Source organism: Achromobacter sp. 1012554356, assembly GCF_059760815.1.
Genome location: NZ_JCBANC010000016.1, coordinates 57,106 through 113,528, shown reverse-complemented (window position 1 = coordinate 113,528; position 56,423 = coordinate 57,106). Strand labels below are relative to the sequence as shown.

Below are 56,423 nucleotides of genomic sequence, written 5' to 3'. Positions count from 1 at the left end.
TGCAATCCGCCGTCGAACCCACGCACCAGGCGCTTGAGCAGGCTGCCGAATGGTTTGCGCTGCTGCGCTCCGGCGAGGCCACGGCCGACGAGCGCCGGCGCTGGCAGAGCTGGCTTGAACGCGCGCAGGAGAATCGGACCGCCTGGAGCTACGTCGAGCGCATCAGCAGCCAATTCCAACCCGTCCAGTCCAGCCCCGGCCGCGACGCCGCGGCCAAGGGCTATTGCGCGGCCAATAGCCGCATGGCGCGGCGGCGTCAGATGCTGTTCGGCCTGGCGGCGCTGGCCGGCACGGGCCTGTCCGGTCTGGCGGCATGGCGCCTTACGCCCTTGCCCGGCGTGGTGCTGGCCTGGGCGGCCGATCACCGCAGCGCCACCGGTGAGGTCCGGCGCATCGAACTGGCCGACGGGTCCATCGTCTGGCTCGGCACCGGCAGCGCCTTCGACGAGGATTACAGCGATGGCCTGCGCCGGCTTCGCCTGTTGGCGGGCGAAATACTGATACAGACCGCGGCCGATCCCGCACGCCCGTTTGTCGTCGATACCCCGCAGGGTAGATTGCGCGCCCTCGGCACGCGATTCACGGTTCGGCTCGACGGCGACGAGACACTTGTGGCGGTCTACAAGGGCGCCGTCGAGGCCCGCACCGTCGTCACGGGCAGCATCCGCGTCGTGCAGACGGGCGAGCAGACGCGCTTCACCGACGCAACGCTGGCCGCTACGCAATCCGCCGACCCCGCGCGCGAAGCCTGGTCGCGCGGCATCCTGGTCACCAACAACACGCCGCTGGCGGACGTGGCCAGTGAACTGCAGCGCTATCGCGGCGGTGTGCTGCGCGTGGCGCCCGAGATCGCCAACCTGCCGGTCATCGGCAGTTATCCGGCCACCGACCCCGATCGGGCGCTGGCCATGCTCGAAGCCGTTCTGCCCATCCGCATCCAGCGGACCTTGCCGTGGTGGATCAGCATTCAGCCAAGAGGCGGTGCGCTCGACAGCCGTTGACGCGATCCTCACCTTTTCCCGCCACCCGCCCGTCCGCGCTGCATCGCGATTGGCGCGGCATCGCAAAAAATTCTTCCCCTCCCGGTTCCGCTTTTGAGGTTCTCGTTCGATTCCCCTAATGAGAGCGAATCCAATCGCACGGCTCGTCGATAAACCTCATCGGAACTCCGTTCGTCATGCCCCGTCATTCAGTCCTTGCCGCCCCGCGGCCGCCCCACTCATTCCGCCGCTCGGCGGGCAGATCCCGCCTGACCTGCACGGCGCGTCTCGTGCAATTGGCGATCGCGGGCGGCGTGGCGGTCCTGGCCGTCGACGCGCCGGACGCCGCAGCGCAGCCCGCGGCGGCTCAACAATCCGCCGCCGCCGCAACGCGGCATTACGACATTCCGGCTGGCCCGTTGAGCACGGTGCTCGCGCGCTTTGCCAGCGAATCGGGCGTGCTGGTCGCCGGCGCCGGCGAGCTTGCGCAGGGCAAGCAGAGCCCGGGCGTGTCGGGCGACCTGGACCCGCGCGCCGCGTTGAACGCCTTGCTGGCCGGCACCGGCCTGGCCGCGTCACCGGCAGATGGCGGCAGCTATGTGCTGCACCGCGCGGCGCCCGCCGGCGTCGCCACGCTGGCGCCCGTCACCGTGCAAGCCGACGGATTCGGCCCGACGGAGGGTTCGCACAGCTACGCCATGACCGGCCCCTTGTCCTTCGCCACCGGCCTGCCGCTCACGCAGCGCGAGACGCCGCAGACCATCAGCGTCATGACGCGCCAGCGCATCGAGGACGAGGGCGTCGACAGCATCGAGGCGCTGCTGGACCGCACCCCGGGCATTTCGGTGCAGAACATCGGCGCCAGCCGGTTCTCCGTGCTTTCGCGCGGCTACAACATCGACAACTACCAGTTCGATGGCGTCCTTACCGCGACCGACATCGTGTCGCAGAACATCCCGCAGAGCCAGACGGACCTGGCCATCTATGACCGGGTCGAAGTCCTGCGCGGCGCCACGGGCCTGATGACGGGCGCGGGCGATCCCTCGGGCACCGTCAACCTCATCCGCAAGAAGCCCACGCGCGAATTCCAGGGCTACGCCAGTCTGGGCGCAGGCACCTGGGGCCGCGGGCGCGGCGAACTGGACGTGGGCGGCCCGATCAACGACGCCGGCACCTTGCGCGGCCGTTTCGTCGCCGCGCACGAGCAGGGCAACACCTACATCGACTACTACAAGGAAAACAAGACGGTCCTCTACGGCGTGCTTGAGGCCGATCTCACGCCCAACACGCTGTTGACGGCGGGGCTGGACTACCAGAAGAACGATCCGCGCGGACAGTCGTCGACCGGCCTGCCGCTTTTCTACACCGACGGCCAGCAGACCGACTTCAAGGCGTCCGACAACGCGGGCGCACGCTGGAACACCAATGAAATCCAGGTCTACAACGCCTTCCTGAACCTCGAGCACAAGTTCGCCAACGACTGGAAGCTCAAGTTCTCGGGCAACTACCTGTATGGCGAGCGCGAGTTCTCATCCGCGAACGCGAGCTGGGGCTTCGTCGAACGCAACACGGGCGACGGCGTGCAGTTTTACGGCGGCCTGGGCAGCGCCCGCCAGCGCCAGTCCGGTTTCGACGTGCAGGCGGCCGGACCGTTCGAGCTCTGGGGCAGAAAGCACGAGTTCGTCGTGGGCATGAACTGGGCGGAATTCAAGAACTACCACGAGCCGATGTCCGGCGCCGGCATCGAAGGTCGCCCGGTCAACGTCTACGACTGGGATAACGAAACCGCAGGGCCCACCGTGACGGGCCAGAAGCTCATGGACTACGACGGCTGGCAAAAGCAGCAGGGCGTCTATTCCGCGCTGCGCCTGAAACCCACGGACGATCTCGCCGTCATCGTGGGCGCGCGCGTCAGCAACTACCGCTACAAGCTCTCGCAGATCTACACGTCGCCCGCGCTGGCGCGGAACAACAAGATCACAGAGATGAGCGAAAGCGGCGTCGTCACGCCCTACGCGGGCGTCGTCTACGACCTGAACGACCAGCATTCCGTCTACGCCAGCTACACCAGCATCTTCAAGCCGCAAAGCGCCCGCGATCGCGACGGCAACGTGCTGGACCCGCGCACCGGCGACAACTACGAAATCGGCTTGAAGAGCGACTACTTCGGCGGCCGCCTGAGCAGCGCCATCGCGCTCTATCAGATCCGCCAGGACAACCTCGCCGAAGTCGACGAAGGTCAGTTCGTGCCCGGCACCGTGCGAGAGCCGGCGTACCGTGCCGTCAGCGGCGCCAAAACGTCGGGCCTGGATGTCGAGCTCAACGGCGAACTGGCCCCCGGCTGGCAAGCCGCGCTGAGCTACAGCTACAGCATCACCAAGGACGGCGAGGGCGGGACCATCCGCACCATCTTCCCGCGCCACATGGCCAAGCTGTGGACCACCTACCGCCTGCCCGGCGACTGGCACCGCCTGACGGTGGGCGGCGGCGTCAACTGGCAGAGCCGCATCTACTACAGCGCCACCACCTGGTCCTTGCCGGGCGTCACTCTCAAGGGCGAGCAGCCCGCCTACGCCGTCGCCAACCTGATGGCGCGCTACGACTTCAACCGCCAGTTGTCGGCCACGCTGAATCTGAACAACGTGTTTGACAAGAAATACCTGCAGGGTCTGGACACGACTTTCTACACCGGCATCTACGCGCCGACGCGCCACGCGATGCTGACGTTGAAGTACCAGTTCTGAAGCGGGGGCGGGGCAGGCTGACGCCGGCAGCCCAATGCGAGTAAGGTACGGGGAAGGCCTTATCGCCCGGCACGCCGGCCTGTGCCGCCAGCAGGAACTTGAACACCATGAAGATTCATCACGCAGCGCTGCGCCTCGTCCTCGCCGGGGCAGCCATCGCGTCCCTCGCCGCCTGCGCGGATACGCCGCAGCAACCGCGAGGCAACGTGGACTACCGCAGCCGGCCGCTGGATTCGCCGGCGCCGTCGAACGCCAATACCAACCCGTCGGGTCAGCGCCTGACGATCCAGTCGGGCGAGGGCGAACGCCTGAATCTGCCGTGGTTTATCGAGGGCGCGCAGGACTGGGTCAACCGGCAGTGATCCAGACGAAAAAAATCCTCAAGGGTCTGCACCCTTGAGGATTTTTGGTTTCAGCTGACGTTGCTGAACGGAATTTGGTGGAGCCGGGGGGAATTGAACCCCCGTCCGCAAGCCCTCCGCAACCAGTTCTACATGCGTAGTCGATTTATTTGGTTTTAACTTTGGACTTAGCCAACCGACAGGCCGGACCAAAGCGATTCACGTAATTTAAATCTGAGCCGTGTGACCCCAGCGCAGATCGATTCCTTGTGAATGTCGCTGCTGCGGTTCGAGGGTTACCCCCCTAGGAAGTTGCCTTCCTCCGCCTGACCCAAGGACAGATCAGTGCAGCGGCTCACCGCTTAAGCGGCGAGAGCGAAACGCTCGTCGTTGGCGTTTGTAGTGTTCCAGTGGTTTAACGAGCGTACTGGTGCTCGGCATGCCCTGAGTTGTTTCGCGACCCACGTCGAATCCGGATCGGCCCCAAGACCTTGCATTGTACTGCAAATGCAGTCGCCTGCCATTCTGCAAATCCAGGCGGTCAAAGCGTGGCTGGGACGAGACAGACATCGCGTCAGGCCGCGTTGGCGCACGCCGTCTTGGACTGGCGCCGGCCGCGCGACGCCGCCATCATCAGCGCGGCCAAGCCCACGGAAATCGCCACGATGACGGCCGCGGCGCCGCCGAGCGTCGCCAGGCCGTAGTGGTCGATGACGTGCCCGCCAACCACCGCGCCCAGGCCGATACCGATGTTCGCGCCGGAGATGTTCAGGGACGCGGCAAACGCGGGCGCCTCGGGGGCGGACTTCATCAGCCGCACGTGGCAAACGATGAACAGCGCGGCCTGGGCGATGCCCCAGGTTCCCAGCGCGACAGCCAGCAGGCCGTGCGACTGCATGACCGGCGCGACGAACGCCAATCCAACGGCCATCAGCGACGAGAACAGCGCCGTGGCGCCGAGCGGGCTGCGGTCCACGAGGCGTCCGCCCAGCGTGTTGCCCACCAGTCCGACGGCGCCGAACGCCATCATCGTCCAGCCGACGGTCTTGCCGTCGAACCCGCCCAGCCGCTCCAGCATGTCCGCCAAATAGGTATAGGCGGTGAACATGCCGGTGAACACGAGCAGCGACAGCAGCACGTGGCTCACCACCATGGGATTGCGCAGGATGCGCAGTTGCGTGACGAGGCGCACGCTGTCGGCGCGGATGCGCGTGCTCGGGAAGGTCAGGAACAGGAGCAGGGCCTTGGCAAACGCCACCACCGACAGCACCCAGAACGCGGCGCGCCATCCGAACGCGTCCGAGATCAGCACACCGATCGGAATGCCGAACACCGTGGCGGCCACGATGCCGAACGCCACCGTCGAAATGGCGCGTCCGGCGCGCGCGGGACCCACCAGTTCGACGGCGGTGGCGCTAGCCAGCGACCAGAACACGGGCAAGGCCAGCGCCGGCACAAAGCGGGCGATCGCCATGACCCAGATATTGGGCGCCACGGCCGCCAGCGCATTGGACAGGCCGAACAGCACCAACACCCCTATGAATAGGCGCTTGCGCTCCATGTTGGCCATCAAGGCGGTGAGCAGGGGGCCGGTCGCCGCTACCGTGAAGGCAAAAAGCGTCACCAAGAGGCCTGCCTGGGATACGGTCACGTCCAGGTCGCGGGCAAGGCCGGGCAGCAGGCCCACGATCAGGAACTCGGTGGTCAGAATGGTGAAGCCGGCGGCGGAAAGTAGCAGGATGGGCAAAAGCATAGGCATTCCTTGGACGCGAGGCCGGGTGGCGCCGCGCGGGCAGGGAGTTGAAGGCGAGGTCAAAAGGTCTGGCGTGTGCCGCGTCAATGTGACGGGGCACGGTGCGGCGGGACGCGCAGGTCCGCCAGCACGGAGATGTCGTTACGGCCCGCAGGGACAGCAACGCCGGCATGCGCCGGAAACGGGGCGATCCGGACCACCCGGATCGCGATGCACGGTTCACACTTTAGGGGAGTTCGCGGGCTGGATAAACCCCCGGCATCCGGATAGATTGTTCGGTTAGCCGCACTAATGGAGCCGAATAATCGCGGGCAGCAGCGGTGCAATCAGCGAGGATGCCGTTCAGGAAAAATCGGCATGGCCGCCGGCGGGACGGGCCGGTCGGCGGCCCGTGTTCCGCACTCAGCGTAGGTCGCGGGGCAGCAGCGGTTCGATGGCGGACCACAATTCCGCCGGCGAATTGGCGCAGGTTTCCGCCTGCCAGGCAATGACGTTGTCGTCTTCGCCGACATAGCCATAGGCCGCGGCCACGGCGGGCATGCCCGCGGCGTGGGCCGCCTGAATATCGCGCAGGTCATCGCCAACGTAGACACAACGATCGGTCCCAAAGCCCGCTTCGCGCGCGGCGTGCTGCAAGGGCAGGGGGTGCGGCTTGGCGTGGGCGGTGGTGTCGCCGCAGACCAGCACGGCGCTGTCGCGCGTCAGGTCCAGGAATTCGACGATGGGCAAGGTCAGGTAGGTGACCTTGTTGGTGACGATGCCCCAGGACATGCCACGGTTGCGGATATCGGCCAGCAGGTCTTCGATTCCGGGGAACAACTTGCTGTGCACCGTCGAACTGGCGGCGTAGTCTTCCAGGAACTGCAGGCGGGTGGGCTCGTAGTCCGGATGGCCCGGTTGCAGGTCCAGTGCAACGCGCAACAGTCCGCGCGCGCCCTGGGATGCCACGGGGCGCAGCGCTTCGTATGCCATCGGCTCCAGGCCGCGGCGGGTGCGCTGACGGTTCGCGGCGGCTGCCAGGTCGGGGGCGGTGTCGGCCAGGGTGCCGTCGAAATCGAACAGAATCAGGGCGCTCATTTACGGGTAGCCATTAGATAGTTGACCGAAGTGTCGGAAGACAGCGAGTAGATCTGGGTGATCGGGTTGTATTCCATGCCGCGCATGCTCACCGGCTCAAGGGCGGCGCCGCGCGCCGCCGCCGACAGCTCGCTCGGCTTGATGAACTGGTCATAGGTATGGGTGCCACGGGGCAGGAGGCGCAGAACGTACTCCGCGCCGATGATCGCGAACACGAAGGACTTGGCGTTGCGGTTCAATGTGGAAAAGAACACCCAGCCGCCGGGCTTTACCAGGGTCGAGCAGGCGCGCACGATCGATGCCGGATCCGGCACGTGCTCCAGCATTTCCATGCAGGTCACCACGTCGTACTGGCCCGGCTGCTCGGCAGCCAGTTCCTCGACGGGCACCTTGCGGTACTCCACCTTCACGCCCGATTCCAGGCCATGCAGGCGCGCGATCTTCAGGGATTTGTCGGCCAGGTCGATGCCGGTCACGTCGGCGCCGCTACGGGCCATGGCTTCCGACAGGATGCCGCCGCCGCAACCCACGTCCAGCACTTTGCGGCCGGCCAGGCTGCCCGCGCATTCCTGAATCCATTCCAGCCGCAGGGGATTGATGGCGTGCAGCGGCTTGAACTCGCTTTCGGGGTCCCACCAGCGGCTGGCCAGGGCGCTGAACTTGTCGATTTCGGCCTGATCGGCGTTGACGGAGGCTTGCGCGGTGTCGTGAGTTTGCGTGTTCATGGGCGGTCCGGCGTAAGGCTGCTCTATATATAGAGGGGTCCAGCGCGCTAGGCGAGGAGGGGGCTCGCCGATGCACCAGATGGGTGCATCGCAGGCGAAAAAAAGGGCCTCGCTATGCGAGGCCCCCTTATTGTAGCTAGTCCGGCAATTACTTGCGGCTACCCACGATTTCGATCTCAACGCGACGGTTCTGGGCGCGGCCTTCCTTCGTCTTGTTGGAAGCGATCGGCTGCAGTTCGCCCTTGCCTTCCGTATAGATACGGTTGGGGTCGATGCCCAGGCTGACCAGGTAAGCCTTAACCGAAGCGGCGCGGCGCTCGGACAGCTTCTGGTTGTACTGTTCGGTACCGATCGAGTCGGTGTGGCCGACGGCGATGATGGTTTCCAGATCGATGGTGCTGGCTTGCTGAGCGACTTGCTGCAGCAGCTGGCGGCCTTCGGGCTTCAGGGTCGACTTGTCGAAGTCGAAGAACGTGTCAGCATTGAACACGACCTTTGCCGCCATCGGGGCCGGCTTCGCCTTCTGTTGAGCAACCGGGACGCCGTCGCAACCGGGGATACCGGTGGCCGGGGTCCAGAAGGCATCGCGCCAGCACAGTTCGTTCGTGCCGTTCTTCCAAACGTTACCGAACGGGTTGCGCCAGTTGTCCACGGTTTGCGCGGAAGCTACACCAGAGGCCGTGACGGCGGCGAAGGCGAGCGCCAGAGCGAATTTGGAGGGTTTGTTCATGTTTCTCCTCGTTGAGCTTGAAGCTGGATAAGTGACTCGCAGCGAACCCCCGCCGCATATCAGGAAAACGGGGCCAGTATAGCAACGCCAAGAGCTGGTTCAAAGGAATAGCTACTGGGTTTCCTGCGTGCTGGAAACAATCTTAAGGCATTTGGGGGCCTTTGGCTTCCCTGGACAGGCGCATTAATGCTGGATATGACGTTTTCGGCACTCCTGCCGTTTCCCATGTTGGTTTTTGACAACAGGGCTGCAGGGCGCGGATGGGCGTGGTCGGGCGGCGTTTCTGGTCGATCCGTTGCGGCCCGCTTGCGGAGCCTTGGGGCGGCCCATCGGACCGGTCCCTCAATCGAATGATAGAATTTCCTGTTTACCCGGCTCGGGTTCCTCCTTACACGGTTCTGTCGTTATATATATGGATTCCTTTGCCAAGGAGACGCTTCCGGTATCGCTGGAAGAAGAGATGCGCCGCAGTTACCTCGATTACGCGATGAGCGTGATCGTTGGTCGGGCGCTACCGGATGTGCGGGACGGCTTGAAGCCCGTCCACCGGCGCGTGCTCTACGCGATGCACGAGCTGAACAACGATTGGAATCGCGCCTATAAGAAGTCGGCGCGTATCGTCGGGGACGTCATCGGTAAGTACCACCCCCACGGCGACCAGTCCGTTTACGACACCATTGTCCGCATGGCGCAGGATTTCTCCATGCGCTATATGCTGGTCGACGGCCAGGGCAACTTCGGTTCCATCGACGGCGATAACGCCGCGGCGATGCGTTACACCGAAATCCGCCTGGCCAAGATCGCCCACGAGCTTTTGGCCGACATCGACCAGGAAACCGTCGATTTCGGGCCCAACTACGACGGCAGCGAGCAGGAACCGCTGCTGCTGCCGTCGCGCCTGCCCAACCTGCTGGTCAACGGCAGCTCCGGCATCGCGGTGGGCATGGCTACCAACATTCCGCCGCACAACCTCCAGGAAGTGGTCGACGGCTGCCTGTACTGCCTGCGCAATCCGGCGTGCACGGTCGATGAGCTGATCGAGCTCATCCCGGCGCCGGACTTCCCCACGGGCGGCATCATTTACGGCATGTCCGGCGTGCGGGAAGGCTATCGCACGGGTCGCGGCCGCGTCATCATGCGCGCCAAGACGCACTTCGAAGACATGGAGAAGGGCAATCGCCAGGCGATCGTGATCGACGCGATTCCCTACCAGGTCAACAAGAAGACGCTGCAGGAACGCATTGCGGAGCTGGTCAACGACAAGAAGATCGAAGGCATTTCGGACATCCGCGACGAGTCGGACAAGGACGGCATGCGCCTTGTCATCGAGCTCAAGCGCGGTGAAGTGCCTGAGGTCGTGCTGAACAACCTCTACAAGAACACCCAGCTGCAGGACACCTTCGGGATGAACCTGGTGGCGCTGGTCGACGGCCAGCCCCGCCTGCTCAACCTGAAGCAGATGATCGACTACTTCCTGCAGCATCGCCGGGAAGTGGTCACGCGCCGCACGGTGTTCCAGTTGCGCAAGGCCCGCGAGCGCGGCCACGTGCTGGAAGGCCTGGCGGTGGCGCTGGCCAACATCGACGATTTCATCGCGATCATCAAGGCGGCCCCGACTCCGCCGGTCGCCCGTCAGGAATTGATGGCGAAGTCCTGGGACTCGTCGCTGGTGCGCGAAATGCTGTCGCGCGCCGATGGCGACACGCCTGGCGGCCGCGCGGCCTTCCGCCCGGACGACCTGGGCGTCGAGTTCGGTCTTCAGGGCGACGGCATGTATCGCCTGAGCGATACGCAGGCTCAGGAAATCCTGAACATGCGCCTGCAACGCCTGACCGGGCTGGAGCAGGACAAGATCGTCGGCGAGTACAAGGACATCATGTCCACGATCGCCGACCTGCTCGACATCCTGGCCCGTCCCGAGCGCATCACGTCCATCATCAGTGAAGAGCTGCAGGCCATCAAGGCCGAGTTCTCGACTGGCGCCAAGGATTCGCGCCGTTCGGAAATCGAACTGAACGCGACGGAACTCGATACCGAAGACCTGATCACGCCGACCGACATGGTCGTGACGTTGTCGCACGGCGGCTACATCAAGAGCCAGCCGCTGTCCGAATACCGCTCGCAAAAGCGTGGCGGACGCGGCAAGCAGGCGACGGCCATGAAGGAAAACGACTGGATCGACCAGCTCTTCATTGCCAACACGCACGACTTCCTGCTGTGCTTCTCGAACCGCGGCCGCGTGTACTGGCTGAAGGTCTGGGAAGTGCCGCAGGGCACGCGCAATTCGCGCGGCAAGCCCATCGTCAACATGTTCCCGCTGGCCGACGGCGAGAAGATCACGGTGGTGCTGCCGGTCAAGGAATTCAGTGAAGACCACTTCGTCTTCATGGCGACCTCGCGCGGCACGGTCAAGAAGACCCCGCTGTCCGACTTCTCCAACCCGCGCAAGGCCGGCATCATCGCCGTCGACCTCGACGATGGCGACTACCTGATCGGCGCTGATCTCACCGACGGCAAGCACGATGTCATGCTGTTCTCGGACGCAGGCAAGGCCGTGCGCTTCGACGAAAACGACGTGCGCCCGATGGGCCGCAACGCCCGCGGCGTGCGCGGCATGATGCTCGAGGACACGCAGACGGTCATCGCGCTGCTGGTCGCCGGCGACGAGACGCAGACGGTGCTGACCGCCACGGAAAATGGCTACGGCAAGCGCACGCCGATCGCGGAGTACACGCGCCACGGCCGCGGCACGAAGGGCATGATCGCCATCCAGACCACTTCGCGCAACGGCAAGGTGGTGGGCGCGGTGCTGGTCACGCCTACCGATGAAATCATGCTCATCACCACCGGCGGCGTTCTGGTGCGCACCCGCGTCGCGGAAATCCGCGAAATGGGCCGCGCGACGCAGGGCGTCACGCTGATCAACGTCGACGACGGCAGCACGCTGTCCGGCGTGCGCCGTGTCGTCGAAAGCGATGCGGACGATGATGGCGAGCTGGACGAAGACGGCCAGCAGACCGGTGGCGACGACAGCAGCGACGCAGCAGATTCGACGGAACCTACGGAGCAATAATGGCCCGCCCCTGGAACTTCTCGGCTGGCCCCTCGGTCTTGCCCGAGGTGGTGCTGCAGCAAGCCGCTGCAGAAATGCTGGACTGGCACGGCAGCGGCATGTCCGTGATGGAAATGAGCCATCGCGGCAAGCATTTCGTGCAGATCTGCGATGAAGCAGAGTCCGATCTGCGTGACTTGCTGGGCCTGCCGGCCGACTACGCCGTCATGTTCATGCAAGGCGGCGGTTCCGGGGAAAACGCCATCGTCCCAATGAATCTCATGGGACGCCGCGGCGCGCCCGCCGCGGATTTCGTCGTGACGGGCCATTGGTCCAAGCGTTCGTACAAGGAAGCCGGCCGCTACGGCAGCACGCACATCGCGGCCAGTTCCGACCACGCCACCCAGATCGACGGCCGCGAGCAGGGGCCGCTGACCTGGGTGCCGCCCGCCAACACCTGGCAGGTGCGCAAGGAATCTGCCTACCTGCACCTGTGCAGCAACGAAACCATCGGCGGCGTCGAGTTTCTGGACTGGCCTGACACCGCCGATCTCGGCGCGCCCGACGTGCCGCTGGTCATCGATGCCTCGTCGCATTTCCTGTCGCGCCCGATGGACGTGTCGCGCTGCGGCATGATGTACGCCGGCGCGCAAAAGAACGCCGGCCCGGCCGGCGTCACCATGGTCATCGCGCGCCGCGACCTGATTGGGCAAGCCTTGCCGATCTGCCCCTCGGCGTTTGATTACGCCAACGTGGCGGCCGAACACTCGCGCTACAACACCCCGCCCACCTTTGCGATCTACATCGCGGGGCTGGTGTTCAAGTGGGTCAAGGCCAACGGCGGCGTGGCCGGCATGGAAGCGGCCAACAAGGCCAAGGCCGATCTGCTGTACGGCTACCTGGACAGCACTGGTTTCTACCGCAACCCCATCCACGCACCCGTGCGTTCGCGCATGAACGTGCCGTTCGTGCTGCATGACGAGTCGCTCAACGACGCCTTCCTGAAGGGCGCCGAGGCAGCGGGCCTCACGCAGTTGAAGGGCCACAAGAGCGTGGGCGGCATGCGCGCCTCCATCTACAACGCGCTGCCGCTCGAAGGGGTGACGGCGCTGGTCGAGTACCTGAAGGAATTTGAGCGCCGCCATGGATGACGAGCTGCAGCGCAAGCTGCTTCCCCTGCGCAAGCGCATCGATGACCTCGATGCGCAGATCCTTGATCTTCTATCGCAGCGCGCGCGCGCCGCGCTGGAAGTGGGCGAGGCCAAGCATGCCGCGCACGCCGATGGCCCGGTGCTTCGCCCCGAGCGCGAGGCCGAGGTCATCCGCCGCCTGCAGCAGATCAATCCTGGTCCGTTTCCGAACGCCGGCGTGGCGTCGGTCTGGACCGAAATCATCTCCGCCTGCCGGGGCTTGGAACGCGGCATGACGGTCGCATTCCTGGGGCCGCAGGGTTCGTTCTCGGAACAGGCCGCGCTGGAGCATTTTGGCCATGCGGTCCAGAAGCTGCCTTGCGCCTCGTTCGACGAGGTGTTCCGGGCCGTCGAGGCCGGCCAGGCAGACGTGGGCATGGTGCCAGTGGAGAACTCCACCGAAGGCGCCGTCAACCGCAGCCTGGACCTGCTGTTGAACACCCCGGTCAAGATTCTGGGCGAGCGTTCGCTCGTCATTCGTCATTGCCTGATGTCGCAATCGGGCGGCATGGACGGCATCAAGACCATTTCCGCGCACCCGCAGGCGCTGGCCCAGTGCCAGGGCTGGTTGACGCGCAACTATCCCGACGTCGAACGCGTGGCCGCGGCCAGCAATTCCGAGGCGGCGCGCGCTGCCGCGTCGGATGCGAGCATTGCCGCCATTGCCGGCGAAGTGGCCGCGCCCGCCTGGAACCTGCAGATCGTCGCCGCCGGCATCCAGGACGACCCGCACAACCGCACCCGCTTCCTGGCGATCGGCAACATCGAGCCGCTGGTTAGCGGCAAGGACAAGACCAGCCTGATTCTCGCAGTGCCGAACCGCGCGGGCGCCGTCTATGAAATGCTGGCGCCTCTGGCCGCGAACGGCGTGTCGATGACGCGTTTCGAGTCGCGCCCCGCCCGCACCGGCCAGTGGGAATACTATTTCTACGTCGACGTCCTGGGACATCGGAACGACCCGAACGTCGAGCGCGCCCTGGCGGCCTTGCAGGCGCAGGTTGCCTACCTCAAAGTGCTGGGCTCGTACCCGGCGCAGTGACCCCCTCATCATGACCCACGCATCCAAGCCCCTCGTTGCCCCCGCGCACGTCAGCGCCATCGCCCCGTACCAGGCTGGCAAGCCGATCGAAGAACTGGCCCGCGAGTTCGGGCTGGATCCGGCAACCATCGTCAAGCTGGCCTCCAACGAAAATCCCTTGGGCATGCCCAAGTCGGCACGCGCGGCCATGCTGGCCGCCGCCGAATCGCTGGCGCGCTATCCGGACCCCAATGGTTTTGACCTGAAGGCGGCGCTTGCCGAACGCTATGGCGTGCCGATGAACTGGATCACGTTGGGCAACGGCTCGAACGACATCCTGGAAATCGCCGCGCTGGCGCTGCTGGAGCCGGGCGCTTCGGCGGTGTACGCGCAGCACTCGTTTGCGGTCTACCGCCTGGCCACGCAGGCGCGCGGCGCGCGCCATATCGTGGTGCCGGCCGTCGACCACGGCCACGACCTGGATGCAATGTTCGACGCGATCGCCGACGACACGCGTCTGGTGTTCATCGCCAACCCGAACAATCCCACCGGCACCTTCGTGCCGGGCGAGAAGATCGCCGAGTTTCTGGAACGCGTGCATGCCGCGCACGGCGACCGCGTCACGGTCGTGCTGGACGAGGCCTACAACGAATACCTGGACCCGGAATTCCGCTTCGACAGCACCGCGCTGGCGCGCCGTTATCCGAACCTGATCGTGTCGCGCACGTTCTCCAAGGCGTACGGCCTGGCGGGCCTGCGCGTGGGCTTCTCGGTTGCGCAGCCCGGCCTGACCGACCTGCTCAACCGCGTGCGCCAGCCGTTCAACGTCAACACGCTGGCCCAGGCCGCGGCCATCGCCGCGCTGGGCGACGCTGCCTACCTGGAAGAAGCCTACGCCTCCAACAAGGCGGGCAAGGCCCAGCTCTGCGCTGCGTTCGATAAGCTGAATCTGCGTTACGTGCCCAGCTACGGCAACTTCGTGCTGGTTCACGTGGGCGACGCGCCGCGCATCAATCTTGAACTCCTCAAGCGCGGCGTCATCGTGCGTCCCGTCGCGGGCGACGGCCTGCCGGAGTGGCTGCGCGTGTCCATCGGGCTGCCCCACGAAAACGCCCGATTCATCGACGCCCTGACCGCCATCCTGACCGCATGAACGACGCGTTACCTTCTTCCGATCAGGGGGCCGCGGGCCCCCTGATTCCTGTATTGGCCGTGGTTGGCGTCGGTTTGATCGGCGGTTCATTTGCGGCAGCCTTGCGGCAGGCAGGGCAGGTGGGCAAGGTGCTGGGCGTCGGGCGTAATACGCAGTCGCTGGAACGCGCCGTCACGCTGGGCCTCATCGACGAGGCTGTGACGGCCGAAGCCGCGGCGGCCCAGGCGGACCTCATCATGCTGGCCACGCCGGTCGGCGGCCTGACGAACGTGCTGTCGCAGATGCGGCCGCACCTCTCGCCGGGCGCCGTGCTGACCGACGGCGGCAGCACGAAGGCCGAGGTGGTCGAAGCGGCGCGCGCTGCGCTGGGCGATCGCATTGGCCAGTTTGTGCCGGGCCATCCCATCGCGGGCGCCGAGCGCACCGGGCCGGAGGCCGCGGATGCGGGCCTCTACCGCGGACGCACGGTCATCCTCACGCCCGTGCCTGAAAACGGGGCAGCAGCCTTGGCGCTTGTGCGCCGGGCCTGGCAAGCCTGCGGCGCTGACGTCATCGACATGGACGCCGCCGCGCACGATCGCGTGCTTGCATCGGTCAGCCATCTTCCGCACCTGCTGTCGTCGGTGTATATGGAACAGGTGGCCACGGCCGCCGACGCCCCGACTCGGCTGGAACTGGCGGGCAGCGGGTTTCGCGACTTCACCCGGATCGCCGCCGGATCGCCCGAGATGTGGCGCGACATCTTTCTGTCCAACCGCGACGCGATGCTGGCCGAAGTGGCCGCCGTGCGCGGCGTGCTGGACCGTGCCGAACGCGCCATCGCCGATGGCGACGGCGAGGCTTTGCTGACGTTGCTGGACACGGCGGCGCGTGCGCGCCGCGGCTGGCGCAAGGAGTAGCTGAATGGGCGCTTTGCCTTACCTCGATCTGCCGCGCGTGCGGCGCGCGCAAGGCACGATGGCCTTGCCCGGATCCAAGAGCATTTCCAACCGCGTGCTGCTGCTGTCGGCCATTGCCGAAGGCACGACGGTCATCACCGGCCTGCTGGACTCCGATGACACCCGCGTGATGCTGGCCGCGTTGCGCCAGTTGGGCGTGCAGGTGTCCGACCTGGAAGCAGGGCGTGTCACGGTGCAGGGCGTGCGCCGCTTCCCGGTGGAAAGCGCCGACCTCTTCATGGGCAATGCGGGCACCGCGATCCGCCCGTTGACGGCGGCGCTGGCGCTCATGGGCGGCGACTACCGGCTGTCGGGCGTGCCGCGCATGCACGAGCGCCCCATCGGCGATCTGGTCGACGCCTTGAACGCGCTGGGCGCACGCGTCGACTATCTGGGCCAGCCGGGCTATCCGCCGCTGCATATCGGCTGCGGCGACATCGCTGAAAACGCCGTGACCCGCGTGCAGGGTTCGGTGTCCAGCCAGTTCCTGACCGCCTTGCTGCTGGCCGCGCCGCTGCAGGCCGCGCGCAGCGGCAAGCCCGTCACCATCGAGGTCGCGGGCGAGCTGATTTCCAAGCCCTACATCGAGATCACGCTCAACCTGATGGCGCGCTTTGGCGTGCTGGTGCAGCGGGATGGCTGGAGCCGTTTCGTTGTGGACGCTGGCGCGGCTTATCGCAGCCCGGGGCAGATCGCGGTGGAAGGGGATGCATCGACGGCGTCGTATTTCCTCGCGCTGGGCGCCATTGGCGGCGGCCCCGTGCGCGTGACCGGCGTCGGCGCCGACAGCATCCAGGGCGACGTGGGGTTCGCCAGCACCCTGGCCGACATGGGCGCCAAGGTCACCTATGGTCCGGATTGGATCGAAGTGTCGGGCGTGCAGGTTGCGGACGGCGAGCTTCTCCGCGCCTTCGACACCGATTTCAACCTGATCCCCGACGCCGCGATGACGGCTGCGGCCCTGGCCCTGTATGCCGACGGCCCTTGCCGGCTGCGCAACATCGGCAGCTGGCGCGTCAAGGAAACGGACCGCATTCATGCCATGCAGACCGAGCTGGAAAAGCTGGGCGCGCAGGTCGAGTCCGGCCCCGATTGGCTGCGCGTGACGCCGCCGGCGCAGGACGCCTGGCGCGATGCGCATATCGGCACCTGGGACGACCACCGCATGGCGATGTGCTTTTCGCTGGCGGCATTCGGCCCGGCGGCGGTCCGCATTCTTGATCCCGGATGTGTCAGCAAGACGTTCCCGGGTTACTTTGACGTCTACGCCGGCCTGGTTTCGGCCTAGCGCTGCATGGCATCCATGACTTTGACAGCTTCAACCTCCGCTTCCCTGGCCCCGGTCATCACGATCGACGGCCCCACCGCGTCTGGCAAGGGCACCGTTGCCCATCGCGTCGCCAAGGCGCTGGGCTGGGCGGTGCTGGACAGCGGCGCGCTGTACCGGCTGACCGCGCTGGCCGCCATCAACCGCGGCGTTGCCGCCGAGGACGAGCCCGCCGTGGCGCGCGTGGCCGAGACGCTGGATGTGCGTTTTGACGGCCCCCATGTCTACCTTGAGGGTGCGGATGCCGGTCATGACATCCGCCGCGAGGAAGTGGGCAATTTCGCGTCCCGCGTGGCGGCTTTCCCTGGCGTTCGGCAGGCCTTGCTGGAGCGCCAGCGCGCCTTCCGGCTGCCGCCCGGCCTGGTCGCGGACGGCCGCGACATGGGCACCGTCGTATTCCCGGACGCGTCCCTGAAGGTGTTCCTGGTCGCCGACGTTGTCGCCCGGGCGGAGAGGCGCCGTAAGCAGTTGATCGAAAAGGGAATTTCTGCTAATCTAGACGACCTTTTGCGGGATATGCGCGAGCGTGACGCGCGCGACACCGGGCGCGCCACTGCGCCGCTGGCCCCCGCAGCAGATGCACACGTGCTGGATTCGTCCAATCTGACGATCGCAGAAACGGTGCAGGCAATACTGGATTTCTGGCAGAACGCCAACCAGTGAAGCTCCAGGCAGTTTTAAAGCAGTTTTTTGATTAGGCCCTGCTCAAGCCAGGCGACTCCCCCACGGGCCACCCCGCAAGGGTCAGCCAGCCGGCAGGTATTTTGACTCCACTGTGGCGGGCAATCCGCTGCGGTGTGTTCTTAACGGCCATTTCGGCCCAATGGATTTCAACCCCATGTCTTCCGTTTCCACTACCGCCACCGGCGGCGAAAGCTTCGCCGACCTTTTCGCACAAAGCCTCAAGAGCCAGGACATGAAGTCCGGCGAGGTCATCAGCGCCGAAGTCGTGCGCGTCGACCACAATTTCGTCGTCGTCAACGCCGGCCTGAAGTCCGAAGCGCTGATCCCCCTGGAAGAGTTCCTGAACGACCAGGGCGAGCTCGAAGTGCAACCTGGCGATTTCGTCTCGGTGGCCATCGATTCCCTGGAAAACGGCTACGGCGACACCATCCTGTCGCGTGACCGCGCCAAGCGCCTGTCGGCCTGGCTGCAACTGGAAAAGGCCCTGGAGAACGGCGAACTGGTTACCGGCACCATCACCGGCAAGGTGAAGGGCGGCCTGACCGTCATGACCAACGGCATCCGCGCGTTCCTGCCGGGTTCGCTGGTGGACCTGCGTCCGGTCAAGGACACCACCCCGTACGAAGGCAAGACCCTCGAATTCAAGGTCATCAAGCTCGACCGCAAGCGCAACAACGTTGTGCTGTCGCGTCGCCAAGTGCTGGAAGCCAGCATGGGCGAAGAGCGTCAAAAGCTGCTCGAAACCCTGCACGAAGGTGCCGTGGTCAAGGGCGTGGTCAAGAACATCACCGACTACGGCGCGTTCGTCGACCTGGGCGGCATCGATGGCCTGCTGCACATCACCGACATGGCCTGGCGCCGTGTGCGTCACCCCTCCGAAGTCCTGCAAGTGGGTCAGGAAGTCGAAGCCAAGGTTCTCAAGTTCGACCAGGAAAAGAGCCGCGTCTCCCTGGGCGTCAAGCAGCTTGGCGAAGATCCGTGGGTGGGCCTGGCTCGCCGCTACCCGCAAGGCACCCGCCTGTTCGGCAAGGTCACGAACCTGACCGACTACGGCGCGTTTGTTGAAGTCGAAGCCGGTATCGAAGGCCTGGTCCACGTGTCCGAAATGGACTGGACCAACAAGAACGTCGACCCGCGCAAGGTTGTGACCCTGGGCGAAGAAGTCGAAGTCATGGTCCTGGAAATCGACGAAGACCGTCGTCGTATTTCGCTGGGCATGAAGCAGTGCCGCCAGAACCCGTGGGAAGAGTTCGCCACGAACTTCAAGCGTGGTGACAAGGTCCGCGGCGCCATCAAGTCAATCACCGACTTCGGCGTGTTCGTCGGCCTGCCCGGCGGCATCGACGGCCTGGTTCACCTGTCCGACCTGTCGTGGGCGGAAGCTGGTGAAGAAGCCGTGCGCAACTTCAAGAAGGGTGACGAAATCGAAGCCGTGGTTCTGGGCATCGACACCGACAAGGAACGCATCTCGCTGGGCATCAAGCAGCTGGAAGGCGACCCCTTCAACAACTTCGTCGCCACGTTTGACAAGGGCGCCGTTGTTCCGGGCACCATCAAGTCCGTCGAAGCCAAGGGCGCTGTTGTCACGCTGTCCGTGGACGTTGAAGGCTACCTGCGCGCTTCCGAGATCTCCTCGGGCCGCGTCGAAGATGCCACCACCGTGCTGAACGCCGGCGAAAACATCGAAGCCATGATCGTCAACATCGACCGCAAGACGCGTTCGATCCAGCTGTCGATCAAGGCCCGTGACAACGCCGAAACCGCCGACACGATCCAGCGCATGTCTGATGCCAGCGCTTCGTCCGGCACCACCAACCTCGGCGCGCTGCTGAAGGCCAAGCTGGACCAACAGCGCAACGACGGTTAATTCGTGACCAAGTCGGAGCTGATCGCCGCCTTGGCGGCCCGCTATCCTCAGCTGGCCGCCCGCGACACCGATTACGCGGTCAAGACCGTGCTGGATGCAATGACTCAGGCCCTGGCCTCGGGTCAGCGCATCGAGATCCGCGGTTTTGGCAGCTTTTCGTTGTCGCAACGGTCACCCCGTGTCGGTCGCAATCCCAAATCCGGCGAGCAGGTGCTGGTGCCTGGCAAACAGGTGCCGCACTTCAAGGCGGGCAAGGAATTGCGTGAACGGGTGGACCTGGTCGGCGGCAATGACGAGGACGCTCAATCCTCCGGATCGAGCGAGTCGATGCCGTCTTCCATGGCAGGTTTGCACGCCATGCACTGACGCGTCGGCCAGGCAGGGCTGCCTTCGGGCAGATCGGACCGCGAACAAAGCCCCTTGAGAAATCAAGGGGCTTTGTTTTTGTGGCGCCGGTTCTGTGCGATCGCCCCGCCTTCGGGTTAGCCGGCCAAGCTCCGGCCTGGGGCTTTTTTTTCTCTCGTCATGAAGACGTCGCTTACAATTGACGGTCTCGAATCATCTGGAGCATGCGCCATGCGCTATCTCGTCTGGGCCCTGCGATTGCTCGTCTTTGTTGCGGTGTTGATGTTCGCCTTGAAGAACACCGACCCCGTCGCCGTGAAGTTCTACGCTGACTACGTCGTCCAGGATGTCCCGCTGATCGTCGTCATGCTGGTCGTGTTCGTGCTCGGCGCGCTGTTCGGCCTGCTGCTGACCGTGCCTGCCGCGCTGCGCCGCCGCCGCGAGGCCATCCGCCTGCGCCGCGAACTGGATCGCATCCAGGTTGCCGCCAACGGCACCACGCCTGTCGTGCCCCCCGAAGCCGTCGCTCCGATGTCGCCGCTGTGACATCGCGCCGCTTTTTTTGCACCGAATTACCGCGTGAGTCCGAATAGTGGATTTTGAACCTTGGTGGTTGATATTCGTCCCGGTGCTGTTCGCGCTGGGCTGGCTGGCCGCGCGTTTCGATATCCGGCAGATGCTGCGCGAAACCCGCAGCCTGCCAGACTCGTATTTCCGCGGACTGAACTTCCTGCTCAACGAAGAGCCTGACCGCGCCATCGACGCTTTCGTCGAAGTCGCCAAGCTGGACCCGGAAACCACGGAGCTGCACTTTGCCTTGGGCAGCCTCTTTCGCCGGCGCGGCGAAATGGAGCGCGCCATTCGCGTGCACCAAAGCCTCTTGAACCGTTCCGACCTGCCGCAGGCCGAACGCGAACACGCGCAGCACGAGCTGGCGCAGGACTTCCTGAAGGCAGGGATGCTGGACCGCGCCGAAAGCGGTTTCGAACAGCTCAAGGACACGCGCTACGCCTTGCCCGCGCTGCGCTCGCTGATCCGCATTTATGAATCCGAACACGATTGGCCGCGTGCGATCGAGGCCGTGAAGACCCTGCAGGGCCTGATCGACGAGCCCGTTCCGCAAATCGTGCATTACTACTGCGAACAGGCCCAGACCGCGCTCGCGGCCAAGCCCGCCGACGTCGAGGCCGCGCACAAGGCGCTGGACGCGGCGGATCACGCGCTGTCGACCACCGAGGCTGCCTCCAGCAAGGGCGCCAAGGTGCGCACCGCCATGCTGCGCGCGCGCCTGGCGCTGATCGAACAGGATCCGAAGCGCGAACGGCTGTATCTGGAATCCGTCATGACCGACGCATCCGAATATGCCGGGCTGGTGGGCGAGCAGTTGCTGGCTAACTACCGCAATGCCAATCAGGCGGCCGCGGGCCTGGATTTCCTGCAAAAGCAGTATGGCCGCCATGCGTCCCTGGACCTCTTCAATGTAGTGTTCCGGGAATTGCGCGTGCAGCAGGGCGCTGCGACCGCGTGGGCCTTTGCCCGCGGCGCGCTGCGCAGCCATCCTTCGCTGCTGGGCCTGGATCGCCTGCTGGAGGCCGAGCTCGCCAACGGCGACAGCGATGGCGATCACGGTCCGGTGCCGGGCGCCGATCTGACCCTGTTGCGCAGCCTGATCCACAAGCACACGCAACGGCTCGATCGCTATGCATGCCGCAATTGCGGTTTTCAAGCGCGTCGCTTTTACTGGCAATGTCCCGGCTGCAACGCCTGGGAAACCTATGCGCCGCGCCGTCTGGAAGAACTTGAATGAACTCTTTTCCCGCCGAAGCCATTTCGCGTAGCCGCGTGCTCGTGGTTGGCGACGTCATGCTGGACCGCTACTGGTTCGGTGAAGTCGAACGTATCTCGCCCGAAGCGCCGGTTCCGGTCGTGCGGGTCGCGCGACGCGAAGACCGCCTGGGCGGCGCCGCCAACGTGGCGCGCAACGTCGCGGCCCTGGGCGGCCATGTGACGCTGGTCGGCGTGCTGGGCCAGGACGAAGCCGGCGACAGCGTCCGGCGCCTGGCCACCGAGGCCGGCATCCAGGGCGACCTGATTGCCGACAACGAACTGCACACCACCCTGAAGATGCGCGTGCTGGGCCGCCAGCAGCAGCTGCTGCGCGTGGATTTCGAACAGCATCCCTCGCAGGCATCGCTGGACGCTGTGGACGCGGCCCTGGCGCGCCACATGGCCAACCACGACATCGTCGTGCTGTCGGACTATGCCAAAGGGGTGCTGACGCGGGTCGAGTCGCTGATTGCGCTGGCGCGCAATGCGGGCATCCCGGTGCTGGTGGACCCCAAGGGCGACGACTATTCGCGCTATCGCGGCGCGACGCTGGTCACGCCCAATCGCTCGGAAATGCAGCAGGCAGTCGGCCGCTGGACCTCCGAAGCCGAATTGACCGATCGCGCGCAGCGTCTGCGCGCCGATCTGGACCTGGAAGCCTTGCTCGTGACGCGGTCCGAGCAGGGCATGACTTTGTTTTCCGATGCGGGACGCGATCACACCGACGCGCAGGCGCACGAAGTGTTCGACGTGTCCGGCGCGGGCGACACCGTGCTGGCCACGCTGGCGGTCACGCGCGCCATCGGCCTGCCGTGGGCCGAGGCCATGGGCTGGGCCAACAAGGCCGGCGGCATTGCCGTGGGCAAGCTGGGCACGTCCGTCGTCACCGCCGCGGAATTGGCAGGAGAATCCTCATGATCGTCGTTACCGGAGCCGCGGGCTTCATTGGCAGCAACCTGGTTCGCGGGCTCAACCGCCGCGGCATCGAAGACATCATTGCCGTCGATGACCTGACCGAGGGCGACAAATTCGTCAATCTGGTCGACTGCAAGATCGCCGACTACATGGACAAGGACGACTTCCGCCGCCGCGTCGCGGACGGCAGCCTGCCCGAAATCCGCGCGGTGCTGCATCAGGGCGCGTGCTCGGACACGACTGAGCGCAACGGCCGCTACATGCTGGACAACAACTACCGCGTCACGCTTGAACTCTTCGAGTTCTGCCAGGCGCGCCGCGTGCCGTTCCTGTATGCGTCCTCCGCGGCTGTGTACGGCGGCTCGACGACCTACGTCGAGCATCCCGACAACGAAGGCCCGCTGAACGTCTACGGCTATTCCAAGCTGCTGTTCGACCAGGTGCTGCGCAAGCGCATGGACAGCCTGACGGCGCAGGTCGTTGGTCTGCGGTACTTCAATGTGTACGGCCCGCACGAGCAGCACAAGGGCCGCATGGCCTCGGTGGCCTTCCACAACATGAACCAGTTCCTCGAGCACGGGCACGTGCGCCTCTTTGCAGGCTGGGACGGCTACGTGGACGGCGGCCAGAGCCGCGACTTCATCTCTGTCGAGGACGTGGTGGCGGTGAATCTGCATTTCCTGGATCACCCCGAGCAATCCGGCATTTTCAATTGCGGCACCGGCAAGGCGCAGCCGTTCAACGACGTGGCGGCTGCCGTGGTGAACACGCTGCGCGCCGAGCGGGGCGAGGCCGAACTGACGCTGGCCCAGTTGGCCGAACTGGACCTGATCCGCTACATTCCGTTCCCGGACGACCTCAAGGGCCGCTACCAGAGCTACACGCAGGCGGATGTCACGCAGCTTCGGGCAGCCGGTTTTGCCGCGCCGATGCGCGACGTGCAGACGGGCGTGGCCGAATACGTGCGCTACTGGCGCGCCCGGAAGTAACTGTCCCGCAGGCAACGCGACCAGGAAAGCCACCGCAATGCGGTGGTTTTTTTTGTCCGCATGGTTGGCCCCGTAGTTGCCGGGGTGGATGTTTAGGTTCACAGGCCGGGCGCAGGGGCGCGCCGGCTCCGATGATGGGAACTGGGCGCGGCAACCGTCGCGTCCGGAACCGTCAGGAGAGCCGCATGAATCCCTTCGTCCAATCCACCGTAGCCCGGAACCTGCCGCAGGCGCCGTGGCGCCGCGCGCGTCCGGCTGCCGTGCCCGCATGCCCGCGCGAGGGCCACCGAACCCTGCGGCGAGCGCTTGGCGCCTTGCTGCTGTCCGCCGGCCTGGGCGTGGCGGCGCCGCCCGCCCACGCGGTCGACATCAACCAGGCCACCGCGGCCCAGCTTGAAGGCGTGCGGGGCATCGGCCCGCGCACCGCCGAAATCATCGTGCGCGAACGCGAGCGCGGCGGCGGTTTTGAATCGCTCGAGGATCTGACCGAGCGCGTGCGCGGCATCGGCCAGAAAAAGGCCCAGGCGTTGCAGGCGGCGGGGCTGACCATCGGCGCGGCAGGGGCGGCGGGCGCGGCGGCCAGGCCGATGGCAGCCGCCGGGGGGGCAGGCGCGGCGGCTGCCGGCCGGCCGGCGCCGGGCAAGGCGCCTACGGCCAATTCGGCGAGGCCGTCCACCGGCACCCCGGTGCCGGCGCGCGCCAAGCCCTGAGCCCGCCACCAGGGCGCCCATGGCGCGTGCGCGGCCTTTGGGGCCGCGCGGCGCCGGGCGGAGTTATGATCGACCGCATGACTACTACCTACCCCACTATCGAGCAGACCGTCGGCAACACGCCCCTGGTGCGCCTGCAGCGCATTCCTGGGGCGGCGGGCGACGCGCGCGGCAATGTCATTCTGGCCAAGCTGGAAGGCAACAACCCGGCGGGATCCGTGAAGGATCGCCCCGCCTTGTCGATGATCCAGCGCGCGGAAGAGCGCGGCGACATCAAGCCGGGCGACACCCTCATCGAGGCCACCAGCGGCAACACTGGCATTGCGCTGGCCATGGCGGCCGCCATGAAGGGCTACCGCATGATTCTGATCATGCCCGACAACCTGTCCGTCGAACGGCGCGCAGCCATGGCGGCCTATGGCGCGGAACTGATCCTGACGCCGGCCGACAAGGGCGGCATGGAATACGCCCGCGACCTGGCTACCGAGATGCAGGCCGACGGCCGGGGCGTGGTGCTGGACCAGTTCGCCAATCCCGACAATCCGCGCGCGCACATTGAAACCACGGGCCCGGAACTCTGGAATCAGACGGAGGGACGCATCACGCACTTCGTCAGCGCGATGGGCACCACGGGTACGATCATGGGCGTGTCGACCTATCTCAAGTCGCGCAACCCCGCCGTGCAGGTGGTGGGCGCGCAGCCGGCCGAAGGGTCGCAGATTCCAGGCATCCGCAAGTGGCCCGAGGCCTACCTGCCCAAGATCTTCGACCGCAGCCGCGTGGATGCCTACGAATCCATCCAGCAGTCCGAGGCCGAAGTCATGGCGCGGCGCCTGGCCGCCGAGGAAGGCATCTTCGGCGGGATCTCGTCCGCCGGCGCTCTGGTCGCGGCCCTGCGGGTTGCCGAGCGCGTCAGCGATGCGACCATCGTGTTCATCGTGTGCGACCGCGGCGATCGCTACCTGTCGACAGGCGTTTTCAACTGATACGCGTGGCTGAAAAGCGGGGCTGCCCGGCCGGTCCGGCCGATATTGCACCCAAATGAAAAACGCCCTGGCGGTTGAACCCGCCAGGGCGTTTGGTTTTTGGCGTGAGGGTGTCCGCAGGAGGGCGCTCAGCGCGCCACGCGGGCCTCGATCTCCGTCGCCAGATCCGCCACCGACGTCGCATAGAAATAGCTGCGGTTGTACTTGGTCAGCGCAAAGAAGTTGGGCGTGCCCACGCGGTACTGCGCCGTGCCGCGCATTTCCTCGACCAGATCCACCACGCCTAGCGGCTGGGTGCTCCAGCCGTCGCCGGTCGCGCCAGGCTTGAGCTGCGAGCCCGCCGCCGATAGCGTCGTCCAGCTTTGCTTGGGCTCCAAGCCGCCGTCCACCAGGGCGGTGGGGTCGGCGGGCAGCACCACCGGCGCGAACACCGGCAGGCCGCGCTGCCAGCCGTGCTGCGCCAGGAAGCTGCCCACGGACATGATTGCGTCCTGGGTGTTGTTGGTCAGGTCGATATGACCATTGCCGTCGCCGTCCACGGCGTAGTGCATCACGCTGGTCGGCATGAACTGCGGCATGCCGATGGCGCCGGCGTAGGAACCCTGCGTTTCCAGCTCGAGCTTGTCGTTCATGACCAGCGTCAGGAAGTCCGCCAACTGGGTGCGGAACATGGTGGCGCGCTCGGGCTTGGCGGGATCGGGGTAGTCAAAGGCCAGCGTGGCCAGCGCGTCCAGGACGCGGAAGTTGCCCATGTTGCGGCCATATAGCGTTTCGACGCCGATGATGGAGGCAATGATGGGCGCGGGCACGCCGAACCGTTGCGCGGCCTGGTTCAGGAGGTCGCGGTTTTCGTTGTAGAACTCGACGCCCCAGGCGATGCGCTTAGGCTCGACGAAGCGCGACCGGTAGGTCAGCCAGCTGCGCCAGACCTTCTTGCCTGGCGGGGAGGGGGCAATCAGCCGCGCCACCGTGGCGTTGTAGCGCGAGCTTTCCAGTGCGGACACCATCGGCGCCAGCGGCAGTTGCCGTTCGGCGGCCAGGTTTTCCACGAAGGTGCGGACCTCGGGGCGCAGCGCGCCCGACGGCGTCAGCGTGGCGGGTGCGTCGTCCGCGAGGTCGGGGCCAAGCGTCGGCGTGCTGGGCCCGATGCGGATGGGTGCGGTCCCTGAAGCCTGGGCGGTTTGGGGAGCAAGCGTGGAGGAGGGGGCTGCGGTGGGAGTGGTGGTGGAGCACCCCGCCAGCAGGGCGGAAAGCGCGCCGAGTTGCAGTATTCGCCGACAGATGAACATAATCTTCCTTATGGAGACCATGTATCTTACCCACCCGGCATGCCGCTTGCATGAAATGGGAAGCTGGCATCCGGAAAGCCCACAGAGGCTGGACGCCATCTCCGATCAGTTGCTCGCAAGCGGTTTGATGCCCTATCTGGATGACCGGCAGGCGCCGCAGGCGTCGCGCCATGACCTCTTGCGCGTGCACACTGTCCAGTATCTGGACAGTTTGCAGAAACATACGCCGGACCAAGGGTATTACCCTATCGATCCCGACACCCTCATGAATCCGCACACCTACGAGGCCGCGTTGCATGCGGCGGGCGCGGGTGTGGCAGCTGTCGATGCCGTGCTGGGCGGCGAGGCGCGCACGGCCTTCTGCTCCGTGCGTCCCCCGGGGCATCACGCCTGCCGTTCGCAGGCGATGGGGTTCTGCTTCTTCAATAACGTCGCCATCGCGGCGCGGCACGCCCTGGATTTCCATGGCCTGACGCGCGTGGCGATCGTCGATTTCGACGTCCATCACGGCAACGGCACGGAAGACGTCTTCGCCGGCGACGATCGGGTGCTGATGTGCAGCTTCTTTCAGCATCCGTTCTTCCCCAACAGCGGCGCGGATCACCCGGCCGCGAACATGTTGAATGTGCCCGTGCCCGCCTACACGGCAGGCGCCGCGGTCCGGACCATCGTCACGGACACGTGGCTGCCGCGGCTGGAGGCGCACCGCCCGGAACTGATCCTCGTGTCGGCGGGCTTTGACGCCCACCGCGAGGACGACATGGGGCAGATGGGACTGGTCGAATCGGACTATGCCTGGATCACCGAACAGCTCGTTGGTGTGGCTGACCGCCACTGTGAGGGCCGGATCGTGAGCACGCTGGAAGGCGGTTACAACTTGTCGGCCTTGGGCCGCAGCGTGGTCGCGCACATACGGGCGCTGGCGAAGCTGTAGAATCAGGAAAAAATTGTGCAATGCGATCCCGGCGCAAAGCCGGGTCATTATTTTCCAATTGGAGGCAGCGGGATGAAGGTGTTGGTACCTGTCAAGCGCGTCGTTGACTACAACGTCAAGGTGCGCGTCAAGTCTGATCAGACCGGCGTGGATATCGCCAATGTGAAGATGTCCATGAACCCCTTTGACGAAATCGCCGTCGAGGAAGCCACCCGCCTGAAGGAAAAGGGCGCGGTCGCTGAAGTCGTGGCGGTTTCTTGCGGCGTTGCGCAATGCCAGGAGACACTGCGCACCGCCATGGCCATCGGCGCCGATCGCGGCGTGCTGGTCCAGACCGATGCCGAGCTGCAACCGCTGGCCGTCGCCAAGCTGCTCAAGGCGCTGGTCGACAAGGAACAGCCCCAGCTCGTGATCCTGGGCAAGCAGGCCATCGACGACGACGCCAATCAAACCGGCCAGATGCTCGCCGCGCTGCTTGACTGGCCGCAAGCCACGTTCGCCAGCAAGGTCGAACTGGCCGACGGCAAGGTCACCGTGACGCGCGAAGTCGACGGCGGCCTGGAAACCCTGTCGCTCAAGCTGCCCGCCATCGTGACCACCGACCTGCGCCTGAACGAGCCGCGCTACGTCACGCTGCCGAACATCATGAAGGCCAAGAAAAAGCAGTTGGACACCGTCACGCCGCAAGATCTGGGCGTTGATCCCGCGCCCCGCCTGAAGACGCTGAAGGTCAGCGAGCCGCCCGCCCGCAAGGCCGGCATCAAGGTTGCCGATGTCGCGGCGCTGGTGGACAAACTCAAGAACGAAGCGAAGGTGGTCTGATCATGACGACGCTGGTTATTGCCGAACACGATAACGCCCAACTCAAGGGCGCAACCCTGAACGCCATCGCCGCCGCCGCCAAGATCGGAGGCGACGTGCACGTGCTGGTCGCTGGCGCCAACGCGCGCGCCGTGGCCGACCAGGCCGCTCAGGCCGCCGGCGTGGCAAAGGTGCTGCTGGCCGATGCGCCGCATCTGGCGGACGGCCTGGCCGAAAACGTCGCGGCGCAGGTGCTGGCCGTGGCCTCGAACTACAGCCACATCCTGTTCCCGGCCACCGCCTCGGGCAAGAACGTGGCCCCGCGCGTCGCGGCCAAGCTTGACGTGGCCCAGATCTCCGACATCATCGGTGTCGAATCCGCCGATACGTTCCAGCGCCCGATCTACGCCGGCAACGCCATTGCCACCGTGCAATCGGCCGACGCCGTCAAGGTCATCACCGTGCGCACGACCGGCTTTGACGCCGTCGCCGCCCAAGGCGGTTCCGCCTCGGTCGAAGACGCTGCCGCCGTGGCCGATTCGGGTCTGTCCACGTTCGTGGGCCGCGAAGTCGCCAAGAGCGATCGTCCCGAACTGGCCGGCGCGCGTGTCGTGGTGTCGGGCGGCCGCGGTCTGGGCAGCGCCGAGAACTTCAAGATCCTGGATCCGCTGGCCGACAAGCTGGGCGCCGCGCTGGGCGCTTCGCGCGCCGCCGTCGACGCCGGCTACGCGCCGAACGACTGGCAGGTTGGCCAGACCGGCAAGATCGTCGCGCCGCAGTTGTACGTGGCTGTCGGTATCTCGGGCGCCATCCAGCATTTGGCCGGCATGAAGGATTCGAAGGTCATTGTCGCGATCAACAAGGACGCCGAAGCGCCGATATTCGGTGTCGCCGATTACGGCCTGGTGGGCGACCTGTTCACGGTCGTTCCCGAGCTGACGAACGCGCTGTAAGCCACAGCCGCTTCGATGAAAACCGCGGGCCTTCGGGTCCGCGGTTTTTTTTGTAGAAGCACCGCTCACATATTTCAAAAATTCGAAAATCTTTGATTTTCGGAAAGACTCTGATAAGGTACTTCGCGCGCTACTCACTGTTTGCGATTGTGCTTGACCTGTACAGAACGAAGGAGATTCGTGATGGAATGGTTCTTTGACACGCTACGTAAGTTCCCAGAGCTGGCGATTTTCTTGACCCTGGGCCTGGGTTATTGGATCGGGGCCAAGAAAATCTTCGGATTCAATCTGGGCGCAGTGACCGGGACATTATTGGTGGGCGTCCTGGTCGGCCAGCTCAATATCTCGATTGCTCCCATTCTGAAGCAGGTGTTCTTCCTGCTTTTTCTTTTTGGTCTTGGCTACGGCGTGGGACCACAATTCTTCCGCGGCATGAAAAGCGATGGCCTGCCCCAGGTCATTTTTGCCGTCATCATCTGCGTGCTCTGCCTGCTGGTCACCTGGGTGACCGCCATCGGATTCGGCTTTGATGCCGGGACCGGCGCGGGGCTGCTGTCCGGTGCGCAGACCATCTCGGCGGTCATGGGCGTGGCGACCGACACGATCAACGGGCTGTCCGTTGACGCGGCGACCAAGAAGCAGTGGATCGACAACATTCCCGTCGCCTACGCGGTCTGCTACATCTTCGGCACGGTCGGCAGCGCCTGGCTGCTTGCTTCCCTCGGTCCCAAGCTGATGCGCGTGGACATCGTGAAGGAATGCAAGGAGTACGAGGCCAAGATGTCCGGCGGTGCCGATTCGATGGAGCTGTCGGGCTACCGCAAGTTCACCGCGCGGGCCTACCGGTTGGACCACACGGAATACGTCGGCAAGACGGTGGGCGAACTGGAAGCGAAGTTCGTGGACGCCCGGGTCTTTGTCGAGCGCATCCGGCGCGGCGACCAGGTCATGGACGCCGACTCCACCACCGCGCTGCAGGCCGGCGACGTGCTGGGCGTGACGGGCCGCCATGACGCGCTGGTGCTGCAGGCGGCGGGCCTGATCGGCACCGAGGTCGAGGACCGCGACGTCATCAATCTGCCGGCGGAGATCGTCGAAGTCGTGCTGACCAACAAGAATGTGGCCGGCAAGACCCTCAAGGAGCTTGCCGAAAACGAGACCGTGCGCCAACTGGGCCGGGGCGTGTTCCTGCGCAAGGTCGTGCGCGGCGGCCACGAGATGCCGGTCAACTGGGGCCTGAAACTGGACCGAGGCGACCGCCTCTTCATCCTCGGCGCGACGCGCGACGTCGAACGGGTGGTCAGCAAGCTGGGCTATGTGGACCGCGCCACGAACCAGACAGACATGGTGTTCGTGGGCTTCGGCATCCTGCTGGGCGGCCTGTTCGGCACGCTGGTGCTGACGGTGGGCGGCATTCCTATAACGCTCTCGACATCCGGCGGCGCGCTGATCTCCGGGCTGATCTTCGGCTACCTGCGGTCCGTGCATCCGACCTTCGGGCGCGTGCCGGAGCCGGTGCACTGGTTCCTGACATCGGTGGGCCTGACCGCATTCGTCGCGGTGGTGGGCATTGTGTCGGGACCGGGCTTCGTGCAGGGCTTCCAGCAGCTGGGCGCAAAGCTCTTCATCGCGGGCGTCATCGCCACCAGCATCCCGATGATCCTGGGCGTGCTCATTGCCCGCTACGTCTTCAAGTTCCACCCCGCCATCTCATTAGGCGTGTGCGCGGGGGCGCGGACCACCACCGCAGCGATCGGTCAGATCACCGAGACGGCCAAGAGCCAGGTCCCGGCGCTTGGCTACACGGTGCCTTACGCCATCGGCAATACCCTGCTCATCATCTGGGGCATTGTCATCGTCATGCTCATGGCTTAGCAGGACTGCCCGCAAGTTCCGGCTTGCGGGTGCTACAGAGAAGCGCGGCAATCATAACGGCGCCCGTCTTCATGGCGCCTGTCAAAACGCACACCAGGAGTACACAAATGGCTTCCACTGCGCCCGTCACCGTCAGCCTGGCCTCGGCCCTGAAGACCACTCGTTCCCACCAACGCGACCTGGAGCAGCTGTCCCCGTTCGAACTGAAGGACTACCTGATCACGCTGGCCAAGGACAACCAACAGTCGGCCGCCGCCACCATGTTGAACGCGGGGCGCGGCAACCCCAACTGGATCGCCACCGAACCGCGGGACGCGTTTTTCCTGATGGGCCGGTTCGCCATGAAGGAGGCGCGCCGGGTGCGCGACGATGGCATTCTGGCGGGCATGCCTGCCAAGAAAGGGTGCGCCGACCGGCTGCGCAAGTTTCTTTCCAAGCACAAGGGCGAAGATGGCTACGATTTTCTGGTCGGGGTGCTGGAATACGGCGTCAAGGTCAAGGGGTTCGATCCGGATGAGTGGATCCATGAACTGACCGACAGCATTATCGGCGACCACTATCCCGTGCCGCCCCGCGCGCTGGTGCACACCGAGCAGATCATCCACGACTACCTGGTCAAGGAAATGTGCGACGGCAGCCCGCCGAAGGGCAAATTCGACCTCTTCCCGGTGGAAGGCGGCACAGCCGCCATGTGCTACATCTTCGATTCGCTGATGGTCAACGGCCTCTTGAAGCAGGGCGATACCATCGCGTTGTTCCTGCCGACGTTCACGCCCTACATCGAGATCGCGCACCTGGAGCGCTTCCAGTTCAAGATCGTTGGCATCAACGCCAGCAGCCTGCGCGCCGACGGCACGCACGATTGGCACTATCCGGCCTCGGAAATCGCCAAGCTGGAGGATCCCAAGATCAAGCTGGCGGTTACGGTGAACCCCAGCAATCCGCCGTCGGTGGCGTTCAGCCCCGCCGAGATGAAGCAGATCGTGCGCATCATCCGCAAGAATCCCGATTTGGTGCTGGTGACCGATGACGTGTACGGCACCTTCGTGCCGAACTTCCGGTCGCTGATGGCCGAGGTGCCGCAGAACACCATCTGCGTGTACTCGTTCTCGAAGAATTTCGGCTGCACGGGCTGGCGTCTGGGCGTCATCGCCACGCACGAGAACAACACGATGGACCGGCGCATTGCCGAGCTGCCCGCGTCCTGGAAAAAACGCCTGGACAAGCGTTACGGCGCCATGACGATGGAGCCCGAAAAGCTCAAGTTCATCGACCGCCTGGTTGCCGACAGCCGCGAGGTGGCGCTGAACCACACGGCAGGGTTGTCGTTGCCGCAGCAGGTGCAGATGGGTTTTTTTGCGCTTTCGCACTTGCTGGACCTGAAGGACGCCTACAAACACCTGACGATGCAGATCGTGCGCAGCCGGCGCGACGCGTTGTGGCGCGGGCTGGGCATCCCGATGCCGCCGGAAGATCCGATGCGCGGCTGGTACTACGTCGAACTGGACTTCATGGTCTGGGCCAAGATCATGTACGGCGACGCGTTCTGCAAATACATGATCGACAACTACGAGCCGGTGGACTTCCTGTTCCGCCTGGCGGAGAAATCGGGCGTGGTGCTGATGGATGGCGGCGGTTTCGGCGGCCCGGCGTGGTCGATCCGCATCTCGCTGGCGAACCTGGACGATGCGGACTACGCCAAGATCGGCAAGTACATGGTTGAATCCGCGACCGAGTACGTCGAAGCGTGGAAGGCGTCCGAGCTGGTGCGTTCCGGCCCGACGGCGGGCAAGGGCCAGACGGTCAAGGCATCGGCCGCCAAAAAGCGCGCGGCAGCCGGCAAGACCGCCGCCAAGAAGGCCGTGAAGAAGGCCGTAAAGAAAGCGGACACGGCAGCCAAGTCGGCCAAGAAGGCGACCGCGAAGTAGGAAGTTGTGCGGCGGGCAACCGTGCAGCAGGCAACTGCAGCGCGGCCAACCGCAGCGCAGGCCATTGCACAGTAGGCAACAACAGGGCGGCGTGAACTCATGACGTGTTCGGTCGGGTTTTTCAATAGCGTTCCCATCGCGGTGCTGTTCGTCACGGTGGGTCTGGGATACCTGATCGGCAAGCTGAAGGTCGGGCCGATTCAGCTTGGCGGCGTGTGCGGCACGCTTATCGTCGCCCTGCTGATCGGCCAGACGGGCTGCCAGATGCGCGGCGACCTGAAGGAGGTCGCGTTTGCCCTGTTCATCTTTGCGATGGGCTACTCCGGTGGCCCGCAGTTCTTCGCGAATCTCAACCGGTCCAGCCTGCGCTATGTGGTCCTGCCGCTGATCGAGGCGGTGCTGGTGCTGACGATCGTGCTGGCAGCCGTGCCGCTGTTCGGGCTGGATGCCGGCACCGCTGCAGGCCTGGCCGCGGGCGCAGCCACCGAATCGGCCGTGGTGGGCACCGCCGCCGAGGCGCTCAAGCACCTGGGGCTGCCGGACGCGGAAGTGCAGCGCATGGAGGCCAACATCGCCACGGCCTACACGCTGACCTATCTGGTGGGCCTCATCAGCATCGTGTTCTTCACCAGCCAGGTGGCGCCCGCGCTGCTGCGCATCAACCTGCGCGAGGCGTCCAAGGCGTTGGAGGCCAAGCTGGGCGCGGCGCCCGGCGACAACGACGAGGCCAGCCTGCCGACGCTGCCGCGCCTGGTGGGACGCGCCCACGTGGTCAAGGACGTCGATGGCAAGCGGGTGGGCGACGTCGAGGCCCTGCTGGGCGGGCGCACCGTCATCAGCCGCGTCCTGCGCAACGGCGAGGCGGTCGACGCCACGCCCGAGTATGTGCTTGCGACCGGCGACATCGTCGTGGTGCTGGGACTGCGGCGCTTTGCGTTGCGGGCCGGGTCGGTGATCGGCCCGGAAATCCAGTTGCCCGAGGCGCACGCGGATGATCTGCAATTGAGCGAGCTGCAGGTCATCGTCAGCAAGAAGACCGTGAACGGCCACACGGTGGGCGAGCTGGCCCTGCGGCCCAACGCCCAGCGCGCGCGAGGCGTGTTCCTGCAATCCATCTCGCGCTCGGGCCATGTGCTGCCCCTGACGCCCGCGACGGTGGTGCAGTTTGGCGATCTGGTCACGCTGGTGGGCGCGCAGCCCGAGCTTTCCGAGGCGGGCGCGGCGCTGGGATCCGAACTGCGCCGCAGCGGCGTGACGGACCTGGTCTTTCTGGCGTTCGGCATTCTGGCCGGGCTGATGATCGGCAGCCTGGGAGCAAGGCTGTGGGGGATTCCGGTCTCGCTGGGCAGCGGGGGCGGGGCGCTGGTCAGCGGTCTGGTCTGCGGCTGGATCAATGCCAAGCGGCCGTCGATCGGGCACATGCCGGCCCACGCGGTGCAACTGCTCAAGGACCTGGGTCTGGCGATCTTCGTGGCGTGCGTGGGCTTGTCGGCCGGGCCGGATGCGGTGTCGCTGATCCGCGAGCACGGCGCGGTGCTGCCGCTGATCGGCCTGCTGGTGTCGCTGGGACCGGCGTGCCTGTCGCTGTGGGTGGGGCACAAGCTGCTGAAGATCGAGGGGCCGCTTCTGGTGGGCGCCATTGCCGGGCAGCACGTCAGTACACCGGCCATCAGCGCCATCCTGACGGCCAGCGGCAGCTCCGTGCCGCTTCTGGGCTACACGGTGACCTACGCCATCGCCAATGTGCTGCTGCCGGTGCTGGGACCGATCATCGTGTCCCTGGCGTATCACCTGAGTTGAGGCGCTCCGCGTCAGCCGATGAGACGGCTTCGAATATTGCATAAGGTTATATGACTTGCGTATTTCCTAGCCTAAAGGTTTGATGGAAGAATCGTTTCACAAGCGGTGACGTCACACCCGGCACCCTCCGCCGCGAAACGCTATTGCCCGCTGCAGTCCATGCCGGACGGTCAGCCGGCCCCTTCAACTGAATCCCGTACAGGAGACACCATGAGTCAACTACGCCTGGGCGACATCGCCCCTGATTTCGAGCAGGAATCCTCGGCTGGCAAGATCCGCTTCCACGAGTATCTGGGCAACAGCTGGGGGGTGCTGTTCTCGCATCCGGCCGATTTCACGCCGGTTTGCACGACCGAGCTGGGCTACACGGCCAAGCTGGCCGACGAGTTTGCCAAGCGCAATGTGAAGGTCCTGGCCCTGTCGGTCGATGGTGCCGATTCGCACGCCAAGTGGATCGAAGACATCAACGACACGCAATCGACGACGGTCAACTTCCCGATCATCGCCGACAAGGACCGCAAGGTTTCCGAGCTGTACGACATGATCCACCCGAATGCCAGCGCCACGGCGACCGTGCGCTCGGTGTTTGTCATCGATCCGAACAAGAAGGTTCGTCTGACCATCACGTATCCCGCCAGCACGGGCCGCAATTTCAATGAAATCCTGCGCGTCATCGATTCGCTGCAACTGACCGACAGCCACAGCGTGGCCACGCCGGTCAACTGGGAAGACGGCGACGACGTCATCATCGTTCCGTCCCTGCAGGACGAAGCGGTGATCAAGGAAAAATTCCCGAAGGGCTACAAGGCCGTGCGTCCGTACCTGCGCATCACGCCGCAACCGAATAAGTAAATTCGAAAAATGGGGGGTTGCCCCCCCGGCTTGAACGCGGTCCCGCGCCGCCCGAACCGTCGCGATCTTCATAGAGGATCGCGACGGTTTTTCGTTGTTGGGATGCTTGTCCTATATGCCTCTTGGCGATGAGCAACCAAATAATGATTCGTTCCGTTCAGATCGGCCTACACGCAAACTTGCCTCCACATTGCAGATCACAGGGAGCAAGGGATGTCTTTCAGGAAAGCCGGTTGGTTGGCCGCCTTGGCCGCAGTGACGGTTTCATTCGCCGCGATTGCGCCGGCGCAGGCGCAGCAGAAGCAGACGCTGCTGAACGTTTCTTACGATCCGACGCGCGAACTCTACCGCGCGATCGATGACGCCTTCATCAAGCAGTACAAGGAGAAGGCGAACGTCGATCTGACGATCCGCCAGTCGCACGGCGGTTCCGGCCGCCAGGCGCGCTCGGTGATCGACGGGCTGGAAGCCGACGTCGTGACGCTGGCGCTGGCCTACGACATCGACGCCATCGCCGACCGCGGCCTCTTGCCTGAGAACTGGCAAGCCCGCCTGCCGCAGAACAGCTCGCCGTATACGTCCACCATCGTGTTTCTGGTGCGCAAGGGCAACCCCAAGCAGATCAAGGACTGGGACGACCTGCTCAAGGACGGCGTGCAGGTCATCACGCCCAATCCCAAGACCTCGGGCGGCGCCCGCTGGAACTACCTGGCGGCCTGGGCCTACGCGCTGGAAAAGAACGGCGGCAGCGAAGACAAGGCGCGCGCCTTCGTCGGCGACCTGCTCAAGCACGTGCCGGTGCTGGATACCGGCGCGCGCGGCGCCACCACGACGTTCGTGGAGCGCGGCGTGGGCGACGTGCTGCTTGCCTGGGAAAACGAGGCCTTCCTGGCGCAGGAGGAACTGGGGCCGGACAAGTTCGACATCGTGGTGCCGTCGCTGTCCATCCTGGCCGAGCCGCCGGTGGCCATCGTCGACAAGGTCGTGGACAAGAAGGGCACCCGCGCCGCCGCGCAGGCCTATCTGGAATTCCTGTACACCCCGGCCGCGCAGGAGATCATCGCCAAGAACTACTACCGTCCGCTGGACAAGACGGTCGCCGCCAAATACGAGGCCAAGTTCCCCAAGGTCAAGCTCGTCACCATCGACGACAAGATCTTCGGCGGCTGGCGCAAGGCGCAGAAGGATCACTTCAGCGACGGCGGCACCTTCGACCAGATCTACCAGCCGCAGAAGAAGTAACTGCATAACGTTCGGACGACGGCCATGACTTCAGCCTCGAACCCGGCGGCAAACGGCGCGCAAGCGCCTTTTGCCGTTCGGCGCAACAGCCCGGGCGTGCTGCCCGGATTCGGTATTTCCATGGGCTACGCGGTGCTGTATCTCAGCGTGCTCGTGCTGATCCCGCTGGCCGCCTTGCCCATCAAGAGCGCGGGGCTGGGATGGCAGGGCTTTTGGGACGCGGTGACCGCGCCCCGCGTGATGGCCTCGTACCAGCTGACCTTCGGCGCCTCGCTCATCGCGGCGCTGGTGAACCTGGTGTTCGGCACGGTCGTCGCGTGGGTGCTGGTGCGCTATCGCTTTCCGGGAAAGAAGATCCTGGATGCGCTGGTCGACCTGCCATTCGCGCTGCCGACGGCGGTGGCGGGCATCGCGCTGACTGCGCTGTATTCGCAGAAGGGCTGGCTGGGCGGTCCGCTGTCCGAATGGTTCGGCCTGAAGGTGGCGTTCACGCCGCTGGGCATCGTCATTGCGCTCATCTTCATCGGCGTGCCGTTCGTCGTGCGCACGGTGCAGCCGGTGCTGGAAGACGTGGAGCGCGAGATCGAGGAAGCGGCCGCCAGCCTGGGCGCGGACCGCTGGCAGACCTTCCGGCGCGTGCTGCTGCCGACGATCATGCCGGCCCTGATGACGGGCTTTGCGCTGGCGTTCGCGCGCGCGGTGGGCGAATACGGCTCCGTGGTGTTCATCGCCGGCAACATGCCGATGGTGTCCGAGATCACGCCGCTGCTGATCATTTCCAAGCTGGAGCAGTTCGACTACGCCGGCGCGGCCGCCATCGCGACCGTGATGCTGGTGCTGTCGTTCGTGCTGCTCCTCATCATCAACCTGTTGCAGGGCTGGCAGGCGCGCCGCGGCCTGGGGAGGCAGTCATGAGCGCACCGGATCGTCCCGCTCACCTGACCGAGCCGCGCTGGGTGCGCGGCATTCTGCTGTTCATCGCGCTGGGATTTCTGGCGCTGTTTCTGCTGGTGCCGCTGGCGGCCGTGTTCGCCGAGGCCTTCAGGAAGGGATGGGCGCTGTACCTGGACGCCATCGTCGAGCCCGACGCCCTGGCGGCGATCCGGCTGACGCTGCTGGTCGCGGCCATCGCCTTGCCGGTGAACCTGGTGTTCGGCGTGGCCGCCGCGTGGGCCATTACCAAGTTCCAGTTCCGGGGCAAACAGTTCCTCATCACGCTCATCGACCTGCCGTTCTCAGTGTCGCCGGTGGTCGCGGGCCTGGTGTTCGTGCTGCTGTTCGGCTCGCAGGGCTGGTTTGGCGAATGGCTGCAGGCGCACGACATCAAGATCGTCTACGCGGTGCCCGGCATCATCCTGGCGACGTTGTTCGTGACGTTTCCCTTTGTGGCGCGCGAGCTGATCCCGCTGATGCAGGCGCAGGGCAGCGAGGAAGAGCAGGCCGCGCTGACGCTGGGCGCGAGCGGCTGGCAGATCTTCTGGCGCGTGACGCTGCCGAACATCAAGTGGGGTTTGTTGTACGGCGCGATCCTGTGCAATGCACGGGCCATGGGCGAGTTCGGCGCGGTGTCGGTCGTGTCGGGCCAGATCCGCGGGCTGACCAACACGATGACGCTGCACGTCGAGATTCTCTACAACGAATATCAGTATTCCGCGGCGTTTGCCGTCGCCTCGCTGCTCGCGCTGCTGGCGCTGGTGACGCTGGTGGCAAAGAACGTGGTCGAGTGGCGCAACGCGCGCCTTCAGCAGGGCGCGGACCAGCCGGTGGAGTACCCCGGCGCCGCGGTGGCCATCAAGCCGGCGGTCGCCTGACGCGACCGCCCGGGCAAGGAGACAGGCATGAGTATCGAAGTACGCAATCTATCCAAGCGGTTCGGTCAGTTCCGCGCGCTGAACGACGTGTCGCTGCACATCGAGACCGGCGAACTGGTGGCGCTGCTGGGACCGTCGGGCTGCGGCAAGACGACGCTGCTGCGCATCATCGCCGGGCTGGAATCTGCCGATTCGGGCAGCGTGCTGTTCGCCGGCGAGGACGCCACGGCTGTTGACGTGCGCCAGCGCCAGGTCGGATTCGTGTTCCAGCACTACGCGCTGTTCAAGCACATGACGGTGTTCGAGAACGTGGCGTTCGGGCTGCGCGTGAAGCATCGCTCGCAGCGCCCGTCCGAGGACCAGATCAAGCGCAAGGTGCACGATCTGCTGGGCCTGGTGCAACTGGACTGGCTGGCCGACCGCTATCCGGCGCAGTTGTCCGGCGGGCAGCGCCAGCGCATCGCCCTGGCGCGCGCGCTGGCGGTCGAGCCGCGCGTGCTGCTGCTGGACGAGCCCTTTGGCGCCCTGGACGCCAAGGTCCGCAAGGAACTGCGCCGCTGGCTGCGGCGGCTGCACGATGAACTGCACGTGGCCAGCGTGTTCGTCACGCACGACCAGGAAGAGGCGCTGGAGGTCTCGGACCGCGTGGTGCTGATGAACGCCGGCCGCATTGAACAGGTGGGCACGCCCCGCGAGGTCTGGGAAGGGCCGGCCACGCCATTCGTCTACGGCTTCCTGGGCGACGTGAACCAGCTTCAGGGCACCGCCACGCGCGGCGTGTTCCAAGGCGCCGGCCTGTCGCTGCCCGCGCCGGAACTGGCGCAGGCCGACGCGCAGCGCGCCACGGCCTATGTACGGCCGCACGAATTCGAGGTCGAGCGTTATCGCGCCGGTGCCGAAGGCATCCCGGTGCGCCTGTCGCACGCCTATCTGGCCGGTCCCAGCGCGTATCTGGAACTGGCGCGCCAGGATACGGACGCGATCATCGAGGCCGAGGTGCCCGAGTCGCTGTACCAGGAGCTCAACCTGCGGGACGGCGAGATCCTGCTCGCGCGTCCCCGCCGGGCGCGCATCTTCGCGGTGCAACCATGACGACGACCGATACCTCCGTTGAACTGGCCCCGGCGCTGGCTGCGCGCTGGCGCGATCTGACGGCGCGTCTGGCGGACATCCAGCGCCGTTATCCGGATGCCGCGCTGGCGTCGTCGCTGGCGGCCGAAGACTTGGTGCTGACCCATGCCATCTACGACTCGGGCCTGGACCTGGAAGTCTTCACGCTGGACACGGGCCGGCTGCACGCCGAGACGTTGGGCGTGCTGGACGCCGTGCGTCAGCGCTACGGCCGTGAAGTCACCGTGTACCGGCCCGTTCAGGCGGCGGTCGACGAACACGTCGCGGCGCATGGCGCGTATGCCTTTTACGAAAGCGTCGACCTGCGCAAGGCCTGTTGCCAGATTCGCAAGGTCGAGCCGCTCAAGCGTGCGCTGTCCGGCCGCGGCGCCTGGATCACCGGGCAGCGGCGCGCGCAGTCCACGACGCGCGGCGAGCTGCAGCTGGAAGAGGACGATGCGACCTTCGGCCTCTACAAGTTCAACCCGCTGGCCGAGTGGAGCGAGGACGAGATCTGGTCCGCCATCCGCGCGCTCGGCATTCCCTACAACCCGCTGCACGACCAGGGCTACCCGTCCATCGGTTGCGAACCCTGTACGCGCGCGATCCGCCCCGGCGAAGACCTGAGGGCAGGGCGCTGGTGGTGGGAGTCGTCCGACTCGAAGGAATGCGGCCTGCACGCGGGCAACCGGGTCATCACCATTTCAAAATTGTTTTAGGGGAATACCTATGTCTGCCGTGATCCAACGCAGCCACCTGGATTGGCTGGAATCGGAAGCGATCTTCATCCTGCGCGAAGTCGCCGCCGAATGTGAAAAGCCTGTCCTGCTCTTTTCGGGCGGCAAGGACTCCGTGGTGCTGCTGCGCCTGGCCGAAAAGGCCTTCCGGCCGGGGCGCTTTCCGTTTCCGCTGATGCACATCGACACCGCCCACAACTTCGACGAGGTGATCGCCTTTCGCGACGCCCGCGCGGCCGAGCTGGGCGAAACCCTGATCGTGCGCAGCGTTGAAGACTCGATCAGGCGCGGCAGCGTTGTGCTGCGCCGCGAGACCGATTCGCGCAACGCGGCGCAGGCGGTGACGCTGCTGGAAGCCATCGAGGAGTTCGGGTTTGACGCCTGCATCGGCGGCGCGCGCCGCGATGAGGAAAAGGCTCGGGCCAAGGAACGCATCTTTTCGTTCCGCGACGAGTTCGGCCAGTGGGATCCCAAGGCCCAGCGCCCCGAACTCTGGAACCTGTTCAACACCCGCGTGCATCGCGGCGAGAACATGCGCGTCTTCCCGATCTCGAATTGGACCGAGCTGGACGTCTGGCAGTACATCCAGCGCGAACAGCTGGCGCTGCCCCCGATCTATTTTGCGCATGAGCGCGAGGTGGTGCGCCGCAAGGGCCTCTTGGTGCCGGTCACCCGCCTGACGCCGCCGGCCGACGGCGAACAGGTCGAACGCCTGTCCGTCCGGTTCCGCACCGTGGGCGATATCTCGTGCACGTGCCCGGTTGCCTCCGACGCCACCGACACCATGGCCATCATCGCCGAGACCGCCGTGACGGACATCACGGAGCGCGGCGCCACGCGCATGGACGACCAGACTTCCGAGGCCTCGATGGAGCGCCGCAAGAAGGAAGGCTATTTCTGAATGAGATGACGCGTCGGCGCATGCCGGCGTCTGGGGAACTACATGAACGCACTGAACGATTCCTTTCTTTCCGGCGCCGACACCGGCGTGCTGCGCCTGATCACGGCCGGCTCCGTCGACGATGGCAAATCCACGCTGATCGGCCGCCTGCTGTATGACAGCAAGGGCGTCTTCGCCGACCAGCTGGACGCGATTTCACGCGCCAAGCACAAGCGCGTGGCGGGCGACGGCATCGACTTTTCGCTCTTGACCGACGGCCTGGAAGCCGAGCGGGAGCAGGGCATCACCATCGACGTCGCCTACCGCTACTTCTCGACGCCTTCGCGCAAGTTCATCATTGCCGACGCGCCGGGCCACGAGCAGTACACGCGCAACATGGTGACCGGCGCGTCCACCGCGGACGTCGCCGTCATCCTGATCGACGCGACTCGCGCCGCCGACGGCAAGCTGCTGCCGCAGACCAAGCGGCACAGCACCATCGCGCGCCTCTTGGGCATCCGCCACATCGTGGTCGCGGTGAACAAGATGGACCTGGTGGATTGGGACCGCGCGGTGTTCGAACGCATCCGCGACGCCTATGCGGACCTGGCGGTCAAGCTGGGCATTCCCCACTTCGACGCGTTGCCGTTGTCGGCGCTGAGCGGCGACAACGTCGTCACGCTGTCCGGCAAGACGCCCTGGTACGAAGGGCAGCCGCTGCTTGCGCTGCTGGAATCGCTGGACCTGTCGGGCGACGGCCGCACCTTGCCGCTGCGCTTTCCGGTGCAATGGGTGTCGCGCCATGGCGGCGATCGCGCGGACGATTTTCGCGGCTATGCCGGCCGCGTTGCCAGTGGCGTGCTGCGCCCCGGCGACGAAGTGACGGTGCAGCCGTCGGGCGTGACGGCGGTGGTGCAGGAGGTGCGCGCCTTTGATCGTGCGCTCGATGAAGCTGTGGCCGGCGATTCGATCACGTTGGTGCTGGACCGCGATGTCGACGTGTCGCGCGGCGACGTGATCGTGCACACCGCCGCGCCGGCGCAGGTGTCGCGCGAGTTCGAAGCCGAGCTGTGCTGGCTGGATGCGCAGGCGTTGAATCCCGCGCGCAAATATCTGCTGAAGTCGGGCACGCGGCTTACGTCGGCGAAGGTGCGTGCCGTGTTATCGCATCGGGATATTCATGAACTGCAGGAGGTCGAGAACACCGAAGGCACGCTGCGCATGAACGACATCGGCCGCGTCACGCTGACGACTCGCGAGTCGTTGGCGGTTGATCGTTATGACGATGTGGCGGCGACCGGCGCGTTCATTTTGATCGACGAAACCACGCATCAGACCGCTGCGGCGGGGATGCTGCGGTAAACCGCAAGACAGGTGAAAAAACGGGCCCTGGGGCTCGTTTTTCTATGTTGTTTTTCGTCCAAACCCAATGCTGGTGCGGGTTTCCGGGCCATCTCGCAAGATGAAATCGAATTGTTCAGACGATGTCTTCTTCTTGCGGTAAAGTTGGGCTGTCTTACGAAAAGGCTTTTGGTGCTTGTCAAAACCACTGTGTTTTTGTACAGTAGTTTTTATGGCACGCACCGATCATTCTTTTCCCGCCGGTTCTGGGTCCCCGGCTGCCGCCCCCGCCGCCTTGCGCGGTCGGGGTGCGGTTACTAATGTTCGGCATCGCTTTCAGCGCGATGACCGCGTGCAGGTCGACGACGGCTGGTCAGCTTCCGGCCTGCCTGCCGACTTTGTTGAGTCCGTCCCCGATTCAGCCTTTGACGGTTCAGCCTCCGACGCCTCAATCTCGCAGACTGCAGGCCCCGCTGGCAGCGCCACCGTCATTCCCATCCTGCCCGACACGCGCTCCGCGCCGCCCGCACCCAAGACCACGGTCACGGCGGAAGAGGCGCGCAAGATCCTGTCGCGCAACGATTCGCCGGATATCCCTTTTGACGTTGCCGCCAACCCGTACCGCGGGTGCGAGCACGGTTGCGTGTACTGCTATGCCCGGCCCACGCATTCCTACCTGGGCTATTCGCCGGGGCTGGATTTCGAAACGCGCCTGGTCGCCAAGGCCAATGCCGTGGAAGCCCTGCGCGCGGAACTTGCCCGTCCCGGCTACAAGCCGTCGCCCATCAATATCGGCTCGGCCACCGACGCCTATCAGCCCATCGAGCGCGACTGGCGCCTCACGCGCGGCATGCTCGAACTCGCGCTCGAAACCCGCCATCCGGTCACCATCGTCACCAAGAACGCGCTGGTCGCCCGCGACCTGGACTTGCTGGCAGCCCTGGCGCAGCAGAACCTCGTGGTGGTCTACATCAGCATCACCACGCTGGACGCCGGCATGGCCCGCACGCTCGAACCCCGCGCCGCTGCGCCGTGGCGCCGCCTGGAAGCGGTGCGCAGCCTGACCGACGCCGGCGTGCCGGTGGGCGTGCTGGTGGCGCCGGTCATCCCGTTCATCAACGACGAGTCCATGGAGCACATCCTCCAAGAGGCCAAGGCGGCTGGCGCCCATTACGCCAGTTACACGGTCCTGCGCCTGCCCTGGGAGGTCAAGACCCTGTTCGAGGACTGGCTCAACGCTCATTACCCGGACCGCGCGCAACGCGTCCTGCACCGCATCGAAGACCTGCGCAACGGCCGCCGCAACGATCCCAACTTCGGGTCGCGCATGCGCGGCACGGGCATCTGGGCCGACCTGCTGCGCCAGCGCTTTACGGTTGCCACGCGCAAGCTGGGGCTTAACCGTACGCGCCTGTCACTCGATTGCAGCCGGTTTGTACCGCCTGCGGGTCCCGGCGCGTCGGCATCCCTGTTCGATGGCGCGGCGCCCGGTGGCGAGGCTACGGGCAATGCGGTCAGCTCCGGCACCGCCGCTACCGATTTTCAATCCCCGGTTGATGCGAAAGCGTCTTCAGGGGTCCCTTTTCCTGGTGGTTTGCCTGCGGTCAGCGGCGCATACGGGCGCGGTGCGCGCCAGTTGCGCGCCATGGCGGCTGGCCAATTGTCTTTGTTCGATTGACCGCAGGCCGCAGTTGCCTCGGGTGCATGCCAGGGCGAATCGCCCCGGCGCTGGAACGTTTATCCAAGGAGTTCCCATGAACACCGCTGATTTTTCCGTCCTGCCGGATGAGCTCGTCGTTTCCCTGAATCCGCTGCGCCGCGGCGCCAGCCGCGCTCGGGCCTTCTGCGCCCGCCTGGCAGGCATGGCCATGCCCTGGAACGGCACGATGTCCGGCCAGCCCGCGCGGGCCACACGCATGCCAGCCCGCTGGCCGTTCCCGCCGGCGCCCACGCCCGAGGAAGTGTCGGGCGGCGCCCGGGTGGCTGGCGTAGCAGTGGGCGGTGGTGTGCCCGACGCTGGCGCAACGGTAGCCGGCGCACCGGGGGCTGACGTCCCTGCGGCCGGCTCCCTCGCGGCGCTCCCCGTTGCGGGCGCATCCGCCGTCTCCCCGGCGGCGTCTGCCGCTGCGGTGGCGCGTGATCACAGCATCGGAGACGCCAAGGCGCAGCCGGTGGCAAACCAGCTCACGATGAAAGCCATGATCACGGACGTGGTGCTGGTGTTGGCCTGGGGCGCGATGATCCCCGGCCTGATGTGGTTGGGCGTGGCCGGCGGCTTCTGATGGCCGCGGCGCGGGGTTCAGCTCGATCCCAGCAGGATCACGCCCGCCAGAATGGACACGCAACCGGCCAGACGGCCCACGCCCACTTTTTCCCGCAGCAGGAACATGCCGGCCAGGGTGCCGAGCATCATGGACATTTCCCGGGCAGGCGCCACCAGGCTTAGCGGCGCGCCGTTGCGCAACGCATACAGCACCAGGATGTACCCCAGCGGCGACAAAAACCCCACGGCCAGCGCCAGGTGCCAATGTCCTCGCATCGATTCCCACGATTGCGTAGGGCGGCGCAGCATGTGCGGGGTCATCATGGCGGTGCGGGTGACACAGGTAAACCAATCGAACAGCACCGGACTGATCAGCAGCACTTTCACGCCGTACGCGTCCACCACCGTATAGGCCGCGATGAACAGGCCGATCACCACGCCCCAGCGCACGCCGATCCATGCCTGCGCCTGCTTGAAGATGGCCAGCCGTCCTTGGGTGGCGATCAGCAGCACCCCCGCCACGACGCACAACATGCCGACGATGCCGGTGCTGGTGGCGGGTTCGCCCAGCAGCAGGAAGGCGCCCGTCGTGGAAAGCAGGGGGCCAGTGCCCCGGGCGATCGGGTACACCACGGACAGGTCAGCCACCTGATAGCCTCGCTGGAGGCACAGGCTGTAGCCCAGATGCAACAGGCTGGACGTCAGGATCGCGCCCACAACCGGCCAGGTCCAGTTCATGCCGTCGTGCATCAACACCCAGATCACCCACGGCGCATACAGCACCGAGGCGCAGAGCCCGTAGGCAAACACGAACGGTGCGCCCACCATGGCCGCGCGCTTGGCAAGGAGGTTCCACGTGGCGTGGGCCATTGCCGCCAGGACGACCAATATCAGGGACGAGTGCGACATGAGGGAACAGCGTCAGATGACGTGTTTGTTACAGGGAGTTGGAAGGGTACCGCAAACCTTGCTGAAGGCGCACATGTTACCCGAGGCTCTGGGGAATTTTTGGTGTAGAATCATTGGTTTGCCAAATCTCATCCTCTGCTTGCGGCATAGCATCGCGACATAGGTACACAGCCCAGGTTCAAAGCTCAGGCTCGAAGCCCAGCTCAAAGGGAATCCGCGTTACTGATAACTGCGGACAACTGCTGAGAACGTCGCCATGCACACAACATTGATCGGCAAATAGTTTTAGTCCGCAAAGACATGATGATCTAGGAGTTCACATGAACCTCATCGCTATCCTGGAACAGGAAGAAATTGCCCGTCTGACCGGCGGTCAAGCCAAGCCTGAATTTGCTCCTGGTGACACCGTCATCGTGAGCGTCAACGTCGTTGAAGGCACCCGCAAGCGCGTGCAGGCTTTCGAAGGCGTTGTTATCGCCAAGCGCAATCGCGGCCTGAACTCCGCGTTCACCGTGCGCAAGATTTCGTCGGGTGAAGCCGTGGAACGTACGTTCCAGCTGTACTCGCCGCAAATCGCCAGCATCGAAGTGAAGCGCCGCGGTGACGTGCGCCGCGCCAAGCTGTACTACCTGCGCTCGCGCTCGGGCAAGTCGGCTCGCATCAAGGAAAAGCTGGTCAGCAAGCAAGCCTCCGCGGCTTGATCGCTTATCGGTACACGGCCCTGACAGTGTCGGACGTTCACGCCAATCCGCGTTTCCGTCCGGCACGGTTTTCCGGGTTAAAAAGGCACCTGCGAGGGTGCCTTTTTTCTTATTTCCAAGCGTATGTCTGATACCTCGTCCTCCGCGCGGCCCCGACGGCCGCTGGCGCGTCCCGGATTCGATCCGGCGACGCAACCGTGGGTGGTGGCCAACGAATCGCTGCCGCCCGTGCCTACCCGCCTGCTGACGCCGGATTCCCTGCGCGGCACGCTGAGCCAGCCGTCCACCTGGACGCTTGAGCTGTCGCGCGACAACGATCTTCGCTATCCCGGCCGCGAGGGCACACCCGTGCCGGCGGCCGTGCTGATCCCGCTGGTGACGCGCGATGAAGGCGTGAACATCATGCTGACGCAGCGTGCCGCGCATCTGCACGATCACGCGGGCCAGATCAGCTTTCCCGGCGGGCGCATCGAGACCAGCGACGCCAACCCCGAGGCCGCGGCGCTGCGCGAAGCGCAAGAGGAAACGGGCCTGCCGGCCAATTATGTGGAAGTGCTGGGCAGCATGCCGCCGTACCTGACGGCCACCGGCTTTTCGATCATTCCCGTGGTGTCGCTGGTGCGGCCCGGTTTCGAACTGGCGCCCGACGCGTTCGAAGTGGCCGAGGTGTTCGAGGTGCCGCTGTCGTTCCTGATGGATCCGGCCAATCATCGTCTGTACGAAGCCCGGCTCGATGACGGACGGGTGCGTCAGTATTACGGCATGCCGTACGGCAAGCACTTCATCTGGGGCGCCACCGCGGGCATGCTGCGCAATCTCTATCACCTGCTGCGCCACGGGTTCGCGCCGCGCTGATCCGCCTGGGAACAGACGGCCTTGCGGTCCGATCTAGGCGAACGGTCTGGATAACAAACAGCCCCGCATAAGCTAACGGCCCCGATCGGGGCCGTTTTCAATGGGACAGCGTCACCCGTCAGTAGCGCTGCTGGCCCGCCAGGTTTTCCTCGAGGATGCGCTCGTACAGCGCGTACCGCGCCGCATCGATCTTGCCGTCCCGCAGTGCCGCCACCACCCCGCAGCCGGGTTCGTGGCGGTGGGTGCAGTTGTAGAAGCGGCATGCTTCGATGGGCTGCGTGAACTCCGGAAACCCGCGGATGATGTCGTCCCGCGTCAGGTGATGCAGCCCGAAGGCCTGGAATCCGGGCGAGTCGATCAGGTCGCCGCCCGGCGCCGGCAGATGATAGAGCCGAGTGCTGGTCGTGGTGTGCTTGCCCATGTCCAGCGCGGTGGAGTGCTCGCGTGTCGCCGCGGCGGCGTCCGGCACCAGCGCGTTGAGCAGCGTGGACTTGCCCATGCCGCTCTGGCCCAGCAGCAGGTTCGTGCGGCCGGCCAGGCGCGGCGCGAGCAGCGTGTGGACGTTCTCGGGTTCGAGTGCGCTCAGTTCGATGATGTCCACGCCCAGCGCCGCAATGGGCGCAAGCCGTGCGCGAGCGGCCGGCAGCTCGTCGGTCAGGTCGGTCTTGTTCAGGACGATGAGCGGCGCGATGCCGGCGCTCCATGCGCCTGCCAGTGCGCGGCCGGTAAGGTCGTCCGAAAACGTGGGCCGGACAGCCACGACGATCAGCAGCTGGTCGACATTGGACGCAAACTGCTTGGACCGCATTTCGTCGGAACGATAGAGCAGGTTGCTGCGCGGCAGAATGGCGTCGATGGCGCCTTCGTCCTTGCCTTGCGGCGTGATCTTGACCCGGTCGCCTACCGCGGCGCCGGTCTTCTTGCCACGGGGGAAGCACTTGCGCAGGGCGCCATCGGCCAGTTCCACGGTGTAGTGGCGGCCATGCGCGGCGATGATGCGGCCTTCCATCGGCGCGCTCATGCGGTGGCCGCCATCAGGTGGCGGATGCGCACGGCGGCAGGAGGGTGACTGTCGTAAAAGGCGGAATGCACAGGGTCGGGTGTCAGGGTTGCAGCGTTGTCGTCGAACAGCTTGACCAGCGCCGAGACCAGGTGGTCGGGCGAGCTCTGTTCGGCGGCATAGCGATCCGCTTCGAATTCGTCGCGGCGCGAATACCAGCTGGCCAAGGGTGTCAGCATGAAGGTGAATACAGGAATGACCAGGAAGAACAGCAACAGGGCCATGGCGTCGTTGCGGCCGCCCAATTGCGGCATCACGCCCAGGCTCACATAGAACCACGGCTGCTGGGCAATCCAGCCCAGGATCCCAAAGAACACCAGCGCGGCGGCAAAGCTGAAGATCACGCGCTTGATGATGTGGCGTTTGGCGAAATGCCCCAGCTCGTGCGCCAGCACGGCCTCGATTTCGTCGGCGTTAAGGCGGGCCAGCAGGGTGTCGAAGAACACGATGCGGCGGGATTTTCCGAAGCCCGTGAAATAGGCGTTGCCGTGGGCCGAGCGGCGCGAGCCGTCCATCACGAACAGGCCATTCAAGGCAAAGCCGCAGCGCTGCGCCAGACCTTGGATGCGGGCAGTCAGTTCCGAGTCTGACAGCGGTGTGAACTTATTGAAGAGCGGAGCGATGAACATCGGGTAGATGATCCACAGGGCCAGATTGAACACCGACCACAGGGCCCACGCCCATACCCACCAATAGGCGCCGGCGCTGCCCATCAGCCACAGCACCGCCGCTACCAGCGGCAGACCCAGCACCGCCGCGACCATCAGGCCCTTGGCGGCGTCGGCCACAAACAACCCAGGCGTCATGCGGTTAAAGCCAAAGCGCGCTTCCAGCTTGAACTGCCGCCAAAGCGTGAACGGCAGACCCAGCAGGCCCAGCAGCAGCGCAACCACCACCAGCAGCAGCATCTGCCGCACGAAGTCGTTGCTGGTAAGCTGGCTGACCATCAGGTCGATGAACTGCAGGCCGCCCAATAGCGTCAGCGCGACCAGCACCAGGGCGTCATAGGTGCGCTCGAGCATGCCCAGCCGAACCCGTGCCACGGTGTAATCCGCCGCCCGCTGATGGCTGGACAACCCGATGCGATGGGAGAATTCCGCAGGCACCTGGTCGCGATTGCGGGCGACATGGCGGATCTGGCGTGACGCCAGCCACATGCGCACGGCAATATCGGTCAGCAGGAAGGCAACGAACAGCAGTGTGAACATGGACAATGCGTTTTGCTCAAGAGGGATGTGCGAAAATCGCGCGTTTTAAAGGCAAATTATATGGCTGCGAACGAAAACCGCCTGATCTGGCTCGACATGGAAATGACGGGCCTGGACCCCGAGAAAGAACGGATTATCGAAGTCGCCGTCGTGGTGACAGAACCCGACCTGACCGTCGTGGCCGAGGGACCGGTGATTGTGGTGCACCAGTCCGACAGCCTGCTCGACGCGATGGACAACTGGAACAAGTCGACCCACGGCAAGAGCGGACTGATCGATAAGGTCAAGGCGTCCACGGTGACCGAGGCAGAGGCAGAGGATACGCTGTTGGCGTTTCTTGCGCAGCATGTGCCGGCGGGCAAATCGCCCATGTGCGGCAACACCATCAGCCAGGACCGCCGCTTCATGTTTGCGTACATGCCGCGCCTGGAACAGTTCTTCCATTACCGCAACCTGGATGTCAGCACGCTCAAGGAGCTGGCGCGCCGCTGGGCTCCCGCCGTTTACAAGGGATTCGAGAAAAAGAGCCGCCATGAAGCGCTGGCCGACATCTACGAGTCGATCGACGAGCTCAAGTATTACCGCGAGCATTTCCTGAAGGTCTGAGACCGGCGGCGGACCGCCAGGTTCCAACGGATTCCCGGCCACGTTGCCGCACCTTGTTGTCATGTCGTCCTATTCTGTCGCGCAGATCCGTCTTGCTGAACAGCGCGCCCTGGCAACCGGGCGCGCCCTGATGCCGCTGGCCGGCGCGGCAGCGGCCAGCTTCGTCGCGGCGCGCGTGCCGGCCAACGCGTTCATCCTGGCGCTCGCCGGCCCCGGCAACAACGGCGGGGACGCATTGGAAGCCGCCGCGCTATTGCTGGCGCGAGGCTTGGATATTCACGTGGTGTTGCCTTCGGGGCCAGACAGGCTGCCCGCCGATGCGGCGCGCGCCTGGGCCGGCTGGCTGGCTGAGGGCGGAGAGCCCCGGACGCACACAGCTCTTCCGGCCGGATCGTCACCGGATCTGATCATCGACGGGTTGTTTGGTGTCGGCTTGAACCGTCCCCTGGATGCCGCGTGGCAAGCCCTGATCAACGCGGTCAACGCCATGGAGGTTCCGGTGCTGGCGCTGGATGTGCCCAGCGGCATTGATGCCGACAGCGGGGTGGCGCTGGGCCGGCCGATCCAGGCGCGCTGGACTTTGTCGTTCATTGCGCCCAGCCGCGGACTCACACTTGCCGGCGCAGGGCGCGAGGCAGCCGGAGAATGCCACCTGGATACGCTGGGCGTCGCCATGCCGGATGACGGCAGCACTGGCCGTTAGGCCGACGCGCGCCAGTCCTTAACCCGGCCGGCCCCCGAAGCGCGATTCGACCTCGGGCGACAGTGGGCGGTAGCGGTCGTTGTCCTGGCCCGCCAACGCATTCAGATGGGTTTCGGAAGGATCGAACACCTTCCAGTAGAGCCGTCCGCACAATTCGCGCGCGGCGTGCCCGGGCCAGTTGTCGGGCAGCATGGGGGCGGGCAGTTGAGGATCGTGCAGCACGATCCGGCGCCAGTTGTGCAGCACCATGACGCGCACGGTGAACGCCTCGGCGGGCGAGGGCGCCTCGTCCAGCAGTTTTTCCAGCGGGCCGAAGTTGCGCGAGAACTGCCGGTATTGCTCGGCCACGTCGTCCAGATTCCAGCATTGGGTGGCCAGGCTGGCGATGGGTAGCCCCCCGGCGCCGGCCAAATCGCGGGCCGACAACACCAGCGCCCGGTCCGGAATGCCCAGTTTTTCAAGAATGTCGTGTGCGGCGCGCGCCTCGGTGTGCGGATGCGCAAACAGGCCCGGTGCGATCATGCCGAAGCCTTCCCACGTCAATTCGCGGCGCAACTCGCCGCGTTCAGCCAGGCCGTTGCCCGTACGCGGCAGCGCCACCAGCGTCCATTCCCCGTTCCATTCCTTGGCTCCGCCTTCGTAGATGCGCTGCGAGGCGTGCGACGTGTGGCGCACGCCCTGCTCGGAAATCAGGTAGAGGCTGCGTCGGCCGTGGCGTTCGGACTGCAGCCAGTTCTGTGCCACCAGGCGAAAGACGCTGGTGCGCAGCAGGCGTTCATTGATGCCAAGCGGAGCCAGCAGCTCGATCAGGCTGCCCAGCCAGATGGCGCCGCCGTGCGGGGCCAGCGCATCGCCCAGCACGCTGACGCAGAGCGATTTCGCGCGGGGCGGATCGCTTTTCAACAAGCGGGACAGGGAGCGTTCCAGGGGCGACTGAGGGTTTGCCATAAGGAGGGCCGCGGACGGCCGATATCGGGATGCTGGATATGATACATAAATCCAATGTGATACAGATTTGAGTTTGACAATGAATTTTTTGTATTAAATAATCGTCGCATGACATGACGGCACTGCGCAGCGTTTGCTTTGCGTTTTCGCAAACCGTCTCAAGGAGACAACTATGTACGCTCAACTCGTCGAAACCGGCGTCAAGCAGGTCAAGACCGCGGACCAGCTCGACGGCCTGGAACAGACGTTCCAGCGGCGCATCGACGACGGTGTTCGTATCGAGGCCAAGGACTGGATGCCCGAGGCCTACCGCAAGACGCTCGTGCGTCAGATCTCGCAGCACGCGCACTCGGAAATCGTGGGCATGCTGCCGGAAGGCAACTGGATCACGCGCGCCCCGTCCCTCAAGCGCAAGGCCATCCTCCTGGCCAAGGTGCAGGACGAGGCGGGTCACGGGCTCTACCTGTACAGCGCCGCGGAAACGCTGGGCGTGTCGCGCGACGACCTGATCGACGACCTGCACGCCGGGCGCGCCAAGTACTCCAGCATCTTCAACTACCCTACGCTGAGCTGGGCCGACATCGGCATGATCGGCTGGCTGGTCGACGGCTCGGCGATCATCAACCAGATTCCGCTGTGCCGCTGTTCGTATGGTCCGTACGCGCGGGCCATGGTGCGCGTCTGTAAGGAAGAGTCCTTCCATCAGCGTCAGGGCTATGACCTGCTCATGCAGATGTGCCTGCACGGCACGCCCGAACAGAAGGCGATGGTCCAGGACTCGCTCAACCGCTGGTGGTGGCCCGCACTGATGATGTTCGGTCCGTCGGACGCCGATTCGCCCAATAGCGCGCAGTCGATGGCCTGGAAGATCAAGCTCTTCTCCAACGACGAGCTGCGCCAGAAGATGGTGGACCAGACCGTGCCGCAGGCCGAATACCTGGGCCTGACCGTCCCCGATCCCGATCTGAAGTGGAACGCCGAGCGCGGCCACTACGACTTCGGCGAAATCGACTGGTCCGAGTTCTACGCCGTGCTCAAGGGCAACGGCCCCTGCAACCGCGAACGCCTTGCCGCGCGGGTGAAGGCGCATGAGGACGGCGCGTGGGTGCGTGACGCGCTTGTCGCCCACGCCGACAAGCAGTCCGCCCGTAAAGCTGCCTAGAGGTTCCCCCCCCGGAGCGCTGCGCGCTTCCCCCCCAGGGGGGCGCCGCAGCGGACCGGCGGAGCCCGGATCCGCGCGGCCCCGCTGGCCCTCGCTGCGCTTTGGGATTGGGCACATCTGGCATTCGTAGTCCCTACTTCATTTATTGCAGACCGTCGGCGCGATGCGCCCCGGCATTAGAGGAAATCCATCATGAGCAAAGACTGGCCTCTGTGGGAAGTCTTCATCCGTAGCCAGCACGGCCTGGCGCACAAGCACGTGGGCAGCCTGCATGCCCCGGACGCCGAAATGGCGATCAATCACGCCCGCGACGTGTACACGCGCCGTAACGAGGGACTGAGCATCTGGGTCGTGCGCGCCTCGGATATTTCGGCCAGCAGCCCGGGCGACAAGGATCCGCTGTTCGAGCCGGCCAACAGCAAGGTTTACCGGCATCCGACCTTCTTCCCGATGCCCGAAGAAATCAAGCACATGTAAGGCGGGCGGGGGAGACATGGACAAAGCACTGTTTGAATACCTGCTGCGCCTGGGCGATACGTCGCTCATCCTGTCGCAGCGGCTGGGCGCCTGGACGGGGCACGGTCCCATCCTGGAAGAGGATCTGGCGCTGACCAACACTGCGCTCGACCTGCTGGGCCAGGCCCGCATGTGGCTGACGCTGGCCGGCGAGGTCGAGGGCTCGGGCCGCGACGAGGACGCGCTGGCCTATCTGCGCGACACGCACGAGTTCCGCAACGCGCTGCTGGTCGAGCGCGACAACGGCAACTACGCCGACACCATGGCGCGGCAGTTCCTGTTCGACGTCTGGCACTACTTCCTGCTGCAGCGCCTGGAGGCGTCTGCTGATGAGCGTGTCGCGGCCATCGCGGCCAAGTCGCTCAAGGAAGTGACCTACCACGTGCGCCGATCGTCGGACATGGTGGTGCGCCTGGGCGATGGCACTGCGGAAAGCCACGCCAAGATGCAGGCCGCCGTCGACGACGCCTGGCGTTTCACGGGCGAGCTCTTCACCGATGACGCCATCGATCACGACCTGGCCGCGCGCGGCATCGGCTGTGAGCTGGCGGCGCTGCGCCAACCGTGGCTTGCGCACGTGCGGGAAGTGCTGGAAGAAGCCACCCTGACCGTTCCCGACGAAGCCGCCGCCAACCATGCCGCGCATCGCGGCGGCCGCCAGGGCAAGCACACCGAGGCGCTGGGTTATGTGCTGGCCGAGATGCAGCATCTGCACCGCGCCTACCCGGGAGCCACGTGGTGAACGCGCTCACGCCCATTTCCGCCGACCAGGTCTACGCCTGGCTGCAGGAGGTCCCGGACCCGGAGATCCCGGTGCTGTCCGTGGTGGACCTGGGCGTGGTGCGTGAAGTGTCGTGGGATGGCGATGCGTGTGTCGTCGTCATTACCCCCACCTATTCGGGCTGCCCGGCCATGCGCGAAATCACGCAGGACATCTGCCAGACGCTCGAACGCCACGGCGTGTCCGAGGTACGGGTGGAGACGCGCCTTGCCCCGGCCTGGACGACCGACTGGATGAGCGAAAAAGGGCGCGAGGCGCTCAAGGGCTACGGCATCGCCGCGCCCGCCGAACGCGCCATCGACATCTCGGGCATCAGCCGCCGCGCGGCCGCCCCGGCCATCGCCTGCCCGCGCTGCGGGTCGCGCGATACGCGGATGGTCAGCAATTTCGGGTCGACGTCGTGCAAGGCGCTGTATCGCTGCGTCTCGTGCCGCGAGCCCTTCGATTATTTCAAGACTCACTAAAGAGTGGTTTCGAGATGAGCCAGAACCAATTCCATGCTTTGAAGGTGGCGTCCGTGGCGCGCAATACGCGCGATGCCGTGGTCGTGACCTTCGACCTGCCCGAGGCGCTGACGAACGAGTTCGCCTTCCTGCCCGGCCAGTACCTGACGCTGCGCACCCAGCTCAATGGCGAAGAACTGCGCCGTTCGTATTCGATCTGTTCGGCGCCGCGCGACAAGCTCTTGCGCGTGGCGATCAAGAAGGTCGACGAAGGCGTGTTCTCGAGCTGGGCCAATCACCAATTGCAGCCTGGCCAGACCCTGGAGGTCATGGCGCCGGCGGGCAACTTCACAGTGGACTTCTCGCCCGAGAACCAGCGCCACTACGTGGCGTTTGCCGTGGGCAGCGGCATCACGCCCGTGTTTTCGCTCGTCAAGACGGCGCTGTCGACCGAGCCGCGCAGCAAGTTCACGCTGTTCTTCGGCAACCGCGCCTCGTCCGCGGTGCTGTTCCGCGAGGAAATCGAGGACCTGAAGAACCTGTACATGGACCGCTTTTCGCTCGTCTATGTAATGAGCCGCGAAACGCAGGACATCGAGCTCTTCAACGGCCGCCTGGATGGCGACAAGGTCGACCAGCTCATGTCGGCCTGGATGAGCCCCGAGGATATCGATTACGCTTTTGTGTGCGGTCCGCAGACCATGACCGAAAGCGTGGTCGAGCGGTTGCAGGCGCGCGGTATTCCGAAGTCGAACATCAAGTTCGAACTGTTCGGCGCGCCCAAGGGCCCGCGCGCGCTGCGCACCGGCCAGGACGCCCCGCAGGCGCCCGGCAAGGGACAGTGCGAGGTCACCGTGGTGCAGGACGGACATAGCCGCATGTTCGTCATCGACAAGAACAAGGACAGCGTGCTGGATTCGGCGCTGGCGCAGGGCATCGAACTGCCGTATTCGTGCAAGGGCGGGGTGTGTTCCACCTGCCGTTGCAAGGTGATCGAAGGCGAGGTGGACATGGATGCCAACTTCGCCCTTGAAGATTATGAAGTCGCGCGCGGGTTCATCCTGAGCTGCCAGAGCTTCCCGGTCAGCGACCGGCTGGTCATCGACTTCGACCAGGAAACCTGACCCGGCGCACGCCAGGCAAGCATTCAAATCTTATTGGAGAGACGAGCGTGTCCCAGAAATTCTTCGAACGTCACCAGCCCCTGCTGGAACAATCCCTGGCTGCCGCCGCGCTGCGCGGCTACTGGAGCCCGTTTGCCGAGTCGCCCAGCCCGCGCAACTACGGCGAGACCGCCAACGACGAAGGCCGCGCCGCCTTCGAAGCGCTCCAGGGCAAGCCCTTTCCGCTGAACCTGCACGATG

At 65.2% G+C, this 56,423-nt stretch carries 53 protein-coding genes and 1 other RNA gene (2 of these 54 only partly in view); 44 read left to right on the top strand and 10 right to left on the bottom strand.

Annotation, left to right across the window (positions count from 1 at the left end; translation table 11 throughout):
• From AC6LJW_RS10775 to AC6LJW_RS10765, 3 genes are all read left to right on the top strand, one after another.
• Positions 1–1,001: the 3' portion of a FecR domain-containing protein gene (locus tag AC6LJW_RS10775; RefSeq protein ID WP_498087227.1), read on the top strand. 10 nt of this gene lie to the left of the window's left edge; the window shows 1,001 of its 1,011 coding nt (coding positions 11–1,011); the start codon falls outside the window, past its left edge; its stop codon occupies positions 999–1,001.
• A gap of 269 nt (positions 1,002–1,270) precedes the next feature.
• A complete protein-coding gene (locus AC6LJW_RS10770) occupies positions 1,271–3,724 on the top strand; it encodes a TonB-dependent siderophore receptor (RefSeq protein WP_427987176.1) in 2,454 nt (817 codons plus the stop codon).
• Positions 3,725–3,831: 107 nt separating this feature from the next.
• Complete coding sequence (locus tag AC6LJW_RS10765; RefSeq protein WP_498087226.1) at positions 3,832–4,086, top strand: hypothetical protein; 255 nt, start codon at positions 3,832–3,834, stop codon at positions 4,084–4,086.
• Between the two features lie 75 nt (positions 4,087–4,161).
• On the opposite strand, the gene ssrA is transcribed toward AC6LJW_RS10765, so the two are convergent.
• The 5 genes from ssrA to ompA form a co-directional block, all read right to left on the bottom strand.
• Positions 4,162–4,550, bottom strand: a transfer-messenger RNA (tmRNA) gene (ssrA, locus tag AC6LJW_RS10760).
• An 89-nt stretch (positions 4,551–4,639) separates the two neighbouring features.
• Positions 4,640–5,818, bottom strand: coding sequence for an MFS transporter (locus AC6LJW_RS10755; RefSeq protein WP_498087225.1), 1,179 nt, complete (start codon positions 5,816–5,818; stop codon positions 4,640–4,642).
• Between the two features lie 402 nt (positions 5,819–6,220).
• Positions 6,221–6,895, bottom strand: a complete 675-nt coding sequence (locus tag AC6LJW_RS10750; RefSeq protein WP_056567664.1) for an HAD-IA family hydrolase — start codon at positions 6,893–6,895, stop codon at positions 6,221–6,223.
• On the bottom strand, positions 6,892–7,620 hold the full coding sequence (gene ubiG, locus AC6LJW_RS10745; RefSeq protein ID WP_056567660.1) for a bifunctional 2-polyprenyl-6-hydroxyphenol methylase/3-demethylubiquinol 3-O-methyltransferase UbiG: 729 nt from the start codon (positions 7,618–7,620) through the stop codon (positions 6,892–6,894). The genes AC6LJW_RS10750 and ubiG overlap by 4 nt, the downstream gene beginning before the upstream one ends.
• A 148-nt stretch (positions 7,621–7,768) precedes the next feature.
• Complete coding sequence (gene ompA / locus AC6LJW_RS10740) at positions 7,769–8,350, bottom strand: outer membrane protein OmpA (protein ID WP_056322232.1); 582 nt, start codon at positions 8,348–8,350, stop codon at positions 7,769–7,771.
• 412 nt (positions 8,351–8,762) lie between these two features.
• On the opposite strand from ompA, the gene gyrA reads away from it, so the two are divergent.
• The 15 genes from gyrA (at position 8,763) to cysM (ending at position 25,351) form a co-directional block, all read left to right on the top strand.
• A complete protein-coding gene (gene gyrA / locus AC6LJW_RS10735; RefSeq protein WP_498087224.1) occupies positions 8,763–11,423 on the top strand; it encodes a DNA gyrase subunit A in 2,661 nt (886 codons plus the stop codon).
• Positions 11,423–12,553, top strand: a complete 1,131-nt coding sequence (gene serC, locus AC6LJW_RS10730) for a 3-phosphoserine/phosphohydroxythreonine transaminase (protein WP_498087223.1) — start codon at positions 11,423–11,425, stop codon at positions 12,551–12,553. Before gyrA ends, serC begins: the two co-directional genes overlap by 1 nt.
• Positions 12,546–13,631: a prephenate dehydratase gene (gene pheA, locus AC6LJW_RS10725; protein ID WP_056567654.1), complete on the top strand. Its 1,086-nt coding sequence runs from the start codon at positions 12,546–12,548 to the stop codon at positions 13,629–13,631. The genes serC and pheA overlap by 8 nt, the downstream gene beginning before the upstream one ends.
• 10 nt (positions 13,632–13,641) lie before the next feature.
• A complete protein-coding gene (gene hisC, locus AC6LJW_RS10720; protein WP_498087222.1) occupies positions 13,642–14,763 on the top strand; it encodes a histidinol-phosphate transaminase in 1,122 nt (373 codons plus the stop codon).
• Positions 14,760–15,662, top strand: coding sequence for a prephenate dehydrogenase (locus tag AC6LJW_RS10715; RefSeq protein WP_056567649.1), 903 nt, complete (start codon positions 14,760–14,762; stop codon positions 15,660–15,662). The genes hisC and AC6LJW_RS10715 overlap by 4 nt, the downstream gene beginning before the upstream one ends.
• A 4-nt stretch (positions 15,663–15,666) precedes the next feature.
• Positions 15,667–16,989 (top strand): 3-phosphoshikimate 1-carboxyvinyltransferase, encoded by a 1,323-nt coding sequence (aroA, locus tag AC6LJW_RS10710; RefSeq protein ID WP_498087221.1) that lies wholly within the window; start codon positions 15,667–15,669, stop codon positions 16,987–16,989.
• 21 nt (positions 16,990–17,010) lie between these two features.
• Complete coding sequence (gene cmk / locus AC6LJW_RS10705) at positions 17,011–17,691, top strand: (d)CMP kinase (RefSeq protein ID WP_369818985.1); 681 nt, start codon at positions 17,011–17,013, stop codon at positions 17,689–17,691.
• Between the two features lie 175 nt (positions 17,692–17,866).
• Entirely contained in the window at positions 17,867–19,579 is a 1,713-nt protein-coding gene (gene rpsA / locus AC6LJW_RS10700) for a 30S ribosomal protein S1 (protein ID WP_056569428.1), read from the top strand.
• Between the two features lie 3 nt (positions 19,580–19,582).
• The gene (locus AC6LJW_RS10695) at positions 19,583–19,945 is read left to right on the top strand and encodes an integration host factor subunit beta (RefSeq protein ID WP_008164033.1); all 363 of its coding nucleotides are present in this window, start codon (positions 19,583–19,585) and stop codon (positions 19,943–19,945) included.
• A gap of 210 nt (positions 19,946–20,155) precedes the next feature.
• Positions 20,156–20,470, top strand: a complete 315-nt coding sequence (locus AC6LJW_RS10690) for a LapA family protein (protein ID WP_498087220.1) — start codon at positions 20,156–20,158, stop codon at positions 20,468–20,470.
• Positions 20,471–20,516: 46 nt separating this feature from the next.
• Entirely contained in the window at positions 20,517–21,731 is a 1,215-nt protein-coding gene (lapB, locus tag AC6LJW_RS10685) for a lipopolysaccharide assembly protein LapB (protein WP_056567638.1), read from the top strand.
• The gene (gene rfaE1, locus AC6LJW_RS10680; RefSeq protein ID WP_056567635.1) at positions 21,728–22,669 is read left to right on the top strand and encodes a D-glycero-beta-D-manno-heptose-7-phosphate kinase; all 942 of its coding nucleotides are present in this window, start codon (positions 21,728–21,730) and stop codon (positions 22,667–22,669) included. Before lapB ends, rfaE1 begins: the two co-directional genes overlap by 4 nt.
• Positions 22,666–23,655, top strand: a complete 990-nt coding sequence (rfaD, locus tag AC6LJW_RS10675) for an ADP-glyceromanno-heptose 6-epimerase (RefSeq protein WP_056567633.1) — start codon at positions 22,666–22,668, stop codon at positions 23,653–23,655. Before rfaE1 ends, rfaD begins: the two co-directional genes overlap by 4 nt.
• A gap of 185 nt (positions 23,656–23,840) precedes the next feature.
• Positions 23,841–24,365 (top strand): ComEA family DNA-binding protein, encoded by a 525-nt coding sequence (locus AC6LJW_RS10670; RefSeq protein WP_498087219.1) that lies wholly within the window; start codon positions 23,841–23,843, stop codon positions 24,363–24,365.
• Between the two features lie 77 nt (positions 24,366–24,442).
• Entirely contained in the window at positions 24,443–25,351 is a 909-nt protein-coding gene (gene cysM / locus AC6LJW_RS10665; protein WP_498087218.1) for a cysteine synthase CysM, read from the top strand.
• A 128-nt stretch (positions 25,352–25,479) separates the two neighbouring features.
• Here cysM and mltB read toward each other — a convergent pair whose 3' ends face one another.
• Positions 25,480–26,640, bottom strand: a complete 1,161-nt coding sequence (gene mltB / locus AC6LJW_RS10660; RefSeq protein ID WP_056567627.1) for a lytic murein transglycosylase B — start codon at positions 26,638–26,640, stop codon at positions 25,480–25,482.
• A gap of 10 nt (positions 26,641–26,650) precedes the next feature.
• On the opposite strand from mltB, the gene AC6LJW_RS10655 reads away from it, so the two are divergent.
• The 16 genes from AC6LJW_RS10655 (at position 26,651) to AC6LJW_RS10580 (ending at position 45,186) form a co-directional block, all read left to right on the top strand.
• On the top strand, positions 26,651–27,574 hold the full coding sequence (locus AC6LJW_RS10655; protein WP_427987758.1) for a histone deacetylase family protein: 924 nt from the start codon (positions 26,651–26,653) through the stop codon (positions 27,572–27,574).
• 72 nt (positions 27,575–27,646) lie between these two features.
• Positions 27,647–28,396 carry an electron transfer flavoprotein subunit beta/FixA family protein gene (locus AC6LJW_RS10650; protein WP_056322273.1) on the top strand — a complete coding sequence of 250 codons (750 nt, stop codon included), beginning with the start codon at positions 27,647–27,649 and terminating at the stop codon, positions 28,394–28,396.
• Positions 28,397–28,398: 2 nt separating this feature from the next.
• Complete coding sequence (locus AC6LJW_RS10645; RefSeq protein WP_056567625.1) at positions 28,399–29,328, top strand: electron transfer flavoprotein subunit alpha/FixB family protein; 930 nt, start codon at positions 28,399–28,401, stop codon at positions 29,326–29,328.
• A gap of 183 nt (positions 29,329–29,511) precedes the next feature.
• A complete protein-coding gene (aspT, locus tag AC6LJW_RS10640) occupies positions 29,512–31,203 on the top strand; it encodes an aspartate-alanine antiporter (RefSeq protein WP_056567622.1) in 1,692 nt (563 codons plus the stop codon).
• Positions 31,204–31,310: 107 nt separating this feature from the next.
• Positions 31,311–33,131, top strand: coding sequence for a bifunctional aspartate transaminase/aspartate 4-decarboxylase (locus AC6LJW_RS10635; RefSeq protein WP_056567620.1), 1,821 nt, complete (start codon positions 31,311–31,313; stop codon positions 33,129–33,131).
• A 99-nt stretch (positions 33,132–33,230) separates the two neighbouring features.
• Positions 33,231–34,931, top strand: coding sequence for an aspartate-alanine antiporter (gene aspT, locus AC6LJW_RS10630; protein ID WP_498087217.1), 1,701 nt, complete (start codon positions 33,231–33,233; stop codon positions 34,929–34,931).
• Positions 34,932–35,141: 210 nt separating this feature from the next.
• Positions 35,142–35,783, top strand: a complete 642-nt coding sequence (locus AC6LJW_RS10625; RefSeq protein WP_056567613.1) for a peroxiredoxin — start codon at positions 35,142–35,144, stop codon at positions 35,781–35,783.
• Positions 35,784–35,996: 213 nt separating this feature from the next.
• Positions 35,997–37,025 carry a sulfate ABC transporter substrate-binding protein gene (locus AC6LJW_RS10620; RefSeq protein WP_427986504.1) on the top strand — a complete coding sequence of 343 codons (1,029 nt, stop codon included), beginning with the start codon at positions 35,997–35,999 and terminating at the stop codon, positions 37,023–37,025.
• A 24-nt stretch (positions 37,026–37,049) separates the two neighbouring features.
• Positions 37,050–37,940: a sulfate ABC transporter permease subunit CysT gene (cysT, locus tag AC6LJW_RS10615; protein WP_427986505.1), complete on the top strand. Its 891-nt coding sequence runs from the start codon at positions 37,050–37,052 to the stop codon at positions 37,938–37,940.
• Entirely contained in the window at positions 37,937–38,836 is a 900-nt protein-coding gene (gene cysW / locus AC6LJW_RS10610; RefSeq protein ID WP_056567606.1) for a sulfate ABC transporter permease subunit CysW, read from the top strand. The genes cysT and cysW overlap by 4 nt, the downstream gene beginning before the upstream one ends.
• Before the next feature lie 27 nt (positions 38,837–38,863).
• Positions 38,864–39,928, top strand: coding sequence for a sulfate/molybdate ABC transporter ATP-binding protein (locus AC6LJW_RS10605; RefSeq protein WP_056567602.1), 1,065 nt, complete (start codon positions 38,864–38,866; stop codon positions 39,926–39,928).
• Positions 39,925–40,665 carry a phosphoadenylyl-sulfate reductase gene (locus AC6LJW_RS10600; protein ID WP_056567599.1) on the top strand — a complete coding sequence of 247 codons (741 nt, stop codon included), beginning with the start codon at positions 39,925–39,927 and terminating at the stop codon, positions 40,663–40,665. Before AC6LJW_RS10605 ends, AC6LJW_RS10600 begins: the two co-directional genes overlap by 4 nt.
• A gap of 10 nt (positions 40,666–40,675) precedes the next feature.
• Entirely contained in the window at positions 40,676–41,584 is a 909-nt protein-coding gene (gene cysD, locus AC6LJW_RS10595) for a sulfate adenylyltransferase subunit CysD (RefSeq protein ID WP_498087216.1), read from the top strand.
• A 42-nt stretch (positions 41,585–41,626) separates the two neighbouring features.
• Positions 41,627–42,925, top strand: coding sequence for a sulfate adenylyltransferase subunit 1 (locus AC6LJW_RS10590; protein ID WP_056567593.1), 1,299 nt, complete (start codon positions 41,627–41,629; stop codon positions 42,923–42,925).
• A gap of 211 nt (positions 42,926–43,136) precedes the next feature.
• A complete protein-coding gene (locus AC6LJW_RS10585; protein WP_498087215.1) occupies positions 43,137–44,582 on the top strand; it encodes a PA0069 family radical SAM protein in 1,446 nt (481 codons plus the stop codon).
• Between the two features lie 76 nt (positions 44,583–44,658).
• Positions 44,659–45,186 (top strand): hypothetical protein, encoded by a 528-nt coding sequence (locus AC6LJW_RS10580; RefSeq protein WP_498087214.1) that lies wholly within the window; start codon positions 44,659–44,661, stop codon positions 45,184–45,186.
• 17 nt (positions 45,187–45,203) lie between these two features.
• Here the strand turns inward: AC6LJW_RS10580 and AC6LJW_RS10575 are convergent, their stop codons facing one another.
• On the bottom strand, positions 45,204–46,076 hold the full coding sequence (locus tag AC6LJW_RS10575) for an EamA family transporter (protein ID WP_056567584.1): 873 nt from the start codon (positions 46,074–46,076) through the stop codon (positions 45,204–45,206).
• 320 nt (positions 46,077–46,396) lie between these two features.
• Between AC6LJW_RS10575 and rplS the strand changes: the two genes are divergently transcribed.
• A complete protein-coding gene (rplS, locus tag AC6LJW_RS10570; RefSeq protein WP_056567581.1) occupies positions 46,397–46,777 on the top strand; it encodes a 50S ribosomal protein L19 in 381 nt (126 codons plus the stop codon).
• 123 nt (positions 46,778–46,900) lie between these two features.
• Positions 46,901–47,632 (top strand): CoA pyrophosphatase, encoded by a 732-nt coding sequence (locus AC6LJW_RS10565; protein ID WP_056567579.1) that lies wholly within the window; start codon positions 46,901–46,903, stop codon positions 47,630–47,632.
• 118 nt (positions 47,633–47,750) lie between these two features.
• Here the strand turns inward: AC6LJW_RS10565 and rsgA are convergent, their stop codons facing one another.
• Both rsgA and AC6LJW_RS10555 read right to left on the bottom strand, forming a co-directional pair.
• Positions 47,751–48,653, bottom strand: a complete 903-nt coding sequence (gene rsgA, locus AC6LJW_RS10560) for a ribosome small subunit-dependent GTPase A (protein ID WP_056567576.1) — start codon at positions 48,651–48,653, stop codon at positions 47,751–47,753.
• Positions 48,650–49,900: a M48 family metallopeptidase gene (locus AC6LJW_RS10555; protein ID WP_498087213.1), complete on the bottom strand. Its 1,251-nt coding sequence runs from the start codon at positions 49,898–49,900 to the stop codon at positions 48,650–48,652. The genes rsgA and AC6LJW_RS10555 overlap by 4 nt, the downstream gene beginning before the upstream one ends.
• Positions 49,901–49,960: 60 nt before the next feature.
• Between AC6LJW_RS10555 and orn the strand changes: the two genes are divergently transcribed.
• A complete protein-coding gene (gene orn / locus AC6LJW_RS10550; protein WP_105237948.1) occupies positions 49,961–50,506 on the top strand; it encodes an oligoribonuclease in 546 nt (181 codons plus the stop codon).
• A gap of 61 nt (positions 50,507–50,567) precedes the next feature.
• Positions 50,568–51,209, top strand: a complete 642-nt coding sequence (locus AC6LJW_RS10545; protein WP_498087212.1) for an NAD(P)H-hydrate epimerase — start codon at positions 50,568–50,570, stop codon at positions 51,207–51,209.
• Positions 51,210–51,227: 18 nt separating this feature from the next.
• Here AC6LJW_RS10545 and paaX read toward each other — a convergent pair whose 3' ends face one another.
• Positions 51,228–52,157: a phenylacetic acid degradation operon negative regulatory protein PaaX gene (gene paaX, locus AC6LJW_RS10540; RefSeq protein WP_056567566.1), complete on the bottom strand. Its 930-nt coding sequence runs from the start codon at positions 52,155–52,157 to the stop codon at positions 51,228–51,230.
• Positions 52,158–52,329: 172 nt separating this feature from the next.
• On the opposite strand from paaX, the gene paaA reads away from it, so the two are divergent.
• The 6 genes from paaA to paaN form a co-directional block, all read left to right on the top strand.
• Positions 52,330–53,319, top strand: a complete 990-nt coding sequence (paaA, locus tag AC6LJW_RS10535; RefSeq protein ID WP_056567562.1) for a 1,2-phenylacetyl-CoA epoxidase subunit PaaA — start codon at positions 52,330–52,332, stop codon at positions 53,317–53,319.
• 192 nt (positions 53,320–53,511) lie between these two features.
• A complete protein-coding gene (gene paaB, locus AC6LJW_RS10530) occupies positions 53,512–53,796 on the top strand; it encodes a 1,2-phenylacetyl-CoA epoxidase subunit PaaB (protein WP_006388300.1) in 285 nt (94 codons plus the stop codon).
• 16 nt (positions 53,797–53,812) lie between these two features.
• On the top strand, positions 53,813–54,577 hold the full coding sequence (gene paaC, locus AC6LJW_RS10525; protein ID WP_427984408.1) for a 1,2-phenylacetyl-CoA epoxidase subunit PaaC: 765 nt from the start codon (positions 53,813–53,815) through the stop codon (positions 54,575–54,577).
• The gene (gene paaD, locus AC6LJW_RS10520) at positions 54,574–55,080 is read left to right on the top strand and encodes a 1,2-phenylacetyl-CoA epoxidase subunit PaaD (RefSeq protein WP_056569416.1); all 507 of its coding nucleotides are present in this window, start codon (positions 54,574–54,576) and stop codon (positions 55,078–55,080) included. Before paaC ends, paaD begins: the two co-directional genes overlap by 4 nt.
• A gap of 14 nt (positions 55,081–55,094) precedes the next feature.
• Positions 55,095–56,183 (top strand): 1,2-phenylacetyl-CoA epoxidase subunit PaaE, encoded by a 1,089-nt coding sequence (gene paaE, locus AC6LJW_RS10515; protein WP_056567556.1) that lies wholly within the window; start codon positions 55,095–55,097, stop codon positions 56,181–56,183.
• Between the two features lie 47 nt (positions 56,184–56,230).
• Positions 56,231–56,423, top strand: the 5' portion of a protein-coding gene (gene paaN / locus AC6LJW_RS10510; protein ID WP_427984406.1) for a phenylacetic acid degradation protein PaaN. 1,472 nt of this gene lie beyond the right edge of the window; the window shows 193 of its 1,665 coding nt (coding positions 1–193); its start codon is at positions 56,231–56,233; the stop codon falls past the right edge of the window.

Bases quoted from the DNA above. Each gene is read 5' to 3' on its own strand.
- AC6LJW_RS10765 (WP_498087226.1), top strand. From the start codon at position 3,832: ATGAAGATTCATCACGCAGCGCTGCGCCTCGTCCTCGCCGGGGCAGCC.
- AC6LJW_RS10755 (WP_498087225.1), bottom strand. From the start codon at position 5,818: ATGCTTTTGCCCATCCTGCTACTTTCCGCCGCCGGCTTCACCATTCTG.
- AC6LJW_RS10750 (WP_056567664.1), bottom strand. From the start codon at position 6,895: ATGAGCGCCCTGATTCTGTTCGATTTCGACGGCACCCTGGCCGACACC.
- ubiG (WP_056567660.1), bottom strand. From the start codon at position 7,620: ATGAACACGCAAACTCACGACACCGCGCAAGCCTCCGTCAACGCCGAT.
- ompA (WP_056322232.1), bottom strand. From the start codon at position 8,350: ATGAACAAACCCTCCAAATTCGCTCTGGCGCTCGCCTTCGCCGCCGTC.
- gyrA (WP_498087224.1), top strand. From the start codon at position 8,763: ATGGATTCCTTTGCCAAGGAGACGCTTCCGGTATCGCTGGAAGAAGAG.
- serC (WP_498087223.1), top strand. From the start codon at position 11,423: ATGGCCCGCCCCTGGAACTTCTCGGCTGGCCCCTCGGTCTTGCCCGAG.
- pheA (WP_056567654.1), top strand. From the start codon at position 12,546: ATGGATGACGAGCTGCAGCGCAAGCTGCTTCCCCTGCGCAAGCGCATC.
- hisC (WP_498087222.1), top strand. From the start codon at position 13,642: ATGACCCACGCATCCAAGCCCCTCGTTGCCCCCGCGCACGTCAGCGCC.
- AC6LJW_RS10715 (WP_056567649.1), top strand. From the start codon at position 14,760: ATGAACGACGCGTTACCTTCTTCCGATCAGGGGGCCGCGGGCCCCCTG.
- aroA (WP_498087221.1), top strand. From the start codon at position 15,667: ATGGGCGCTTTGCCTTACCTCGATCTGCCGCGCGTGCGGCGCGCGCAA.
- rpsA (WP_056569428.1), top strand. From the start codon at position 17,867: ATGTCTTCCGTTTCCACTACCGCCACCGGCGGCGAAAGCTTCGCCGAC.
- AC6LJW_RS10690 (WP_498087220.1), top strand. From the start codon at position 20,156: ATGCGCTATCTCGTCTGGGCCCTGCGATTGCTCGTCTTTGTTGCGGTG.
- rfaE1 (WP_056567635.1), top strand. From the start codon at position 21,728: ATGAACTCTTTTCCCGCCGAAGCCATTTCGCGTAGCCGCGTGCTCGTG.
- rfaD (WP_056567633.1), top strand. From the start codon at position 22,666: ATGATCGTCGTTACCGGAGCCGCGGGCTTCATTGGCAGCAACCTGGTT.
- AC6LJW_RS10670 (WP_498087219.1), top strand. From the start codon at position 23,841: ATGAATCCCTTCGTCCAATCCACCGTAGCCCGGAACCTGCCGCAGGCG.
- cysM (WP_498087218.1), top strand. From the start codon at position 24,443: ATGACTACTACCTACCCCACTATCGAGCAGACCGTCGGCAACACGCCC.
- mltB (WP_056567627.1), bottom strand. From the start codon at position 26,640: ATGTTCATCTGTCGGCGAATACTGCAACTCGGCGCGCTTTCCGCCCTG.
- AC6LJW_RS10655 (WP_427987758.1), top strand. From the start codon at position 26,651: ATGGAGACCATGTATCTTACCCACCCGGCATGCCGCTTGCATGAAATG.
- AC6LJW_RS10650 (WP_056322273.1), top strand. From the start codon at position 27,647: ATGAAGGTGTTGGTACCTGTCAAGCGCGTCGTTGACTACAACGTCAAG.
- AC6LJW_RS10645 (WP_056567625.1), top strand. From the start codon at position 28,399: ATGACGACGCTGGTTATTGCCGAACACGATAACGCCCAACTCAAGGGC.
- aspT (WP_056567622.1), top strand. From the start codon at position 29,512: ATGGAATGGTTCTTTGACACGCTACGTAAGTTCCCAGAGCTGGCGATT.
- AC6LJW_RS10635 (WP_056567620.1), top strand. From the start codon at position 31,311: ATGGCTTCCACTGCGCCCGTCACCGTCAGCCTGGCCTCGGCCCTGAAG.
- aspT (WP_498087217.1), top strand. From the start codon at position 33,231: ATGACGTGTTCGGTCGGGTTTTTCAATAGCGTTCCCATCGCGGTGCTG.
- AC6LJW_RS10625 (WP_056567613.1), top strand. From the start codon at position 35,142: ATGAGTCAACTACGCCTGGGCGACATCGCCCCTGATTTCGAGCAGGAA.
- AC6LJW_RS10620 (WP_427986504.1), top strand. From the start codon at position 35,997: ATGTCTTTCAGGAAAGCCGGTTGGTTGGCCGCCTTGGCCGCAGTGACG.
- cysT (WP_427986505.1), top strand. From the start codon at position 37,050: ATGACTTCAGCCTCGAACCCGGCGGCAAACGGCGCGCAAGCGCCTTTT.
- cysW (WP_056567606.1), top strand. From the start codon at position 37,937: ATGAGCGCACCGGATCGTCCCGCTCACCTGACCGAGCCGCGCTGGGTG.
- AC6LJW_RS10605 (WP_056567602.1), top strand. From the start codon at position 38,864: ATGAGTATCGAAGTACGCAATCTATCCAAGCGGTTCGGTCAGTTCCGC.
- AC6LJW_RS10600 (WP_056567599.1), top strand. From the start codon at position 39,925: ATGACGACGACCGATACCTCCGTTGAACTGGCCCCGGCGCTGGCTGCG.
- cysD (WP_498087216.1), top strand. From the start codon at position 40,676: ATGTCTGCCGTGATCCAACGCAGCCACCTGGATTGGCTGGAATCGGAA.
- AC6LJW_RS10590 (WP_056567593.1), top strand. From the start codon at position 41,627: ATGAACGCACTGAACGATTCCTTTCTTTCCGGCGCCGACACCGGCGTG.
- AC6LJW_RS10585 (WP_498087215.1), top strand. From the start codon at position 43,137: ATGGCACGCACCGATCATTCTTTTCCCGCCGGTTCTGGGTCCCCGGCT.
- AC6LJW_RS10580 (WP_498087214.1), top strand. From the start codon at position 44,659: ATGAACACCGCTGATTTTTCCGTCCTGCCGGATGAGCTCGTCGTTTCC.
- AC6LJW_RS10575 (WP_056567584.1), bottom strand. From the start codon at position 46,076: ATGTCGCACTCGTCCCTGATATTGGTCGTCCTGGCGGCAATGGCCCAC.
- rplS (WP_056567581.1), top strand. From the start codon at position 46,397: ATGAACCTCATCGCTATCCTGGAACAGGAAGAAATTGCCCGTCTGACC.
- AC6LJW_RS10565 (WP_056567579.1), top strand. From the start codon at position 46,901: ATGTCTGATACCTCGTCCTCCGCGCGGCCCCGACGGCCGCTGGCGCGT.
- rsgA (WP_056567576.1), bottom strand. From the start codon at position 48,653: ATGAGCGCGCCGATGGAAGGCCGCATCATCGCCGCGCATGGCCGCCAC.
- AC6LJW_RS10555 (WP_498087213.1), bottom strand. From the start codon at position 49,900: ATGTTCACACTGCTGTTCGTTGCCTTCCTGCTGACCGATATTGCCGTG.
- orn (WP_105237948.1), top strand. From the start codon at position 49,961: ATGGCTGCGAACGAAAACCGCCTGATCTGGCTCGACATGGAAATGACG.
- AC6LJW_RS10545 (WP_498087212.1), top strand. From the start codon at position 50,568: ATGTCGTCCTATTCTGTCGCGCAGATCCGTCTTGCTGAACAGCGCGCC.
- paaX (WP_056567566.1), bottom strand. From the start codon at position 52,157: ATGGCAAACCCTCAGTCGCCCCTGGAACGCTCCCTGTCCCGCTTGTTG.
- paaA (WP_056567562.1), top strand. From the start codon at position 52,330: ATGTACGCTCAACTCGTCGAAACCGGCGTCAAGCAGGTCAAGACCGCG.
- paaB (WP_006388300.1), top strand. From the start codon at position 53,512: ATGAGCAAAGACTGGCCTCTGTGGGAAGTCTTCATCCGTAGCCAGCAC.
- paaC (WP_427984408.1), top strand. From the start codon at position 53,813: ATGGACAAAGCACTGTTTGAATACCTGCTGCGCCTGGGCGATACGTCG.
- paaE (WP_056567556.1), top strand. From the start codon at position 55,095: ATGAGCCAGAACCAATTCCATGCTTTGAAGGTGGCGTCCGTGGCGCGC.